47 protein-coding genes and 1 tRNA gene (2 of these 48 only partly in view) are annotated in these 57226 nt (G+C 71.2%); 19 read left to right on the top strand and 29 right to left on the bottom strand.

All coding sequences use genetic code 11. The annotated features are described in order from the left end of the window. Positions 1 to 455: the 3' end of a class II fructose-bisphosphatase gene (gene glpX / locus D452_RS0119570; protein WP_026129480.1), read on the top strand. The gene continues 571 nt to the left of window position 1, outside the view; only the last 455 of its 1026 coding nucleotides appear in the window; its start codon lies off the left edge, out of view; it ends in the stop codon at positions 453 to 455. A 389-nt stretch (positions 456 to 844) separates the two neighbouring features. Further along, positions 845 to 2356, top strand: coding sequence for a hypothetical protein (locus D452_RS0119575; RefSeq protein WP_017545839.1), 1512 nt, complete (start codon positions 845 to 847; stop codon positions 2354 to 2356). A 69-nt stretch (positions 2357 to 2425) separates the two neighbouring features. Here D452_RS0119575 and D452_RS0119580 read toward each other — a convergent pair whose 3' ends face one another. Together D452_RS0119580 and D452_RS0119585 are read right to left on the bottom strand one after the other, a co-directional pair. Continuing rightward, the gene (locus tag D452_RS0119580; protein WP_017545840.1) at positions 2426 to 3247 is read right to left on the bottom strand and encodes an ABC transporter permease; all 822 of its coding nucleotides are present in this window, start codon (positions 3245 to 3247) and stop codon (positions 2426 to 2428) included. Continuing rightward, on the bottom strand, positions 3244 to 4173 hold the full coding sequence (locus D452_RS0119585; RefSeq protein WP_017545841.1) for an ABC transporter ATP-binding protein: 930 nt from the start codon (positions 4171 to 4173) through the stop codon (positions 3244 to 3246). The genes D452_RS0119580 and D452_RS0119585 overlap by 4 nt, the downstream gene beginning before the upstream one ends. A gap of 375 nt (positions 4174 to 4548) precedes the next feature. Here D452_RS0119585 and D452_RS0119590 point away from each other — a divergent pair, with 375 nt between their 5' ends. From D452_RS0119590 to D452_RS0119610, 5 genes are all read left to right on the top strand, one after another. After that, positions 4549 to 4932: an RNHCP domain-containing protein gene (locus D452_RS0119590; protein WP_017545842.1), complete on the top strand. Its 384-nt coding sequence runs from the start codon at positions 4549 to 4551 to the stop codon at positions 4930 to 4932. Then, complete coding sequence (locus D452_RS0119595; RefSeq protein ID WP_017545843.1) at positions 4929 to 5369, top strand: RNHCP domain-containing protein; 441 nt, start codon at positions 4929 to 4931, stop codon at positions 5367 to 5369. The genes D452_RS0119590 and D452_RS0119595 overlap by 4 nt, the downstream gene beginning before the upstream one ends. A 120-nt stretch (positions 5370 to 5489) precedes the next feature. Then, on the top strand, positions 5490 to 6059 hold the full coding sequence (locus D452_RS0119600) for a DUF1707 SHOCT-like domain-containing protein (protein ID WP_017545844.1): 570 nt from the start codon (positions 5490 to 5492) through the stop codon (positions 6057 to 6059). Between the two features lie 143 nt (positions 6060 to 6202). Then, positions 6203 to 7594 carry a class II fumarate hydratase gene (locus D452_RS0119605; protein WP_017545845.1) on the top strand — a complete coding sequence of 464 codons (1392 nt, stop codon included), beginning with the start codon at positions 6203 to 6205 and terminating at the stop codon, positions 7592 to 7594. A 183-nt stretch (positions 7595 to 7777) separates the two neighbouring features. After that, positions 7778 to 9676, top strand: a complete 1899-nt coding sequence (locus D452_RS0119610) for a serine/threonine-protein kinase (RefSeq protein WP_017545846.1) — start codon at positions 7778 to 7780, stop codon at positions 9674 to 9676. 77 nt (positions 9677 to 9753) lie between these two features. On the opposite strand, the gene D452_RS0119615 is transcribed toward D452_RS0119610, so the two are convergent. Together D452_RS0119615 and D452_RS0119620 are read right to left on the bottom strand one after the other, a co-directional pair. Then, positions 9754 to 10401 carry an aggregation-promoting factor C-terminal-like domain-containing protein gene (locus D452_RS0119615; protein ID WP_017545847.1) on the bottom strand — a complete coding sequence of 216 codons (648 nt, stop codon included), beginning with the start codon at positions 10399 to 10401 and terminating at the stop codon, positions 9754 to 9756. Positions 10402 to 10459: 58 nt separating this feature from the next. Continuing rightward, positions 10460 to 11158 carry an aggregation-promoting factor C-terminal-like domain-containing protein gene (locus D452_RS0119620; protein ID WP_026129482.1) on the bottom strand — a complete coding sequence of 233 codons (699 nt, stop codon included), beginning with the start codon at positions 11156 to 11158 and terminating at the stop codon, positions 10460 to 10462. Between the two features lie 4395 nt (positions 11159 to 15553). Between D452_RS0119620 and D452_RS32040 the strand changes: the two genes are divergently transcribed. Further along, positions 15554 to 16513 (top strand): SCO7613 C-terminal domain-containing membrane protein, encoded by a 960-nt coding sequence (locus tag D452_RS32040; protein ID WP_449289524.1) that lies wholly within the window; start codon positions 15554 to 15556, stop codon positions 16511 to 16513. Between the two features lie 263 nt (positions 16514 to 16776). Here D452_RS32040 and D452_RS0119630 read toward each other — a convergent pair whose 3' ends face one another. The 3 genes from D452_RS0119630 to D452_RS0119640 form a co-directional block, all read right to left on the bottom strand. Then, on the bottom strand, positions 16777 to 18135 hold the full coding sequence (locus D452_RS0119630; RefSeq protein WP_040694331.1) for a PhoH family protein: 1359 nt from the start codon (positions 18133 to 18135) through the stop codon (positions 16777 to 16779). A 306-nt stretch (positions 18136 to 18441) separates the two neighbouring features. Continuing rightward, the gene (locus D452_RS0119635) at positions 18442 to 19203 is read right to left on the bottom strand and encodes an isoprenyl transferase (protein WP_017545851.1); all 762 of its coding nucleotides are present in this window, start codon (positions 19201 to 19203) and stop codon (positions 18442 to 18444) included. Positions 19204 to 19296: 93 nt separating this feature from the next. Then, positions 19297 to 19908, bottom strand: a complete 612-nt coding sequence (locus tag D452_RS0119640) for an RNA polymerase sigma factor (protein ID WP_017545852.1) — start codon at positions 19906 to 19908, stop codon at positions 19297 to 19299. Between the two features lie 314 nt (positions 19909 to 20222). Here D452_RS0119640 and D452_RS0119645 point away from each other — a divergent pair, with 314 nt between their 5' ends. Continuing rightward, positions 20223 to 21590 (top strand): serine/threonine-protein kinase, encoded by a 1368-nt coding sequence (locus D452_RS0119645; RefSeq protein ID WP_017545853.1) that lies wholly within the window; start codon positions 20223 to 20225, stop codon positions 21588 to 21590. A gap of 88 nt (positions 21591 to 21678) precedes the next feature. Here D452_RS0119645 and D452_RS0119650 read toward each other — a convergent pair whose 3' ends face one another. From D452_RS0119650 to mca, 5 genes are all read right to left on the bottom strand, one after another. Further along, positions 21679 to 23712, bottom strand: a complete 2034-nt coding sequence (locus tag D452_RS0119650; RefSeq protein WP_017545854.1) for a thioredoxin domain-containing protein — start codon at positions 23710 to 23712, stop codon at positions 21679 to 21681. 44 nt (positions 23713 to 23756) lie between these two features. After that, entirely contained in the window at positions 23757 to 24761 is a 1005-nt protein-coding gene (locus tag D452_RS0119655; protein WP_017545855.1) for an ornithine cyclodeaminase family protein, read from the bottom strand. A gap of 95 nt (positions 24762 to 24856) precedes the next feature. Next, a complete protein-coding gene (locus D452_RS0119660; RefSeq protein WP_017545856.1) occupies positions 24857 to 25555 on the bottom strand; it encodes a GntR family transcriptional regulator in 699 nt (232 codons plus the stop codon). An 83-nt stretch (positions 25556 to 25638) separates the two neighbouring features. Continuing rightward, positions 25639 to 25926 carry a hypothetical protein gene (locus D452_RS0119665; RefSeq protein ID WP_040694353.1) on the bottom strand — a complete coding sequence of 96 codons (288 nt, stop codon included), beginning with the start codon at positions 25924 to 25926 and terminating at the stop codon, positions 25639 to 25641. Between the two features lie 5 nt (positions 25927 to 25931). Next, complete coding sequence (gene mca, locus D452_RS0119670; protein WP_026129485.1) at positions 25932 to 26810, bottom strand: mycothiol conjugate amidase Mca; 879 nt, start codon at positions 26808 to 26810, stop codon at positions 25932 to 25934. A 156-nt stretch (positions 26811 to 26966) separates the two neighbouring features. On the opposite strand from mca, the gene D452_RS0119675 reads away from it, so the two are divergent. Together D452_RS0119675 and greA are read left to right on the top strand one after the other, a co-directional pair. Next, positions 26967 to 27383 (top strand): DUF4307 domain-containing protein, encoded by a 417-nt coding sequence (locus D452_RS0119675; protein ID WP_026129486.1) that lies wholly within the window; start codon positions 26967 to 26969, stop codon positions 27381 to 27383. Positions 27384 to 27533: 150 nt separating this feature from the next. Continuing rightward, positions 27534 to 28034 (top strand): transcription elongation factor GreA, encoded by a 501-nt coding sequence (gene greA, locus D452_RS0119680; RefSeq protein WP_017545860.1) that lies wholly within the window; start codon positions 27534 to 27536, stop codon positions 28032 to 28034. Positions 28035 to 28164: 130 nt separating this feature from the next. Here greA and D452_RS0119685 read toward each other — a convergent pair whose 3' ends face one another. Together D452_RS0119685 and D452_RS0119690 are read right to left on the bottom strand one after the other, a co-directional pair. After that, the gene (locus D452_RS0119685; RefSeq protein ID WP_017545861.1) at positions 28165 to 29526 is read right to left on the bottom strand and encodes a hypothetical protein; all 1362 of its coding nucleotides are present in this window, start codon (positions 29524 to 29526) and stop codon (positions 28165 to 28167) included. 132 nt (positions 29527 to 29658) lie between these two features. Then, on the bottom strand, positions 29659 to 30813 hold the full coding sequence (locus D452_RS0119690; protein WP_040694334.1) for an FIST signal transduction protein: 1155 nt from the start codon (positions 30811 to 30813) through the stop codon (positions 29659 to 29661). 191 nt (positions 30814 to 31004) lie between these two features. Between D452_RS0119690 and D452_RS0119695 the strand changes: the two genes are divergently transcribed. Together D452_RS0119695 and D452_RS0119700 are read left to right on the top strand one after the other, a co-directional pair. Then, complete coding sequence (locus tag D452_RS0119695; RefSeq protein WP_017545863.1) at positions 31005 to 32426, top strand: sigma 54-interacting transcriptional regulator; 1422 nt, start codon at positions 31005 to 31007, stop codon at positions 32424 to 32426. Further along, the gene (locus D452_RS0119700) at positions 32426 to 33577 is read left to right on the top strand and encodes a VWA domain-containing protein (protein ID WP_017545864.1); all 1152 of its coding nucleotides are present in this window, start codon (positions 32426 to 32428) and stop codon (positions 33575 to 33577) included. The genes D452_RS0119695 and D452_RS0119700 overlap by 1 nt, the downstream gene beginning before the upstream one ends. 7 nt (positions 33578 to 33584) lie before the next feature. On the opposite strand, the gene D452_RS0119705 is transcribed toward D452_RS0119700, so the two are convergent. Beyond that, positions 33585 to 34394, bottom strand: coding sequence for a GntR family transcriptional regulator (locus tag D452_RS0119705; RefSeq protein ID WP_017545865.1), 810 nt, complete (start codon positions 34392 to 34394; stop codon positions 33585 to 33587). A gap of 8 nt (positions 34395 to 34402) precedes the next feature. After that, positions 34403 to 35134, bottom strand: coding sequence for a GntR family transcriptional regulator (locus D452_RS0119710; protein ID WP_017545866.1), 732 nt, complete (start codon positions 35132 to 35134; stop codon positions 34403 to 34405). Positions 35135 to 35433: 299 nt separating this feature from the next. Here D452_RS0119710 and D452_RS0119715 point away from each other — a divergent pair, with 299 nt between their 5' ends. Further along, a complete protein-coding gene (locus D452_RS0119715) occupies positions 35434 to 35679 on the top strand; it encodes a hypothetical protein (RefSeq protein WP_017545867.1) in 246 nt (81 codons plus the stop codon). A 105-nt stretch (positions 35680 to 35784) separates the two neighbouring features. Here D452_RS0119715 and D452_RS0119720 read toward each other — a convergent pair whose 3' ends face one another. From D452_RS0119720 to D452_RS0119730, 3 genes are all read right to left on the bottom strand, one after another. Next, the gene (locus D452_RS0119720; protein WP_017545868.1) at positions 35785 to 36930 is read right to left on the bottom strand and encodes a cystathionine gamma-synthase; all 1146 of its coding nucleotides are present in this window, start codon (positions 36928 to 36930) and stop codon (positions 35785 to 35787) included. A 258-nt stretch (positions 36931 to 37188) separates the two neighbouring features. Then, complete coding sequence (locus D452_RS0119725; RefSeq protein ID WP_017545869.1) at positions 37189 to 37917, bottom strand: acyltransferase; 729 nt, start codon at positions 37915 to 37917, stop codon at positions 37189 to 37191. A gap of 127 nt (positions 37918 to 38044) precedes the next feature. Further along, complete coding sequence (locus D452_RS0119730; protein ID WP_017545870.1) at positions 38045 to 39412, bottom strand: cystathionine beta-synthase; 1368 nt, start codon at positions 39410 to 39412, stop codon at positions 38045 to 38047. Between the two features lie 323 nt (positions 39413 to 39735). Between D452_RS0119730 and D452_RS0119735 the strand changes: the two genes are divergently transcribed. The 3 genes from D452_RS0119735 to D452_RS0119745 all read left to right on the top strand — a co-directional run bounded on the left by D452_RS0119735 (position 39736) and on the right by D452_RS0119745 (position 42518). Beyond that, the gene (locus D452_RS0119735; protein WP_017545871.1) at positions 39736 to 40794 is read left to right on the top strand and encodes an SGNH/GDSL hydrolase family protein; all 1059 of its coding nucleotides are present in this window, start codon (positions 39736 to 39738) and stop codon (positions 40792 to 40794) included. Positions 40795 to 40839: 45 nt separating this feature from the next. Further along, positions 40840 to 42060, top strand: a complete 1221-nt coding sequence (locus D452_RS0119740) for an acetyl-CoA C-acetyltransferase (protein ID WP_026129487.1) — start codon at positions 40840 to 40842, stop codon at positions 42058 to 42060. Between the two features lie 206 nt (positions 42061 to 42266). Beyond that, entirely contained in the window at positions 42267 to 42518 is a 252-nt protein-coding gene (locus D452_RS0119745) for a DUF4287 domain-containing protein (RefSeq protein WP_017545873.1), read from the top strand. Between the two features lie 64 nt (positions 42519 to 42582). On the opposite strand, the gene D452_RS0119750 is transcribed toward D452_RS0119745, so the two are convergent. The 3 genes from D452_RS0119750 to pruA form a co-directional block, all read right to left on the bottom strand. Next, entirely contained in the window at positions 42583 to 43500 is a 918-nt protein-coding gene (locus D452_RS0119750; RefSeq protein ID WP_017545874.1) for a Bax inhibitor-1/YccA family protein, read from the bottom strand. Positions 43501 to 43657: 157 nt separating this feature from the next. After that, positions 43658 to 44584, bottom strand: a complete 927-nt coding sequence (locus D452_RS0119755; protein ID WP_017545875.1) for a proline dehydrogenase family protein — start codon at positions 44582 to 44584, stop codon at positions 43658 to 43660. Positions 44585 to 44758: 174 nt separating this feature from the next. Further along, positions 44759 to 46384: an L-glutamate gamma-semialdehyde dehydrogenase gene (gene pruA / locus D452_RS0119760; protein ID WP_017545876.1), complete on the bottom strand. Its 1626-nt coding sequence runs from the start codon at positions 46382 to 46384 to the stop codon at positions 44759 to 44761. Between the two features lie 220 nt (positions 46385 to 46604). On the opposite strand from pruA, the gene D452_RS0119765 reads away from it, so the two are divergent. Further along, entirely contained in the window at positions 46605 to 48368 is a 1764-nt protein-coding gene (locus D452_RS0119765) for a helix-turn-helix domain-containing protein (protein WP_017545877.1), read from the top strand. 555 nt (positions 48369 to 48923) lie between these two features. On the opposite strand, the gene D452_RS0119770 is transcribed toward D452_RS0119765, so the two are convergent. From D452_RS0119770 to eno, 6 genes are all read right to left on the bottom strand, one after another. Further along, positions 48924 to 48997: transfer RNA gene (locus D452_RS0119770), tRNA-Leu, on the bottom strand. A gap of 130 nt (positions 48998 to 49127) precedes the next feature. Beyond that, a complete protein-coding gene (locus D452_RS0119775) occupies positions 49128 to 50504 on the bottom strand; it encodes an NAD(P)/FAD-dependent oxidoreductase (protein WP_017545878.1) in 1377 nt (458 codons plus the stop codon). 379 nt (positions 50505 to 50883) lie between these two features. After that, positions 50884 to 51876, bottom strand: coding sequence for a Ppx/GppA phosphatase family protein (locus D452_RS0119780; RefSeq protein ID WP_017545879.1), 993 nt, complete (start codon positions 51874 to 51876; stop codon positions 50884 to 50886). Next, the gene (locus tag D452_RS0119785) at positions 51873 to 52457 is read right to left on the bottom strand and encodes a DUF501 domain-containing protein (RefSeq protein WP_017545880.1); all 585 of its coding nucleotides are present in this window, start codon (positions 52455 to 52457) and stop codon (positions 51873 to 51875) included. The genes D452_RS0119780 and D452_RS0119785 overlap by 4 nt, the downstream gene beginning before the upstream one ends. Positions 52458 to 52509: 52 nt before the next feature. Continuing rightward, entirely contained in the window at positions 52510 to 52884 is a 375-nt protein-coding gene (locus D452_RS0119790) for an FtsB family cell division protein (RefSeq protein ID WP_017545881.1), read from the bottom strand. A 162-nt stretch (positions 52885 to 53046) separates the two neighbouring features. After that, positions 53047 to 54330, bottom strand: coding sequence for a phosphopyruvate hydratase (gene eno, locus D452_RS0119800; RefSeq protein ID WP_017545883.1), 1284 nt, complete (start codon positions 54328 to 54330; stop codon positions 53047 to 53049). 303 nt (positions 54331 to 54633) lie between these two features. Between eno and D452_RS0119805 the strand changes: the two genes are divergently transcribed. Beyond that, complete coding sequence (locus D452_RS0119805; RefSeq protein WP_017545884.1) at positions 54634 to 56085, top strand: FtsW/RodA/SpoVE family cell cycle protein; 1452 nt, start codon at positions 54634 to 54636, stop codon at positions 56083 to 56085. Between the two features lie 6 nt (positions 56086 to 56091). On the opposite strand, the gene D452_RS0119810 is transcribed toward D452_RS0119805, so the two are convergent. Then, positions 56092 to 57226: the 3' portion of a short-chain fatty acid transporter gene (locus D452_RS0119810; RefSeq protein ID WP_017545885.1), read on the bottom strand. Its footprint extends 212 nt past the window's final position; only the last 1135 of its 1347 coding nucleotides appear in the window; its start codon lies off the right edge, out of view; it ends in the stop codon at positions 56092 to 56094.

A 57226-nucleotide genomic window follows, 5' to 3' on the forward strand; every position in this document is an offset into this window, starting at 1 on the left:
CGGGCGCCCGGATCAAGTTCATCAGTGACGGCGACGTCGCGGGCGCCATCATGGCGGCGCGCCGGGGTACCGGCGTGGACCTCATGCTGGGCATCGGCGGCACGCCGGAGGGCATCATCACCGCGTGCGCCATGAAGTGCCTCGGCGGGGTCATCCAGGGCCGTCTGTGGCCCAAGGACGACCAGGAGCGCCAGAAGGCGATCGACGCGGGCCACGACCTGGACCGCGTACTGCTCACCGACGACCTCGTCTCCTCGGACGACGTGTTCTTCGCCGCGACGGGCATCACCGACGGCGAGCTGGTGGGCGGGGTCCGCTACGAGTCGACCGGTGTGACCACCGACTCCCTCGTCATGCGCGGCCGCAGCGGCACCGTGCGCCAGGTCCGGAGCGAGCACCGGCTGAGCAAGCTCTCGGCCTACAGCGGCGTGGACCTCACCTCCGCCCCGGAGTAGTCACCGCGCGACGGCGGTGCCTCGTCCTCGTGGACGGGGCACCGCCGTCGTGCTCTCGCGGTCGTGTGTGAACAACTCGGTGTTTCCCCGCATCAGACCCGTTGTTGGCCCAGCGCCCGCGCCTGTCCCGAACACCCTCGTCGGAGGTCCGATGTCCTACCCAGATCCCCCACAGCAGCCCCAGTGGCAGCCGCCGCAGCAGCCGGGNGCAGCAGGGCCCCGGCCAGCCGCACTTCGCCCCGCCCCAGCAGCCCGCTCCGCAGCCTCCCGGCGGCCAGTACCCGGGGCAGCAGTTCCCGGGCCAGCAGTACCCGGGTGCGGGCGGACCGCCGCCTCAGGGGCCGGGCGCCCCGATGGGCCCGGGCGGTCCCGGTGGACCCGGTGCCCCCATGGGTCCCGGTGGACCCGGTCAGCCGCCCCACGGCGGCCAGTACTCGGGCGGTCAGGTCCCGCCCTCGCGCGGCGGCCGCAAGTGGCTGATCCCCGCCGCGGCAGGTGTGGCCGTCGTGGTCATGGGCGGCACCCTGTGGGCGGCCGTCTCCCTGGTCGACTTCGGCGGACCGCAGCCCGAGTCCGTCCTGCCCGGCAACTCCGTGGCCTTCGGCAAGGTCGACCTGGACATCGACGGCTCCCAGATCATGGACCTCATCAGCTTCTCCCAGAAGCTCCCCGCAGAGGTCACCGAGGAGACCGGTGAGGTGGAGGAGGACACCACGGGTGTCTTCGCCGCAGCGTTCGCCGAGACCTTCGAGGTCGAGGAGTCCGAGGTGGAGGAGTGGATCGGGCAGAAGGCCGGTGTCGCCGCCTGGCCCGCCAGCGACCCCGAGGCCGCGGTGGACGACGGCATGGCACTCGCGCTGGCGCTGTCCGTGACGGACGCCGGTGCCGCGGAGGCCACGCTCGACGGGCTCCGCGAGGACGGTGACCTCGACTACACGATGGTCGACGACTTCGTGGTCATGGCCGAGGACGAGACCCAGATCAACGAGTACAACGACCAGATGTCGGCCCACGGCGACCTGGAAGGCAACAACACCTACACCGGCGACCTCGGCGACGTGCCGAGCGGCAGCATCGCCCTGGCCTGGATGGACCTGGGCGCGTTCAGCGAGCTGACCGGGATGGACCAGGAGCTCGCCGCCGAGTTCGGTACCGGACTCGACTCCGCCGTCGAGGGGCGCATGACCGCCTCCATGCGGGTGGACGGCGACTACCTTGAGGCCCGGATGGACGTCTTCGGCTTCGAGGTGGAGGACGAGGCCCTGACCTGGCTGGCCGACGCCCCCGGCGCGAGCATGGAGGCCATGGGCGGACTGCCCTCCGGCACCGTGGCGGCCTTCGCCGGAAGCGGCATGGACCAGTCCCTGAGCACCGCCTGGGAGAGCGACGGCCTCCCGTTCCTCAACGAGGGCGACCGCACCGAGATGGAGTCGTTCTTCAACTCGGTCGGTGCCCCGCTGCCGGACGGGTTCACCTCGCTCCTGGGCGGCTCCACGGCCTTCGGCCTCACCTCGTTCGACCCGAACGGGCTCTCGGAGCCGTCCTTCCAGTACCACGCGGTCGGCGGGGACCAGCAGGCGATCGAGGGCTTCCTGGACGAGGCCTTTGGTGGCCCCTACTCGACCGCCCAGCAGCCCGAGGTGAGCATGGACGGTGACACGGTGGTCGTCACCCACGGCAGGGCGGGTTCCGGCCAGCTGGCTGACGACGCCGTCTTCCAGCAGACCATGCAGGAGATGGACGACGCCGTGATGGCGGGCTTCTTCGACCTGCGCGAACTGCTGGTCGGCGGCGAGGTGAAGGCGCCCGGCGAGTGGGGCGCGGTCGGTGTCGGCGTGAGCGTGGTCGAGGAGGGCCAGCGGGCCGTGGTCGAACTGCGCTGGGCGCCCAGCGGGGGCTGATCCCCGCGGTGCGGAACCGGTGAGCGCGGCGGCGCGGGAGGGGATCCTCCCGCGCCGTCGCCGTTCCCGCTAGTTGACGACCCTGCGCCGCATCTGGAAGGCGGCCAGGTTCCACATCAGCACCACGAAGGCCAGCAGGACGCCGACGTGGCCGAGGGCGGCGAGGACGTCCAGACCGCCGAAGACCGCTCCCCGGATGAGTTCGACCGCGTGGTAGAGCGGGTTGACCATGGCGGCCGTCTGGACCCAGTCGGGCAGCTCGGTGAGCGGGAAGAACGTGCCCGCCATGAGGAACAGCGGGGTGAACAGACCGCTGAACACGTAGTCCATGGAGCGCACCGAGGTGATCACCGCCGAGATCCAGATGCCGAAGAGCGCGAAGGCGAACCCGGCGAGGAAGGCGATGAACGGCACCAGGAGCATCCCGGGGCCGGGCTTGAGCCCGAACCCGATCGCCACCAGCAGCGGCACGCAGCCGTAGACGCCGGACCTCAGCGCCAGCCACAGGGCCTCACCGGTGACGAGTTCGCGCACGTCCACGGGGGCGGCGAGGATGCCCTCGTAGGTGTGCAGGAAGCGGCGTTTGATGAAGGTGTTGATGACGGCGGGCATCATCGACTGGAACATCACCGACACCGCCACGATCCCGGTGCCGAGGAAGTCGATGTAGCTGAACCCGGCGAGGGTCCCGATGAGGGCGCCCATGCCGAAGCCGAAGCAGAGCAGGTAGAGGGTGGGTTCGACCACGGCGGCGAAGGTGGTGGCCCGCCAGGACTGCCCGTAGAGGATCCACTCGCGGGCGACCACTCCCCTGACCGCGTCGGCCTCGAACCGGCCGGGCCGGGCGTGCCGTTCGGGGCGGGCGTCCTCGTGACGCTGTGACAGGCTCATTCGACGGACTCCCCGGTCAGGGTCACGAACACGTCCTCCAGGTTGCTGTCCCTGCGGTCGGGGGTGCCCAGCTGCTCCCGGACCGACTCCGGGAGCTCCTCGGCGCGCAGCACGGACACCGTGGTGCCGGTGCGCCGGGTGGTGAAGCCGTGGCCGCGGAGCAGCCGTTCCAGGGCCGCCGTCCCGTCCGCGCCCGGTGTGTACTCCTCCACGCTGGCCCCCGCGTACTTGGCGACGAGGTCGGCGGGGGCTCCCCGCTCGACGACCCTCCCCCCCGCCATGAGGGCGACCTCGTCCGAGAGGCGCTCGGCCTCCTCGATGTAGTGGGTGGACATCAGGACGGTGGCGCCCTCGTCGCGCAGGGCGGTGATCACGCCCCACAGCTCCTGCCGCACCTGCGGGTCCAGGCCGACGGTGGGTTCGTCCATGAGGACCAGTTCGGGCCGGTGCAGGAGCGCGCGGACGATGAGCAGGCGGCGGCGCATCCCACCGGAGAGGTCGTCGACGGGGGTGTCGCCGCGGTCGCTGAGCTGCGCCAGGCGCAGGGTGCGGGCGATGGCCTCCTTGCGGCGGGCCCGGGGGACCCGGTACAGGAACGAGAACATCCGGAGGTTCTGCTCGACGGTGAGTTCCTCGTCGAGGTTGTCGTGCTGGGGGACGACGCCCATGCGGGCCCGCGCCCACTTGGACTCGGCGGGGATCTCGTGACCGAGGATGCTGATGGTCCCCTCGTCGGCGATGGACTGGGCCGTGAGCATCTTCATGGTGGTGGACTTGCCAGCGCCGTTGGGACCGAGCAGTCCGAGGACGATTCCCTGGGGTACCTCCAGGTCGAGTCCGTCGACGGCCGTCAGCGATCCGAAGCGCTTGACGACGCCGCGCAGGTGCAGGGCTGGCACGGTGGAGTCCGCCTCGCGGGAGGTCATGGCGGCACTCCCGGGGACGGCCCGACCGGGCTCTGGTGTGGTCATGGGAACACGGTAGGCAGCGGAGCGCGTGAAAATCCATCGTTTATCCGCACGTGCCGGACGCCGGACCGGCGCCCGGAAAACCCGTTGCGCGGGTTCAGGTCGCCTCCCTACCGTGGAGGGGTCGGAACCGAACACGTACGCGCGGGCGTGAGCCCACGCAAGAAGGACTGAGGTCCATGCCCCGGAACGCGCCGAGCGCGCCTCACAGCCGCGCGGGTCTCCGCATGCCCCGACACCCTTCGGACGTCTGAACGGACCCCCGCCCCACGTCGAGAACCGCTCGGCGCTCTTGCTGTCGACTCTTCACCTCTCCAGCAAGGAGCCTCCGGGTTGTCCCATCACGATCCCGACCCCAGAACCACCGTTTCCGACCACTCCGCACGCGCCGTCTTCGGCTGCGTGCTCTGCGGCCTGTCCGTCTCCCTCCTGGGTTCCGACGGCGTTCCGCGTGACCACTGCCCGAGCTGTCTGACCTCGCTCCACGTCCACGACCAGGTCGAGGGCGGCGTCTGCGACTGCGAGGGGCGCATGACCCCGATCTCCGTCGTCGTCGCGCGCGACGGCCGATGGAGGCTGGTCCACCGCTGCGTGCGCTGCGACGAGCTCTCCGAGAGCGCCGTGGCCGCCGACGACAACCCGTTGGTGCTCATGCGGATCGCCGTGCGCCCGCTCGCCGAGCCGCCGTTCCCGCTCGAGATGCTCGGGGAGGTGTGAGCGTGGGTCGCGGTAACCACCGGCGCGTCCAGCGCAGGGAGCAGCGCCCCAAGACCGTCCTGCGGTCCCGGGGCGAACAGGGGCGGCGCCACGGCCCGGCCGCGGAGTCGTTCCGGTGCGCGCAGTGCCGGTTGGACGTCCCGCTGAGGGCGCCGGGCACGGCGCACCGCAACCACTGCCCGCACTGCCTGACCAGCCTGCACGTGGACGGGCGGGTCCCCGGCGACAGGGCCGCCGACTGCCGTGGCCGGATGGAGGCCGCCGGTGTCAGCGCCCGCCCGGACGGTGAGTGGCTGGTCGTCCACCGCTGCCTGGCGTGCGGCGAACTCAGCGCCAACCGGGTCGCGGGTGACGACAACGCCCGCGCCCTGGTGCGGATCGCGGTGCGTCCGCTTTCGGCCGCCGCTCCGGCGCGGCGCGCGTTGGCACTCCTCTGACCAGGAGTGATCGAGTGATCGGTCGTGGGGTCGGGCCCCGCCCGGCCCCACGACCGCCGCCACCGTGAACGTCGCTCGCCTAGGGTGAGTGGCGTGAGTGAGGAAGTCTCCCCCGCCCGGATGAGGGCCTCCAACAGTGACCGCGAACGCGTCAGTGAGGTCCTGCGCTCCGCCGTGACCGACGGCCGGATCGACATGGAGGAGTTCGAGGAGCGCCTCGACCGCGTCGAGGCGGCCAGGACCCTCGGGGAACTGCCGGAGATCACCTCCGACCTCCTGCCCGCGGAGGAGCAGCCGATCCAGCTCGACCCCGAACCCATGGTGAGCTGGTTCACCACCCTCACCCGCCGGGGGCGCTGGGTGGCGCTCCCCGACGAGCAGGCGGGGGCCGTGTGCGGGCGCACCGAGATCGACATGCGTGAGGCCCTGCTCACACACAACCACCACCGGATGACGGTCAGCACGTTCCTCGGCCGGGTCGTGATCGACGTCCCCGAGGGCGTGGAGGTGCGGCTCAACGGGTGGTCCTTCCTCGGCCGACGCAGCACCAACGCCCGGGACAGCACGATGTCCCGTCCGCCGGTCCTGGAGATCGACGGCTTCTGCCTGTTCGGGACGGTGCGGGTGCGCGCGCCCAGGCGCCGTCTCCTCCTCGGCCGCCGCGGGGCCCGCCGCCGGATCGAACGCTGACGGGGCGTCCGACTCGGCACTGGTGACCTGCACGGATGTCAACATGACACGTGCAACACCGGGAACCCAGGGTGAGGTGCGTTGTGTCCTCCTGCGTCTGGCAGGCTTGAGGTCACAGGTTTTCCCAGGAGAGATGGGTTGCAATGAGTGAGTTCCGTATCGAGCACGACTCGATGGGTGAGGTCCAGGTCCCGGCCAAGGCCAAGTGGCGGGCCCAGACCCAGCGTGCCGTCGAGAACTTCCCGATCTCGGGCCAGGGGCTGGAGAACGCTCACATCGCCGCGCTCGGCCAGATCAAGGCCGCCGCGGCCAAGGTCAACGCCGAGCTCGGCGTGATCTCCGACGACCTCGGCAAGGCGGTGCGCGAGGCCGCCCTGGAGGTCGCCGACGGCAAGTGGAACGACGAGTTCCCGATCGACGTCTTCCAGACCGGTTCGGGCACCTCCAGCAACATGAACACCAACGAGGTCGTGGCGACCGTCGCCAAGGAGCGCACCGGCCTCGACGTCCACCCGAACGACCACGTGAACGCCTCGCAGTCGTCCAACGACGTGTTCCCCTCCTCCATCCACATCGCCGCCACCTCGGCCGTCCAGAACGAGCTGATCCCGGCGCTGCGCCACCTGGAGGGCGAGCTCACCCGCAAGTCGATCGAGTTCGCGGCGATCGTCAAGAGCGGCCGCACCCACCTGATGGACGCCACCCCGGTGACCCTGGGCCAGGAGTTCGCCGGGTTCGCCGCGCAGGTCCGCTACGGCGTGGAGCGCCTGGAGGCCGTCCTGCCGCGCGTGGCCGAGCTGCCCCTGGGCGGCACCGCCGTCGGCACCGGCATCAACACCCCCGAGGGCTTCTCCGCCCGGGTCATCGCCGAGATCGCCGCCAACACCGGCCTGCCGCTGACCGAGGCCCGCGACCACTTCGAGGCACAGGGCGCCCGCGACGCCCTGGTCGAGCTGTCCGGCCAGCTCCGGACCATCGCGGTCGGCTACTGCAAGATCGCCAACGACATCCGCTGGATGGGTTCCGGCCCGACCACCGGCCTGTCCGAGATCTTCCTCCCGGACCTCCAGCCGGGTTCGTCGATCATGCCGGGCAAGGTCAACCCGGTCCTGTGCGAGGCCATGCTCCAGGTCTCCTCGCAGGTCGTCGGCAACGACGCCGCGGTGGCCTTCGGCGGTGCCTCCGGCAACTTCGAGCTCAACGTGCAGCTGCCGATGATCGCGCGCAACGTGCTGGAGTCGATCCGCCTGCTGGCCAACGTCTCCACGGTCTTCGCCGACCGCTGCGTGGCCGGGATCAGGGCCAACGAGGAGCAGTGCCGCGTGTACGCGGAGTCCTCCCCGTCGATCGTCACCCCGCTCAACCGGTACATCGGCTACGAGGAGGCCGCCAAGGTCGCCAAGCAGTCGCTGGCCGAGAAGAAGACCATCCGCGAGGTCGTGCTGGAGCGCGGCTACGTGCAGGACGGCAAGCTCACCGAGGAGCAGCTCGACTCCGCCCTCGACGTCCTCAAGATGACCAACTCGCAGCAGTAGTCTCCACCGGTCCACGGGACCTCCGGGGCACCTCGCGAACGCGGGGTGCCCCCTCGTGCGTCACCGACGTCACCGTCTCGGCGCCGCACCGAGGGCCCGGAGGCCGGAACCTTCCCCCTACCGTGGGCGTCGGACCCAGTAGTCAGAACTTCCCGCAGAGTGCCCGCTCCGAGAGGGCGACAGATGTCGAGTAACAGCCAGCCGACCATCGCGAACCGCTACGTCCTGCGCCGAGAACTCGGCCGTGGCGGCATGGGGATCGTCTGGGAGGCGCACGACACGGCCCTGAACCGGGTCGTGGCGATCAAGCAGGTGCTGCTCCCCGGCCACTTCACCGAGGCCGAACGCGCCGACGCGCACGCGCGGGTCCGTCGGGAGGCCCAGTCCGCCGCACGGATCAACCACCCCACGGTCATCACCATCCACGACGTGTTCGAGTACGAGGACGACCCGTGGGTGGTCATGGAGCTGGTCGAGGGCGGTTCGCTCCAGGACCTGCTCGGCGGTTCGGGGCCGCTGCCCCCGGAGGAGGTCGCCGACATCGCCGAGTCGCTGCTCAAGGCGGTGCGCGCGGCGGACGCGGCCGGTGTCCTGCACCGGGACATCAAGCCGGGCAACATCATGATGTCCTCCGACGGGCGGGTCATCCTCACGGACTTCGGGATCGCCACCATGGAGGGCGGTCCGAGCATCACGCGGACCGGTGCCCTGATCGGTTCGCCCGAGTACATGCCGCCCGAGCGGCTGGAGGGCGGACCGGCCGAGCACCGTGGCGACCTGTGGAGCATCGGCGTGACGCTGTACGCGGCGGTGGAGGGGAGCTCCCCGTTCCGCCGCGACTCCATCACCGCCGCGATCGCAGCGGTCATCTCCGCCCAACTGCCGCCGATGACGAGGGCGGCGTGGCTGGAGCCGGTGATCACCGGTCTGCTGGAACGCGACCCGGACCGGCGGCTCACCGTGGGACAGGCCCTGGATCTGCTGGAGCGGTGCCGTGGCGGGGGCGGTGCGGCTTCCGGTGGCACGGGGCCGGGTGCGGCTGGCGCGGCTGGTGCGGCCGGAGTGGCCGGTGCCGCCCTGGGCGCCGCCGCGAGCGGGCCGCAGACCCCCCATCCGGCCTCCCCGCCCAGCGGTGACGGCTACTACGGGCAGGGCCCCTACCCCGGGCACGACCAGTACGGTCAGCACGACCAGGAGCACTACGCGCACGCGGCGGGCTCGGTCGGGTACGACCAGGGCGGATACGGCCAGAGCGGGTACGGCCACGGTGGTCCCGGTGTCCATGACGGGCACGGCGGGCACGGAGGCGGTCACAGCGGCCCCCAGATGGCCATGGCCCATGGGGCGAGCGCACCGCGGGCGCGCCGCCGCGGCCGCGGTCGGGGGACCGTACTGGCGCTGGGAACGCTGGCCGTGGCCGTTCTGCTGGTCATCGGCATCGTGATGGCGACGGCGCTGCGATCCGGCACGTCCACCGATGTGTCCGACACCCCGGTGGTCGAGCAGCCCGGACGGGCCGAGAGCCGCGAGCAGGTCGAGGACACACCGGACGGCGGAGTCCGGGTCGACGGCATTCCCCCCGAGTACGACGAGGACGACCTCCAGCCCTTCGACTCCGAGTGGTTCTCGATCTCCTACCCAGGCGGTTGGTCCCCCGACGACAGCCAGATCTCCGAGTCCATCGCGCTGTTCGTGGCTCCGGGGATGGAGCACGAGGTCATGGTGGAGGGCTGGGAGGAGACCGAGTTCACCGGCACCGCGGAGCAGTTCCTCGCCCAGACCGACGGCGGCACCGACATCGAGGACGCCACCAGCGGCTACGAGGTGCGCGACACCGAGGACTTCGACCGTGACGACTTCGAGGGCGGCCTGGCCGGGCTGGACGTCGCCATGGTCGAGGCCGACCTGGTCAACACCAACTGGGGCCAGTCGGAGCGGCGGCTCTGGGCCTACGCGGTGATCCTGGAGCAGGGCGACCACCGGGTGTTCTACCTGGTGAGCGTGAACGTGCCCCGGGAGGAGGCGGGTGACTTCGACAACGTCCACGAGGACGTCGTCGAGTCCTTCACCCCGCACAAGTAGACGTCAGGGTTTCGGACAGCGAAACGGCCCCGCGCGAGGTGCGCGGGGCCGCTTTCGTTGTTCGGGGGACCTGGTACCTAGTACCAGCCGACGGACTGGGAGTGCGCCCAGGCGTCGCAGGGGGTGCCGTAGCGGTCCTTGATGTAGCTCAGACCCCAGGAGATCTGGGTGGCGGGGTTGGTCCGCCAGTCCGAGCCGTGGGAGGCCATCTTGTCGCCGGGGAGCGACTGCGGGATGCCGTAGGCACCGGAGCTGGAGTTCTCCGCCTGGTAGTTCCAGTTGCTCTCCTTCTCCCACAGGGGCTCGAGGCAACTGTCGAACTGGTCGGCGCCCCAGCCCTCGGCGGCGACCATCTGGCGGGCGATGCCCTTGGGGTCGCCCGAGAACACGGGCTCCTCCTCCGCTTCCTCCTCTTCTTCCTCTTCCTCCTCGATGTCGCTGCCGCTGGCCTGGGTGGACTGCACCCCTTGGCCGTTGGCAGCGTCTCGCTGGTCCTGCGCCTGCGCGCGGAGCTCCAGGAGTTCGTCCTCGGTCAACTGTTCCGAGGCCGCGAAGAACTCGTCGCCCTCGGTTTCGGTGTCGGCCGCGGGTTCCTCGGACCTCGGCACGGCGGCGCTGGCCGCCATGTCCGGGTCCACACCGTCGTCCGCGAACGCGGAGACGGCGAACGTCGCACCGGCGACCAGGGTCGCCGCACCGACCGCCGCGGTACTACGCAGCGACATTCGGTTGAGTAGCACGATTGCCTTTCCCAAAAGGGGGTTAATGGCAGGGAAAAACCTATTAATACCAGTTGTTGGCCTGAGAGTGGGACCAGGCGCCGCACGGGTTCCCGTAGCGGTCCTTGATGTAGCTCAGGCCCCAGGAGATCTGGGTGGCGGGGTTGGTCCGCCAGTCGGAGCCGTGGGAGGCCATCTTGTCGCCGGGGAGCGACTGCGGGATGCCGTAGGCTCCGGAACTCGCGTTCTCGGCCGTGTGGTTCCAGTTGCTCTCCTTCTCCCACAGGGGTTCGAGGCAGCTGTGGAACTGGTCGGCCTCCCAGCCCTGGTCGAGGACCATCTGGAGCGCGATCTCCTTGGCGGAGCCCGCGGGGACCGGGGCGGCCGGGGCGGAGTCGCCGGAGGAGCCGGAACCCTCGGAGGAGCCGGTGCCGGGGGTCTCCTCCTCGGGCTCGGGTTCGGGCTCGGCGATCTCCGCGCCGGTGCCGCTGGCGGACTGGACGGCCTGCTCGGCCGCGGTCCGTACGTCGTCCCGGCCCTGGTCCCTCTGGCTCTCGCGCTCGGCGTCGTCGACGGCGGGAGGGCTCGCGAAGAACTCCGCCTGGGGCTCCTTCGGCTGCTGGGGGGTGGCCGCCGAAGCGGCCTGACCGGGGTCGAGGTCGCCGGTCTGCGCGAAGGCCGAGACGGTGAACATGCCGCCCGCGACCAGCGCGGCGGCTCCGACCGCGCTCATCTGACGCAGTGAGATCCGGTTGACTATCAAGATCGCCCTTTCACGTTGACGCACGCGTGCCCTGGTTCGGGCTCTCGCGTGGTGTGGGTCGCCGCCGGGGGCCGCGCGGCCCTGCGTGTGCGCCGTGGAGGGGGCGGAGTCGCCGTTCGACCGTCCACGGGGCGGGGCTCCCACACGGGAGGGGGGATTCTCGGTGCAGCGCCCTCAGCCTGCATCATCGTCACGGTGAAGTAACGCCAGTTTTGCCGTGTCCTGACTCACATCACGGAATGTGCCCGCATGGCGCGCTTGTGACCTGCAAGGGAACACAAAGAGTCAGGGTGCTCCACGTCCCTTCGGGCTGTGTCCCTCGTCTCCGGCTCGGGTCCGGCGAGACGGTTGTCACCGGAGTGCACCCCGTACCGCTCACGCCGACTGAGTACTCGTACTGATGTGCCGAGGCGCACGCGCGAGGAACATGTCCGTATGAACGCCCACGGACTCCCCCAGCCACCGCCCGGCCCACCACGCCACTGCCCCGACTGCGCTGCGCCGCTCGGCGCGGCCGGTCGGGCGTGCGGGCGCTGCGGGCTCAGTCTCGTCGGGGCGACGGCGCAGCGCCTGTGGTGGATCGACACCGAACTGGACGCCCTGCGCGGACGCGAGCGCGCGCTCTCCCAGGAGCGCCCCCTCGTGCTGGGCCGTCTGCGCCGGGAGTCCGGGGAACTCGCACGCCGGGCGGTGCCCGCACCGGCTCCCCCGCGCCCGCCCGCCGTCCCGGCGCGGGCCCGGACCCGGGAGCAGGCCCCGATGGCCGTCGGGGTTCCGGCCGCCGCGCGGCAGGAGCGCGCACCGGGCCCCGCCCCGGGTACCGCATCCGCCGCCGGACCGGCCGAGCGCACCGGTGAGGTCAGCCAGCGTTCGGCCCAGAACGTGATCCTCGGCCTCGGTGGGCTGCTCATCGGCATCGCCGCCCTGGTCTTCGCCATCTGGACCTGGAGCGACATGAGCACCGGCGCCCGCGCCGGCGTGCTCGGGCTGACCACCCTGACCTTCGCCGGGCTGGCCCTGCCGCTGTACCGGCGCGGCCTGCACGCCACCGCCGAGACGTTCGGCGCCGTGGCCGCCGGCCTGCTCTGCGTGGACGCCCTCGCCCTGTGGCTGCTGAGCGACCGGATCAGCAACGGCCCCGGCTACACGGCCGCGGCGCTGGCGATCATGAGCGCGCTCCTGCTGCTGTACCCGGCGCTGGTGCCGCTGCGCTCGCCGCGCGTCCTGGCGGTCCTGTTCGCGCAGCCCGTGCCGCTGCTGCTGATCGTCTCGCTGCCCAGCAACGGCAACCCCGGCTGGCTGCTGCCCGTGGTCACCGCCACCGCGCTCGCCGACCTGGCGGCCGTGCGCCTCCTCGGCGCGCCCCGCCCCGGAGTTCCGGTCCGCACACTGTGGGCAGCGGCCGTGGTCCTGTGGTCTCTCGCCCTGGTCGTCGCCCTCGTGGTGGTCCTGGCCGCCTCCGGCTACTCCGGTACCGACCCGCTGGGCTGGTGGTCGATGGCGGCCACCCTGATCCTGGCCGGGCTCACCGGTCTGCTGGCCGACCGCTGGCGCCGGTCCGGGACGGTTCCGGCACCGGGCGCGTTCTCCGCGTACACGGTGGTCGGCCTGGGTTCGCTGACCCTGGCACCGCTGGTGGCCGGTCCCGCGCACCTGCCGGTCCTGCCCCGCCTCACGGCCTGGCCGTGGAGCCTGGAGCCGTCCGCGATGACCCTCCCGGCCGTGGAACTCCTCCAGCTGGAGCGGGCGAGCACGCTGCCGCCGCTGAACCTCGTGTACCTGGCCGGAGTGCTGGTGGCCGCCGCGCTGGCCGTGGGCGCGGTCTGGCTGCTGCGCCGCTCCGCCCTGCTCGTCGCCCTGTCCCTCGTCGCCCCCGCCGCGCTGCTGGCGCCGCCGCTGCTCCTCGGACTGCCGCAGGTCGTGGCGGTGGTGTGGGCCCTCATCGTCGGCGGCGGCCTGGTGCTGGGCTCCGCCCTTCTGGGCCGGTGGACCGGCGCGGTCCCGGTGGTCGCCGGAACGCTCACCCTGGTCACGGGCCTGGTCTGGGCCCTGCCGGAGCGGTACATGACCCTCGCGGCGGTGCTGATGCTCGCCGCCACCGCACTGGTCTGCGCGGTCGGGGCCCGCCTGTTCTCCGCCGCCGAGGGCCGTCCCGATCCGGGCGGTCGGGCCGCGACCCTCTACATGGGCGGCACTCTGCTGTGGGCCCTGGCGCTACTGACGGGGATCGCCTTCCTGATCGGGAACCGGGGCGCGGACGGCACTGTCCAGGCCCAGTGGTGGCTGCTGACCGCCGCCGCCCTGCTGTCCGGGGCGACCGCCCTGACCTTGGGCCGGGTCGCTCCTCCGGCCCCGAGCGCGGCCGCCCCTGGCCACGAGCGGCCCGGTTCCGACCCGCGCTGGCTGTTCACGCTGGTCGGTCTGGCGCTGCTGCCCGTGGCCCCGCTCATGGCGCTGCCCGGGGATTCTCCGTCCCTGCCCCTGATCCCCGGAACCGTCCCGTGGTCGGCTCCGGTCGGGGCGATGTGGGGTCCGGCGCACGCGGCGCTCGGAGTGCCCGCGCAGCCTGATCCGCTCTCCGCTCTGGGGATGGCCCTCGGCGTGCTCGTGGCGGGCGCACTGGTGCTGGGGTTGGTGGCCGTCGTCGACCGCCGCTGCCTCCCCGCCGGTGTGGCCCTGGTCGCGCCGCCGACCCTGGTTCCGGTGCCGGTGCTGCTGGGAGCGCCCCTCGTCGTGGCCGTGGTGTGGACGGCGCTGGTCGGCGCGGCCCTCTTCCTCTGGACCTCGCGGGTGGGCGCGTCCGTCGCCTGGCTCCCCGGGGTGGCCGGTCTGGCCACCATGCTGCTGGCGCTGGTGTGGTCCCTGCCCGAGCAGCACACCACCCTGGTCACCCTGTTGACGGCCTCCGTGGCGGTGGCGGTCTCCGCGTGGGCGCACCGGGACCCGCGGGCCCCCCGAACCGGTGGACGGACCGGGAGGGCTTCGAGTGCGGGGACCCTGCGCCGGCTGACGGTCTCGGCGTGGGGCGCGCTCCTGTTCCTGTCGTTCACCGCCCTGCTCGCCTCCGCCGCCCTCGGCGTTCCCGGCATGGGCGCCTGGTGGCTGCTGGGCGCCGTCACCCTGGTGCTCGGCTCCTGCGCACTCGTCCTGGGTCAGGCGGGCGGCGGGGCCGCGAAGCCCGGGGCGGCGCGGTCCGCGTTCGGTGTCGCGGGCCTGGTCCTGCTGGCAGCCGTCCCGCCCGTGGTCGGCCCCAACGGCCTCCCGACGATCCCGGCGCTCAGCCCCGGGGGCGGTGCGTTCACCTCCCCGGTCACGGCCATGGGCTCGCCCGCGAGCACGCTCGTTGGGCTGCCGGTCCCGTCGGACACCCTGACCGCACTGCTCATGGCGGCCGGGCTGCTGGTCTTCGGGGCCCTGTCCCTGGGCGCCGCGCTGCTCCTCGACCGCCGCCTGTTCCGGCCCGCGATCGCCCTCGTCGCCCCGCTGGCCCTGGTGCCGGTGCCGGTGCTGCTGGGGGCGCCCTTCCTCGCGGCCGTGGTGTGGACGGCGCTGGTCGGCGCGGCCCTCTTCCTCTGGACCTCGCGGGTACGCCCGTCCCTCGCCCCGCTCCCCGGGGCGACCGGTCTGGCCGCGATGCTGCTCGCCCTCGGCTGGGCGCTCCCCCAGCAGCACACGGCGCTGATCGTCCTGACGCTGATCGCCGTCGTCACGCTGGTCTCCGCCCGCATGCGCCACGGCCTGGCCCCGCAGGCGGCGGACTCCCCCGAGCGGTTCGTGTACGGGCTGACCATCGCCGCGTGGTCCCTCGCCCTGTTCTCCGGATGCGGACTGCTGATCGGGTCCGCCACCGCGGGCGCCCCCGGACAGGTCCCCTGGTGGCTGCTGGGCGCCGCCGCCCTCGTGCTCGGTATGACCGCCCTGGTGCTGGGACGCACGGACCGCCTGCGGGCGGCGAGGCGGGGGCGAACCGACGCACCGGTCCCCTTCGGCGGGGCGGGGGTGCTGTTGCTGGCGCTCGTGCCGCTGGTGGCCGGCCCGCGCGGGCTCCCGGCCCTGGCCGTGTTCTCCCGGACCCACTCCGTCAGCGGGGCCCCGCTCTCCGCGCTGCTGGAGCCCGCGCACGTGTTCATCGGTGTGCCCGGGCCGTCCGACGCCCTGGGCGCGCTCACCGTCTCGGCGGGGCTGCTGGCCGCCGGGGCACTGGCCCTGCTCGCGGTGTTCCTCGTGGACCGGACCATGCTGGTGCCGACCGCCGCGCTGGTCGTGCCCCTCACCCTGCTCCCGCTGCCAGTGACACTGGGCCTGCCCTTCCTCGTCGCCCTGGCGTGGGCCCTCGCGGTCGGCACCCTCCTGCTCGCCGGGGCCGCGCTGATCCGCGACGACCGCCTCTCCTGGATGCCGTGGGCGAGCGGCCTGTACTCACTGGCCCTGGCGTTCGGTTGGGCGCTCTCTGAGCGGCACAGCGCCGTGGCGGTCCTGCTGGCGGCGGCCGCGGTGCTCTCCGTGGTGACCGCGTTGGCCCGGACCCGGTTCGTGGCGATCGCCTCGACCGCCGTCTCCACGGCGGCCACCGGCGGGGGNGCGCTCGCGCTGCCGCTGGCCCTGGGCGCGCCGGTCGAGTACGCGGCCTTCGGCCCTCTCGCCGTGGTGGCCGCCGTGGCGGCGGTCGCCCCGCGCCTGGGCCACCCCCTGGTCACGGCGGCCGAGATCCCCGCCGCCTCGTGGGCCGGGGTCGCCCTGCTGCTCACCGTCCTGAACGGCGGACGGCTGGAACTGGTGGCCACGGCCCTGGCGGTGGTCGGGGTGATCAGCCTGGCCAGCGCGGTCCGGCCGAACCGGCGTTGGTACGCGGGGGTCGGAGCCGCGCTGATGTTCCTCGCCCTGTGGACGGCCCTGGCGTCCTGGGAGGTCACCGTTCCGGAGGCGTACACGGCCCTGCCCGCGCTCGCCTTCCTGGTCATCGGCTGGGAGTGGTCGCGTAAGGCCACCGGAACCCCGTCGAGCTGGCTCGCCTACGGCGGCGGGCTGGCGCTGCTCCTGGGTCCCACCGTGTGGGAGGTGCTGACGGGGGACGACATGGTCTGGCGGGTCCCGGCCGTGCTGGCGGTGGGGCTGGCCGTCACCGTGTGGGGACTGCGGCAGCGTCTGAGCGCCGCCCTGGTGCTCGGCGGCCTCGCGCTGCTCGTCACGTCGCTGCGGGCCTTCGGGCCGCCCCTGTGGGAGCTGAGCCAGCTGACTCCCAACTGGCTCCCGTTCGCGGCGATCGGCGCGGTGCTGCTGTTCGTGGGCGCTCGCTACGAGGCCAGTCTCGCCCGCCTGCGCCGGGTCGGGAGGTACCTCTCCCAGCTGCGGTAGGCGGCGACGGCGGGCACCGGACGAAAGGGGTGCGCCCGCCCCACGTTCAGTGGGACGGGCGCACCCGACTGCTCGGTCCGGTTCCACCGGACCCGGCTAGGCCGTGTCCGGTGGATGCTGCCCGTTGCGAGCGGTGCGTCCAGTGGTGCCGGGGCAGGGCCGAAGAGGGAGTCGTCCCCGGTTCGGCTGTCGACCGAGGAGAACGCCGCGCCGGTGCCGCCGGGGCGACGCGCGGCGGGGCGTGTGTCCGCCGAACACGACCCCTAGGTCTCCAGCATCTCGGTGACCAGGGCGGCGATGGGTGAGCGCTCGGAGCGGGTCAGGGTCACGTGGGAGAAGAGCGGGTGACCCTTGAGCTTCTCGATCACCGCGACGACCCCGTCGTGGCGGCCCACCCGCAGGTTGTCGCGCTGGGCGATGTCGTGGGTGAGGACCACCCGCGAGTTCTCACCCAGCCGGGACAGCACGGTCAGCAGCACGTTGCGTTCCAGAGACTGCGCCTCGTCGACGATCACGAAGGCGTCGTGCAGCGAGCGGCCCCGGATGTGCGTGAGCGGCAGGACCTCCAGCATCCCCCGGTCCACGATCTCCTCGATCACGTCCTCGCTGGTCACGGCGGAGAGGGTGTCGTGCACCGCCTGGCCCCAGGGCGTCATCTTGTCGTTCTCGCTGCCCGGCAGGTAGCCGAGCTCCTGGCCGCCCACCGCGTACAGCGGCCGGAACACCATCACCTTGCGGTGCTGGGCGCGCTCCAGGACGGCCTCCAGACCGGCGCACAGCGCCAGCGCCGACTTCCCGGTGCCCGCGCGACCACCAAGGGAGACGATGCCGACGTCCGGGTCGGTGAGCAGGTCCAGGGCGATCCGCTGCTCGGCGCTGCGCCCCTTCAGACCGAACACGTCCCGGTCCCCGCGCACCACCTTGACCGACTTGTCCGCCTGGACCCGGCCCAGCGCCTTGCCCTGCTCCGAGACCAGGACCAGACCGGTGTGGCAGGGCAGGTCCCTGGCCTGCTCGATCTCGCTCTCACCGGCGGAGAACAGTTCGCCGATGTTGTGGGCGGGCACGTCCAGCTCCGCCATCCCGGTCCACCCGTGCTCGATGGCGAGCTCGGCCCGGTACTCGTCGGCCGGGAGACCGATCGAGGAGGCCTTGATCCGCATCGGCAGATCCTTGCTCACCAGGACGACCGAGCTCTCCTCCTCGCCCTCCGCCTGGAGGTTGCGGGCCACCGTGAGGATCCGGGTGTCGTTGTCACCGAGCCGGAATCCCGCGGGCAGGATCGTCGGATCGCTGTGGTTGAGCTCCACCCGGAGCGTGCCGCCCTGTTCGTTCACCGGGACGGCCACGTCCAGACGGCCGTGGGCGACCCTCAGGTCGTCCAGTCGACGCAGGGCGTTGCGAGCGAAGTATCCGAGTTCCGGGTGGTGACGCTTGCTCTCCAGCTCGGTGATCACCACCACGGGGATGACGACCTCGTGTTCGGCGAACCGGGCCATGGCCATCGGGTCGGCGAGCAGGACGCTGGTGTCGAGCACGTAGACGCGCTTACCCTCCACCGCCTCCACATCGGGGGCGGTGGGGGGCTGGGTGTCGCGGTGATCGGTCGAGGAACTAGCCACTCGTTCTCCCCTTGGGCACCGCGTGGGTGCCCTGCTGTCACGGGATCATGGAGGACCGGGACCAGGCCCACGAGGGCCGGTTCCGGCCCTCCTCTTCGATATCCCGCCGTGGCGGAGAAGATCAACGAGACGGGGCCTCCCGAACGGATGGACGAACGCCATCCGCTGTTTTCGACGCTACGCGGCCGAGAGCCCGTTTTCCAGGTCCCTTGCCCACCAACCGGTGAACTCCGCGTTACGGACCCGCCGTGGACAGACACGGCGCGCCCCGCGGAACGGGGGCGGGTGGGAACGTGGGGCCGGGGTTCAGGAGCCGAAGCGCCGGTTGCGCGCGCCGTAGGCACGCAGCGCGCGCAGGAAGTCCACTCTGCGGAACGCGGGCCAGAAGACCTCGCAGAAGTAGAACTCCGAGTGCACGCTCTGCCAGAGCATGAAACCCGAGAGACGCTGCTCGCCGGAGGTACGGATGAGCAGGTCCGGGTCGGGTTGTCCGCGCGTGTAGAGATGCCGGGCGATGTCCTCGATGTCCAGGCGCTCTGCCAGCTCCTGGATACCGGTGCCCTTGGCCGCCTCCTCCTGGAGGAGGGACCGAACCGCATCAGCGATCTCACGTCTACCTCCATACCCGACGGCGACGTTGACAACCAGACCCGGGTTGCCGGATGTGGCCTCTTCCGCCTCTTTCAGGGCACGGGCAGTGGAATCGGGCAGGACGTCGAGCGCTCCGACGGGGCGCGTGTTCCAGCCCTCCTGGCGCAGCCGCGCGATGGTCTCCTCGATGATGCGCACGAGGGGACCCAGCTCGTTCTCGTCGCGGGTGAGGTTGTCCGTGGACAGCATCCACAACGTGACGACCTGCACACCGACTTCGTTGCACCAGCCGAGCACGTCGAAGATCTTGTTCGCCCCGGCCTGGTGACCTTGCTCGGCGCCCGGGAGACCGCTGCTCTTGGCCCAGCGCCGGTTGCCGTCCATGGCCACACCGACGTGCCTGGGAATCTCCTGGCTGGTCAGGCCGCGTTCGAGACGCCGCTCATACAGCCAGTACAGGGGGTCACGGAGCCCCATTGGCGAAACCTCTCAGAGCTGGATCATGGGACGGCGCACTCCTGTGACGGATGTGCCGACGGGGATTCCTCCAGAGTAGTTCGCCCGTGGACGTCACGTCACGGCGAGCGATTTACGCACGTGTTTGCGGCCCTGGTGGATGCGGGACTTCACCGTTCCCAGGGCGAGGTTCAGCTCCGAGGCGATCTCGTTGTAGTCCATCTGGCACAGGTCGCGGAGCACCAAAGGTGCCACGAGGTTGGGGCGGTCCTTCTCCAGCTGGTCCAGCGCCTCCAGCAGGTCGATCCGCGAACCGGCGATGACGCTGGTGGTGCGCGGGTCCGACTGGTGCGGCATGCGCTCGGCCTCGGTGGGGAACTCGGCGGAACGACGCTTCATAGAGCGGTAGGTCTGGCGGGCGGAGTTGGACACCACGGTGTAGAGCCACGTGGTGAAGAGGGAGTCGCCCTTGAAGCTGTCGATCTTGCGGGCGACCCGCAGGAGCGCGTCCTGGCAGGCCTCCTCGGCGTCCTGGCGGTAGGGAAGGAACCGGGCGCAGCGGCGCAGCACCTCGGGCTGGATGCGACGCAGGAGGTCGTCCAGGGCCACGGCGTCACCGTGTTTGGCGCGGCGCGCGAGCTCCTCCAGTTCCTCGTCCACGTTGCTGGCCACCCGGCGCCGGGGGGTGGGGGTCTCCTCGTTCTCCGAGTTGTCACTACTGTGCATGGCTCATTCTCTTCCTGGCTTGCGACAGACGTCCGATCGTCCGTACGAACGCGTACGCGCCCACTTATGAGAGGGTCACACGTCAATGGGACGTCTATGAGCCCCGTTCGGCTCCCGCCTCACGAATCCTCACGATCTCCGCCCCGTGGTGCACATGGCGCACGGAACTCGAAGGGCACCTCCAGTCTCCATGCCCCGAAGGCGTCGACGATACCCGGGGGAGGGGATCATATCCACGGAAGTCAACGTGAAGGCGCAGATGGTGTATTAGTGGGCAACGACCGCGTATTCACCCCCGACAGACCGAGGCGAAGATGAGCCAACCGGAGGCCTTCGGACGTTACCGCGTCATCAGGCGCCTGGGTTCCGGTTCCTTCGCCACAGTCTGGCTGGCGCAGGACGATCTGCTGAACTACCCGGTGGCCATCAAGGTACTCGCCGAGAACTGGGCGCACCAGATGGACATCCAGCACCGTTTCCTGGAGGAGGCGCGCATCCTGCGCCAGACCGACTCCACGTGGCTGGTGGCCGTCCACGACGTCGACGTGCTGCCCGACGGACGCCCGTACATGGTGATGACCTACGCCGACCAGGGCAGTGTCGCCGATCTCATCCACCGAGGTCAGCTGCCCCTGGACGAGGCGCTGCGGCTGCTCACGGAGATCGGTCAGGGCATCACCGTGCTGCACGGCCACGGCACGATCCACCGGGACATCAAACCCTCGAACGTGCTCCTCCAGTCCTCCCCCGTGGGCCAGCGCGTGCTCGTGGCCGACCTCGGCTTCGCGAAGGCGATCGACGAGGCGTCCGGTTTCACGGCGGCCGCGGGAACGCCCGGGTACATGTCCCCCGAGCAGAGCATCCCCGGCGGCGACCTCGACGTGCGCTCCGACGTGTACTCGCTGGGCGCGGTCGCCTACGAGCTCATCACGGGACGCCCGCCGTCCCGGCCTCCGGTGAGGGTGGCACCTGGCCGGATTCGGCCAGGTTTGCCTCCGGCGCTGGACGAACTGATCCTGTCCGCGCTGTCCGTGGACCGGGAGAGCCGCCCGGCCGACGCCAAGACCTTCACCGACCGGGTCCGTGCCATCCGTATGGCGCCCAACATGCCCGAGGACTCGTCCTGGTGGCGCCGCTACCGTATGCCCTGGCAGCGGGCGGGCGCCCTGGTCCTGGCCTGCGGGCTGCTCGTCGCGGGGGTCACCTCGTCCCTGGGGGCGCCCGGCATGGCGCTGACCACCGTGCGCAACTCCGCCATGGAGATGCGCGTGGACGTGCCCTCGGTGTGGGCGCGGGAGTTCCACACCGACCACGACGCCCGCGACTCCGTGACCGATGCCGGAGCGGGGCAGGGGTTGCTGGCCGCCACCGACGTGGACGACTGGCACTCCACCAACGTCCCCTCGTACGGGGTGTACGCGACCGTGGTCCCCGGGGCGCCGAACCTGGACACCGTCGCGGACACCAAACCCTGCCCGGGGCAGCCGGAGGAGCGGGCGATCAACGACGGCGACTGGCAGGGCATGGTCTGGGAGTGGCCCGAGTGCAACGGCAACGGCGCTTTCGCCTCCGTCGCCGTGCACCCGCCGGACACCCCCAAGACCGTGTACCTGGAAATCCGCCAGCCCGACTACCGTCCCGACGTCGTGGACGAGATCGTCGAGGGCATTGAGCTGCTGTGACCCTTTGGGGTCCGCCTCTTCACCTCGAAATGCGCGGCGTCGGACGAATGTGGTTCGTATTTCAACCAAAAGCCGGACTTGAGGCCGACTAAAGGGTCAGCTGCGCCCTGAGTTCCTCCGGAGTGGTGACGGGGAGTTTGCAGACGAAACCCTCGCAGACATAGGCGGTGGCCCTGCCGCCGACGCGTACGCGTTGTTCGAGCAGAGGCACTCCCCCGCTGTCGTTTCCGTCTCCCCGGGAGAGCACCGTGCCCAGGGGCGCCGACCGCAGCACCGTGCGCACCAGCTCCTCGGTCTCCGGGTCACCCGGCTCCCCCACCACGGCGACGGCGCGCGGCCCGCTGAGCAGCGCCTCACCGGCGGCCAGGCCCCAACCGGCGAAGCGCGGGGCCTTCTCGGCCAACAGCGGCACCACGGCCAGTGCGCCCTCGGCGGCGGCCCGGTGGCGCTCGCCGCCGGTCAGGGCCGCGTAGGAGAGCAGCGCGGAGGCGGCGGCGAACCGGCCCGAGGGCGTGGCGTTGTCCGTGGGGTCCTGGGGGCGGCTGAACAGCCTCTCCGCGTCGTCGGCGGTGTCGTAGAACCCGCCGTCGTCGTCGCCGAAGTGGTCCAGGACGGTGTCGAGCAGGCTCCCGGCCTCACGCACGTAGCGGGCCTCACCGGTCACGCCGTGCAGGGCGATCAACCCCTCGGCGAGGTCGGCGTAGTCCTCCAGCACCCCGGCGCTGGGCCCGGGGCGACCGTCCCTGGACGTGCGCACGAGCCGCCCGTGGATCAGGTGGGTGTCGAGGACGAGGTCGGCGGCCTCCCGCGCCGCCCGGATCCAGTCGGGGCGCTCCAGCAGGGCGCCCGCCTCGGCCAGCGCGGCGATCGCCAGCCCGTTCCAGGCGGCCACCACCTTGTCGTCGCGGGCGGGCGGGACCCGGTCGGCACGGGCGGTGAGCAGGGCGGCGCGTACGCGGTCGTAGCGCTCGGGGTCGTCGGGGTCCCGGCGGAGCTGGAGCACCGACGTGCCGTGCTCGAAGGTGCCCTGCGGGGTCACGTCGAACAGTTCGGCGGCCCAGGCCCCGTCCTCCTCCCCCAGGACCTCGGTGAGCTGGTCGGGGGTCCACACGTAGTAGGTGCCCTCCTCGCCCTCGCTGTCGGCGTCCAGGGCCGACGCGAACCCGCCCTCGGCGGTGCGCAGGTCGCGCAGCATCCAGTCGGCGGTCTCCTGGACCACCCTGAGCATGAGGGACCTCCCGGCCACCGCTACCGGGTCGGTGCCCACCGGGCGCCGGGAGAGGCGGGCGTAGGCGCGCAGCAGGAGGGCGTTGTCGTAGAGCATCTTCTCGAAGTGCGGGACCACCCACGCGCCGTCGACCGTGTAGCGGGCGAAGCCGCCGCCGATCTGGTCGTACATGCCGCCCCTGGCCATGGCCACGGCGGTGCCGCCCGCCATGAGGGCGGCGGGCGTGGGCTCGTCGGCGCTCTGGAACGGGAAGGTGCGCTCGTGCTGCGCGGTGAGGAAGGACAGCAGCATGGACGGCGGGAACTTGGGCTCGTCGCCGTACCCGCCGTTGACCACGTCGTAGTCACGGACCAGGGCCTGCACGGCCAGGTCGAGGTCGGCGGCGGTCGGTGGCGGGGAGGAGGCCAGGCGGCGCGGGGCCGCCAGCGCGTCCACCACGCGGCGGCCCTGGTCGAGGAGGTCGGCCCGCTTGTCCCGCCAGGCGGTGCCGACGCCCTCGAGCAGCCGCTGGAAGTGGTCGCGGGGGAAGTAGGTGCCGCAGTAGAACGGCGCGCCGTCGGGGGTGGCGAACACGGTCATGGGCCAGCCGCCCTGGCCGGTCATGGCCTGGGTGGCTTCCATGTACACGGCGTCGACGTCGGGGCGTTCCTCGCGGTCGACCTTGACGTTGACGAACAGCTCGTTCATCCGGTTCGCGGTCTCGTGGTCCTCGAAGGACTCGTGGGCCATGACGTGGCACCAGTGGCAGGCCGCGTAGCCCACGGAGATGAGGAGGGGGACCTCGCGGCGGCGGGCCTCGGCGAAGGCCTCCTCGCCCCAGGGCCACCACTCCACCGGGTTGTCGGCGTGCTGCAACAGGTACGGGCTGGTCGCGTCGCTCAGGCGGTTGGACATGGTTCCACTGTGCCACTCCGGTGCCGGGTGCGCGGGCCCCGGTCTCAGGAGGAGAGGGTGATCTCCGTGCCCAGCCCGCGCTCGCGGGCGGCGTCGAGCAGGAGACGGCCGACGGCGGCGTCCTCCAGGCCGACGCCCACCGAGTTGAACACGGTGATCTGGCGGTCCGAGGTGCGTCCGGGGTGCTGGCCGCCGACCACTCCGGCGAGTTCGAGGGAGCAGTCCTCGGCGGTGATCGCGCCCTCGGCCACGGCGTGCGCGACGTCCCCGGACTCGTGCAGGGCGGCCGGGGCGGAGTCCACCACGAGGAGGCCGGAGTCCCGGGCTGCGGCGAGGACGGCGGCGTCCACCTCGCGGTGGTCGGTCCTGGGCGGCGATCCCACCACGTTCAGGTGCTGTCCCGGGCGCAACCAGGCACCCTCCACCAGCGGTTCCCGGGACGGGGTCACCGTGCAGACGACGTCGGCGCCCTCCACGACCTCGCGGGGTGAGGCGGCGGCGACCACCTCCAGGCCGGGTGCCTGCTCGGCCACCGCGCGGCGGAGCCCCTCGACCGTGGCGGCGGAGCGGGACCACACCAGGACCCGGTCCGGGTCGCGTTCGTCGGCGAGGGCGACCACGTGTGCGGCGGCCAGGGGGCCGGCGCCGACGATCCCCAGGGTGTCCCAGCCCCGACGGGCCAGGTGTCGGGTGGCCACGCGGGTGGTGGCCGCGGTGCGCAGCCGGGTGGGGACCGCGCCGTCCAGGATCGCGAGGGGCCCGCCGGTCTCGGCGTCGGCCAGGACCACCACCGACTGCTGGGTGGGGAGTCCGCGCTCGCGGTTGCCCGGGATGTCACTGAGGAGTTTGCTCGCGGCCAGGCCCGCGCTCCCGAGGAGCCCGACCATGGGGACGAACTGGGCGTCGTGCCCCGCCAGCCGCGCGGGTTCCGCGTGGGGCTGCGCGGCCCGGCCCTCGGCGAGGTCGGCGAAGGCGGTCTCCACGGCGTCGGCCACCTGGCGCGGTGTGACGAGTCCGGTGAGTTCGGAACGGGTGAGGATGAGCGTCATCGTTGCCTTCTCCGTGGGTCCACTGCGGTCCATTAGCGGTATACCACTGATCCGGGCACGCGGACACCCCTCGGACGGCGCCCCACCGCGCGGGGCTACCTCCGTTGGCGGGTACGGGTGACGTCCACCGGATCGAACCGCTCCCAGGTGTCGGCGACGGCCAGCGTGGGTTCGAGGCCGGCCACGATGTGCGCCCGATAGAGCGCGGCGGCCCCGTCGCCGTCCCCCGCCTCGATCAGTTCGAGCAGGCGGACGTGCTCATCGCGCTGCTCGCGGGTGTCACGGTGCTTGGTGAGGTGGAAGAGCCACTGCACACGGGAGTCCAGCGGGGCCATCATCCGCTGGAGGAGGGGATTGCCGCAGGCAGCCACCACAGCCCGGTGGAAACCCGCGTTGGCGGCGGCCGTGGCGGACTCGTCGTCCGCCTTCAGGGCGCGCTCGGCGTCGTCCAGGAGGTCGCGCATCCGACGCAGGTCGGCGTCGGTGCGACGAGTGGCCGCGAGGCGGGCGGCCAGGGTCTCCAGCTCCTCGCGAACCTCGAACAGGCGCACGATGTCCTCACGGGACCAACTGGCCACCATGGCGCCCTGCCGGGGAACCAGGACGACCAGTCCCTCGGCCTCGAGCAGCCGCAGCGCCTCGCGCAACGGGACCCGGGAGACGCCGAGTTCGGCGGAGGCCTCGCGCTCCGTGATCCGGTGTCCGGGGAGCAGTTCGAGGTCGATGATGCGCGACCTGAGCTGGTCGTGCACCCGGTCGCGCAAGGAGGGGGCTCGGGAGGGCTCGGGCTGCATCCCCCCATGGTAGGCACTCCCCCGCCGGGCGGGTGTGCCCGCCCAGACCGCCCCCGCGGGTGCGCGGCGGGGGCGGGACCGGGTCAGGCCCTGGCGGAGGGGTCCTCCGTGGAGGAGGACGATCCGCCGGCGGCGGCCTCCACCCCGGAGGTCACCTCCTGGCCGTCCCTCTCCGCCGCCTCCTCGGCTTCCTCGGCCTCGGCGCGGGCCGAGACACCGCGCAGCTTGCCCATCAGGCTGCGCATCAGGAAGTACAGGCACACACCGATCGCGAAGATCGCGAGGAAGCCCATGACACCGGGTGTGACGGTGTCCTTGTCCAGCGCGAAGTCCTGGGCGAGCACCGTGGTGGACGCGAGAAGGGTGTTCATGTCGCTCATACTCTCATTGCCTCGCGGACACCCGCGAAGAGGTCCTGCTCAGGGACCTCCGTGTCCACGAGGGAACGGACCAGGTGGTAGTCCTCGGTCGGCCACGCCTCAGCCACGACCTCGTTGGGCACGGCGAACCAGAAGCCGTTCGGGTCGATCTGGGTGGCGTGCGCCCGGAGGGCGTCGTGCGCGGTGTCGAAGTACTCACTGCAACTCACGCGCGTGGTGATCTCCCAGCGCGGCCGCTCACGGTCCTTGAGGCGCTCCATCCACTCCTCGAAGGGGTTGTCCAGGCCGCGCTCGACCAGGATCTTCGCCAGGGCCTCGAACCGCTCGGGCGGGAACGAGACGAAGTAGTACAGCTTGAGGGGCTGCCAGGGGTCCCCGGCGTCGGGGTAGGCGTCCGGCTCCGCGGCGGCGTCGAAGGCGTGCATCGACACCTTGTGGGTCATGATGTGGTCGGGGTGCGGGTAGCCGCCGTTCTCGTCATAGGTGAGGATGACGTGCGGACGGAACCGGCGGATCGCGGCCACGAGGGGTTCGGCGCCCTCCTCCACCGAAAGGGTCGCGAAGCTGCCCTCGGGAAGCGGGGGAAGCGGGTCGCCCTCGGGCAGGCCGGAGTCGACGAAACCGGCGAACTCCTGCTCGACGCCCAGGATCTCGCGGGCGCGGTTCATCTCCTCGCGGCGCACCTCGGCGATGTTCTCGCGGATCTCGGGGCGCTCCATCGCGGGGTTGAGGATGTCACCGCGTTCGCCACCGGTCATGGTGACGACCAGCACTTCCGCGCCCTCGCGCGCGTAGCGCGCCATGGTCGCGGCGCCCTTGCTGGACTCGTCATCGGGATGGGCATGGACGGCCATAAGCCGCAGACGCTCGGACAACGAAGGCTTCTCCTTGGCTCGGTCGACGGCCACTGCACGCGGCTGTCCGACACCACCCCGGGTCACGGCGTGGACGACTCACGTGCGGGCCGCGTAGGGGGGCTGTCAGGTCGGGGATATCTTAGACAACACCGTCCCCTTGCTCGGAGATTCCCAATGTCAGCGACCCCGGAAGATGATGCCGTGAACAGTGCCGACACCGCGCCAGCGCTACGCAAGCGCCACGGCAACGGGCCCGTCTTCTTCGTCGTCGCGACCATCTTCGCGGTGGCCGTCAGCATCGGCTGGGGCTACTCCGTCATGAACTACACCGGGCTCAGCGGGGGCGTGTACCACCAGGTGGTCGCCGTGACCGCGCCCACCGGGAGCGAGGCCCGGATCGACTTCGAGGTGAACAGCAAGAACGGGGCCGAGTGCCTGCTCCGCGCGCTGGACAGCCAGATGGTCGAGGTCGGCACGGAACGCGTCGAGGTGGAGGGCGGGAACCGAATGGTGAGCCAGACCGTTGAGACGGTTCGTCAGGCTTCCACGGTAGAAGTGGCCTCGTGCAGGGAACAAGGTTCGCAAGACTGATCCACCGAGCCTTTCCCCCTGTCCGGCACAGGTACCTGGAGCGGACCCCTGAGAGTCGTGTCACCAGTGCGCGATCGCGCACGGTGATATTCTCGTGAGTTCAGCTCTGGCCGCCTGGTGGCCATTGCTACTAGTACACAAGGAGTTCCCGTGACCCAGACCCGCGATGAAAACGTCACCTGGCTCACCCAGGAGGCGTACGACCGGCTCAAGGGAGAGCTGGACCACCTCTCGGGGCCCGGGCGCATCGAGATCGCGGAGAAGATCGAGGCCGCCCGGGAAGAGGGTGACCTGAAGGAGAACGGTGGCTACCACGCCGCCAAGGAGGAACAGGGCAAGATGGAGGCCCGCATCCTCCAGCTCACCGAGATCCTGCGCACTGCGCGGGTCGGCGAAGCGCCCCGCACCGAGGGCGTGGTCGGTCCCGGCATGACCGTCACCGTCAAGTTCGACGGCGACGAGGAGGAGGTCACCTTCCTGCTCGCCTCGCGCGAGGAGAGCGGCTCCCCCATCGACGTGTACTCCCCCAAGTCCCCGCTCGGCTCCGCCATCAACGGCAAGGCGGTCGGCGAGACGGTCAGCTACAACCTGCCCAACGGCAAGAGCCTCGGTGTCGAGATCATCGGGGCGGTCCCCTACAGCGGCATGTGACATCGCTGTGCGGCCACCGGGTGGACCAGGCACGAAGTAACGACAGGGGCGGCTCCGGCCGCCCCTGTCGTGTGTGTGCCGCGCCCCCGTATCCCTGCCTGCTGGTCCAGGTCCTGGCGGGGCTGGTGCCCTAGCTCCTGGCGCACCTGGGGGCGTCCGCGCCGCCCACGGCGAAGGCCGCCGGAACGTAGTGGCCCTCCCCGATGCGGTACCAGACGTCCGAGGTCCCGGTCGGTCCGGTGGCCCGGTCACCGGTCGTGCGGCAGGCCACGTCCACGTTGGCCTTGTGCGCGGCCAGGCCCGCGGTGTCGAACTCGGTGCCGGGCCCCTCCCGCACGATCACCGGATCGGTACCGGAGGCCGTGGTGATCTCGGCGCGGGCCCGGTACTGGGCGGTCCACAGGTAGTCGACCCGCACCCACCCGTTGGTGGGGAGCTGGAGCCCTTCGTTGAAGGCACCGTCGGCGAGGTCGATGCCCGCAGGGTTGAGCACCTTGCGGCCGAACCCGTCCAGGCCGTTGTTGTGGTTCTCGGAGTAGGCGGCCTGTGCCTGGGGGCGTCCCCGGTCCAGGTCGCGCCAGGACTCGCGGTCGGCGTTCCAGTGGTCATCGGTGATGTTCCACGGCCCGACGTCCCACACGGGCAGGTAGGCGCAGCGCGGGACGTGGTTCCTGGTGTCGCCGCTGGCCTCGGGACCCAGTGCCCCGGTGCTGCACACCCGGACGGTGTACTCCCCGCCGCCCCGGTTGGACAGGCCCCGCCGCGAGGGGAGCGCGGCGAACTGGTCGGCGGTCCGGACCTTGTGCCCGTTGGCGGTGGTGTTTCCGACCAGGCCGATACGGGTGGCGAACAGGCGCGCGGAGAAGGGGCGCGGGACGTCGTCTCCCCGCGCCTCCTCACCGGAGTCCTCGTCGGACCCCTGTGTCTCCCCGGTCTCCGGCTCCGGGGACGGAGGCGTTCCGGTTCCCTCGACCGCGCGGACGCGGACGTCCGTGACGGAGGTCCGGTCGGCCCGCACCCGCGACGCGGACCCGAGCGCCGACTCCACCCCGATCCTCAGCTGGACCTCACTGACCGCCTCCGGGAGGGTCACCCGGCCGCCGCCGGGGCCGGTCGGGTGCCACTCGGTCCACATGCCGTCGGCGCGCACGCCCCGGGCCTCGGTGAGGACCTCCTCGGCGTCCCCGGAGACGCGCACAGCCACGTCGATGGTGTCCGTGGCCTCCCCCAGCTCCTGTTCGGGGAAGGTCGCCAGCCCCGCGTGGCGCTGCGACGGGTCCAGGCGCGGCGAGGCGCCGAGCTGGGTGCGGTCACCAGGGTTCAGGCGCAGTCCCCCGGCGTCCAGGGCCAGGCCGATCCGGTCCGCCGAGGACAGGTCCTGCTCCAGCCAGGCGGAGTCGGCAAGGGCCGGCGTGGGTGTCGCCAACGGAGCCAGGAGGGCGAACGCCCCGAGGGCCACGAGGGACGTGGTCGTGCGCCGGAAGTCGGCCATCGTTCCTTCTCTCACCAAACACGCAAAGTGATGAAAACAGTCACTCTTAGTAATCACCCTGGTGTGCGCACACTCAAGCAGGTTGGTCAGGGTGTTGGTGATCCGAGAGTAAAAGTCCGACTTGGGCGGGTGTCAGGCGGCGAAGGCCAGGAGACAGGCCGTGAAGCCGTGGACGTGGTTGACCCCGGCGACCGGACCGATCTCCCCTGCAGCGAAGAAACCCGCCACCGGGCCCGCACCGAGGATGCGCCGGACCGCGAGGACGTCATGGTCGGCCTGCGTGAACAGCGCCTCGCCCCGGCCGTTGCACGAGAACAGCAGACCCCCGCCCACGGAGTACTCGGTGCCGAAGTCCGTCAGCTTGCGGGCGAGGTCCTCGTCCGCGGTGCTCGCGTCGCGGACCTGGAAGCGGACGGTCTGGCCCACCTCCACCATCTCGTCGATGGTCAGCGCCCCCAGCTCGGGGTCGGCGCCGCTGAGCGCGCGGATCAGGAAGTCGCCCTGTTCGTGGTGGTCCGCGTACTCGTCCATGGCGATCCCGATGTGCAGCCCCCGCGCGGCCAGCTCGCGGTCCTCCTCGGAGAGCTCTTCGACCAGGCTCTCCAACCGCTCGTAGGCGTTGGTCCCGGCCAGTTCCAGCACGAGGTTGCCCTCGGCCTTGGTGATGGTCATGCTCGGCCCCACCGGGCGACAGCCCTGGCTGACCACCGTGCCCAGCACCCCCTCGCCGCCGATCAGCACGCCGATGGCGCCGTTGTCGGCGACCTCGCCCTCGCAGAACAGCCGCACGGACTCCTCGCCGCGCAGACCGTCGGCCATGCCGCCGATCAGCGGAAGCCCGTCGAGCGCGGCCGTGGTCTCCCGGACGAACGCCTGGGTGGGGAACTCGTAGGGGTTGGTGAGCAGGATGCCGGCCCGGTCGCGCGGAGAAGGTTCGCGCATACCCACCACGGCCAACTGGTCGCCCTCGACGACGGTGTCCAGCCGGAAGGGGGTCAACTCGACCCCGGGCAGGCGGGCGCTCCAGACGCTGACCGCGCCCTGGCCCTCCACGCCCCGGCCGCCGCCGACCACTCCGGTGGCGCTGCACCCCAGGGTGAGGGCGCCACCGGCCAGCTCCATGACCCGCCTTCCGGCGAGGGTGACCTCGTCCGGGTCCGCCCCGCTGACGAAGAAGCAGACCAGGTCGGCCGGGCCGTCCATCTGCTCCAGGGCCTGAAGCACGGCGCGTTCGGCCGCGTTCACGAGGTCGGCCCCCGTCGTCAGTGCATCGCCGAACCTAGCCACCAGCTGCCACCCCCGCCTTCACCGGTCACCGGACCGGTCCTGGGAACCTTGCCGTCCCATTCTTCCACCAGACTCCCAACAGGAGCTTTCCTCCTGATGGCCCCTCAAACGCCTCCGCCCCGGCGCGTGTCCGACGAATCCCCTTCCCCGTGGGCGGGCGGCACCCGTCAGGCACGCCCTACACTCCCCTTGTGACCCATGCCGCACATGCCCCCAGCGGGCTCCCGCGCACCCGCGCCGCGCTGCGCGAGTCCGGCCACGTCCACCGCACCACCACGGCGGAGGTGCGCGAGAACCTGCTGGCCCGGATGGCCTCGGGCCGCCCCCGCTTCCCCGGGGTGCACGGGTTCGACGACACCGTGCTGCCCCAGCTGGAACGGGCCCTGATCGCCGGGCACGACATCGTCCTGCTGGGCGAGCGCGGCCAGGGCAAGACCCGGTTGATCCGCACGGTGGCCGGTCTCCTCGACGAGTGGAGCCCCGTGGTGGAGGGCTGCCCGGTCAACGACCACCCCTACGCCCCCGTCTGCCCCGCCTGCCTGCGCCGGAGCGCGGCCGAGGGCGACGACCTGCCGGTGGCCTGGCGCCACCGCGGCCTCCGCTACGGGGAGAAGCTGGCCACACCCGACACCGGCACCACGGAGCTGATCGGTGACGTGGACCCGGCGCGGCTGGCCGAGGGGCGCTCCCTCGGCGACCCCGAGACGATCCACTACGGTCTGCTGCCGCGCGCCAACCGGGGCGTGTTCTGCGTGAACGAACTCCCCGACCTCCCCGCGCGCGCCCAGGTGGCCCTGTTCAACGTGCTGGAGGAACGCGACCTCCAGGTGCGCGGGTACACCCTGCGCCTCCCCCTGGACCTGCTCCTGGTGGCCAGCGCCAACCCGGACGACTACACGAGCCGGGGGCGGATCGTCACCCCGCTCAAGGACCGGTTCGGCGCGCAGGTGCGCACGCACTATCCACCCGGACTCGACGACGAGCTGGCACTGATCCGGCAGGAGGCGGACCTGCCCCCGGGCACGACCGTCCCGTCGCACCTGCTGGAGGCGGTCGCCCGCTTCACCCGACTGGTGCGCGCCTCCAACCGGGTGGACCACGGGTCGGGGGTGTCCGTGCGCTTCTCCGTGGCGGCCGCCGAGACCCTGGCCGCCTCGGCGCTGCGCCGGGCCGCGCTGGTCGGCGAGGAGGTCCCGGTGGCCCGGGTCTGCGACCTGGCGGGGGTGGCCGAACCGCTCCTGGGCAAGGTCGAGTTCGAGGCCGGGGCCCAGGGGCGTGAGGCGTCGGTCCTGGAGACACTGTTGCGGCGGGCGGTGGCCGAGACCTTCCGGGCCCGGCTGGGCGACGCGGACCTGGAACCGCTCAGCGACCGGTTCACGGGCGGCGGGACGGTGGAGAGCGGCGACCTCGTGGGAGCGGCCGAGCTGCTGCGCCGTGTGGGTACGGTGCCCGGGTTGTCCGGGCTCATGGAGCGGGCCGCGCCGGAGTCGGCGGACGGACCGCCCACCCCGGGGTTGGCCGCCGCCGTGGTGGAGTTCGCGTTGGAGGGCCTGTACCTGGAACGGCGGCTGTCCAAGGACACCGTGCCCGACGGGGGTGTCTACCGCTTCTGATGAGGTTCCGGTACCGGGAGTACATGGGTGGCCCCGACCCCCTGGCCGAGACCGATCCGCCCCCCGCGGAAGCGGTGCGGTCCGCCGTGGGCCTGCTGGAGCTGATAGCCGGGGCGCGCTCCGGGGAATCCGGGAGCGCGGCGAGCATCGAGGACTCGCCGGAAGCGGCGCTCGCCGCCGCCGAGGAGGCGCTGACCCGCTACGCCGACGGCGACCGCGACGCGCTGGTCGGGCTGGACACGGGGGCGCTCCGGGGCGCCCTGGGGCCCGCCGCGTACGGCCCGTTGGATCGGCTGGACGCCGCCGACCACGAGTTGACGCCACGTGAGCTGCGCAGACTCGGGGAGGTGGCGCTGGGCGACATCGAGGTGGTGCGACGGGGCGCTCCCGGGGGCCACCCGGGCGGGGACGGGGCCGGGGACGAACCCACCGGGGCCGCCGTACCCCACGACGGACTGGACCGGACCCTGGACGCCGTCGCGACCCTGCGCGAGGCCATGCTGCGCCGGGCCGCCGCCGGTGGTTCCGGAGCGGCGCTGCGGGCGGAGGACGTCCGGTACACGGAGACGGAACCCGCGGGGGCCGCCGCCGTGTGCCTACTGGTGGACCTGTCCCACTCGATGGTCACGCGGGGGCTGCACGAGGCCGCCACCCGTACGGCGCTGGCGCTGCACACCCTGGTGCGCACCCGGCACCCCGAGGACCGGGTCCTGCTGATCGGCTTCGGCGACCGCGCCCGCGAGATGACCCCCGCCGACCTGGTGGAGCACGACTGGCGGCGCGTCCCCGGCACCAACCTCCAGCACGCGCTGCACCTGGCCCGGCGGCACCTGCGCCGTCACCGGGGTCTGCGGCCGCTGGTCCTGGTGGTCACCGACGGCGAGCCCACCGCGCACCTGGAGGAGGACGGGGACGCCCGGTTCGCCTGGCCGCCCGCGCCGCGCACGGTGGAGGTCACCGCGGCCGAACTCGACTCCGTGCTGCACGAGGGCGCCGGGGTGACGTTCTTCCTGCTCGCCGACGACCCCCGGCTGCGGGAGTTCCGGGCGCTGCTCGAACGCCGCCGTGGCGTGGGCGTGGTGAGCAGCGACGCCGAGGCTCTGGGGCCGTCGGTGATCGACCGGTACCTGCGGCGGCGGCCCGGTCCCTGAGCCGGGGTCAGTGGTCGAAGACGTTGACGTCGGAGTCCATCACCGGCAGGTTCTCGGGGGCGTCGCCGCCCGCGTAGAGGAGCTGGTGGCGGTTGGCGGGCATGAGCGTCTCGGTGTAGCGCAGCGGGCGCTGGCCCTCGTAGGTCACCCGCTCCTGCACCAGCAGGGGGAGGCCGGGGCCCAGGCCGAAGGCGTCCGCCTCGTCCTGGGAGGGCATGCGGGCACCCACGACGTCCCAGTTCCAGTCCTCGTGGAACCCGAGGTCGCGCATGACGGTGCCGATGCCGTTCTCCAGGTACTCGGGGGACATGAGCGGGGTGTTGTTGGCGATCCCGAACGGGAAGTAGGTGACGTGGGACTGCCACAGGCCGCCGTCCACGTAGTGCTCCGAGGAGCGGATCACGACCAGTCCGCCGCTGGCCGCCCTGCCGTCGACGGCGTCGATCAGCCGCTTGGCCACCTTGGGGCGCATGGTGTCCAGACTGACCTTCACCTTCTCGTCGATGTTGCTGTACCCGGCCTGCCGCAGCCGTTCGTGGTAGCCGAGGTCGAACCGGGAGGGATCGTCCGAGGCGTCGGGGGTGGCCTTGTGCATGACCGGGTGGTGGTCGGCGACGAAGGCGCCCCGACCGACCCGGATGGAGACGCGGCCCTCGTCCTGGAGGATGCGCATCCCCAGCCGGGCGGTGGCACGGGAGACGTCGAGTTCTTCGGCGAGTTCCTCCTCGCCGGGCAGCCGGTCGCCCGGGCGGTAGTCGCCCCTGGACAGGGCCTCGCGGAGGTAGTCAGCGACCACGGTCTTCTTCGTCGCGCTCATTGGCTGGATCAGTCCCGGTGGTAGGCCTGGAGGTTGCCGTGCTCGAACTGGTAGCGGATGCTGTGCCCCGCGTGGACGGTGTGCACCAGCCGGAGGGGGCGGTCGTCGGAGTAGTCGGTGCGGTGGACGTCGAGGACCGGGACCCCCGGCGGGAGTTCGAGCTCGGTCGCCTCCTGCGGGGTGGGCATGCGGGTCTCCAGCTCGTCCACGTAGCCGACCTGACGGTGCCCTTGCTCGAGGAGGACGGTCAGGGCGCTCTCGACGTTCTCGGGGAGCATCAGTGAGGTGCCCTGGACCAGGTCGACCGGGTAGTAGGCGGAGCTGATCGATCCGGAGCGCTCCCCGGAGAACCGGTGCATGCGCCGGACCACCGTCATCTCGCCCTCCGGAACGCGGAGTCGGCTGGCGATGTCGGGGGTGGCGCTGAGCAGCTGGAGTTCCTCCAGGGTGAGGCCGCTCATGTTGAACTCGTTGAGCCCGTCGGGGCCGCCCGCCTTGCGGGTGGCGTAGAAGATCTCGGGGACCACGTCCTGGACGAAGTGACCGCGCCCGGGTCTGCTCACGATGAGGCCCTGGTTGCGCAGCATGCCCAGGGCGAGGCGGATCGTGTTGCGGGAGGCCTCGAAGCGCTCCTCCAGCTGCTTCTCCGAGGGGAGCTGCCCGCCCAGGGGCAGGCTCCTCTCCTGGATCTCCCGCCGTAGGACACGGGCGATCTGTCGATATCTGCTCTCTGCCCGCATAAGTCCGCCCTAGGAGGGGTAAAAGACCAACATCACAGCTTGTACCAACAAGCTAAGTGCTACACCAGCCGAACAGGTTTACCTGGTTTACATGAACCCATCCTAGAGGAAGGTGACCCTCAGTACAGGGCACCCCCGGCCCGAGACGGAGACCCCCGTAATGCGCAGACCCCTCCAGGACCACCCGCCCCATACCGCCACAGGAAGCGACCGCCGATGAATCCCGGCAGTACCCTCCCCCGGCTCACCAGGGGGCCGCTCAGGATCTGACCACCCACCACACAGAGGACCACTTCCCCATGCAGCAGATCGCCTTCGTCATCCTCATCCTCGCCGGACTCCTCCTGTTGGGACTCGCCACGGGATTCCTCCTCGCGGTCTCCATCGGCATCCGCCGCGCGGACCGCAACCGCACCTACCGTTCCCTGCGCCGGAACGGCAACGACAGCGCCCTCTCCCGCTCCAGCCGGGCCGTCGTCGGCCTGCGCTTCCGGGACGACCGGGGCGAACTTCCGGACCGCGGCCGTACCCCCACCGCTGTCTGACCCGGACACACGTCCGAGGAGCACCACCGAACCAGGGGCCGCGGCGGGCCCGGCACACGGCCGGGGGACCCGCGCGGCTCGGCGCGGGCACCCCAAGCCGCCGTATCAGCCCTCGAGGGCCTGCGTCAGGTCCGCGACGAGGTCGTCACCGGACTCGATGCCCACGGAGATCCGGACCAGGTCGGCCGGGACCTCCAGCGCGGAACCCGCGGTGGACGCGTGCGTCATCCGCCCCGGGTGCTCGATCAGGGACTCCACCCCGCCCAGCGACTCCCCCAGGGTGAACACCCTGGTCCGCTCGCACAGATCCAGGGCGGCCTGCTCCCCGTCACGCAGGGAGAAGGAGACCATGCCACCGAACGAACGCATCTGCCGCTCGGCGATCTTGTGCCCCGGGTGGCTGTCCAGGCCCGGGTAGTAGACCCTGCGCACCGCGGGATGGCCCTCCAGGGCCGCCACCACGCGCTCGGCGTTCTCGCTGTGGCGGTCCATCCGCACGCCCAGAGTCTTGACCCCGCGCAGCGTCAGCCAGGAGTCGAACGGGCCCGGAATGGCGCCCATGGTGTTCTGGTGGAACGCCAGCCGCTCGCCCAGCTCGGCGTCGGCCACGACCAGGGCGCCGCCGACGACGTCGGAGTGCCCGCCGATGTACTTGGTCGTGGAGTGCACGACCACGTCGGCGCCCAGGGTGAGGGGGCGCTGGAGGTAGGGAGAGGCGAAGGTGTTGTCCACGACGTGCAGCGCGCCGGCGTCGTGGGCGACCTGCGCGACCGACTCGATGTCGGTGATGCCCAGCAGCGGGTTGGTGGGCGTCTCCGTCCACACCACCTTGGTGTTGGGGCGCATGGCGGCGCGGACCGCCTCCACGTCGGTCTGGTCGACGGCGTCCCAGCTGACGCCCCAGCGCTCGACCACCTTGGAGATGAGCCGGAACGTGCCGCCGTAGGCGTCACCGGGGATGAGGACGTGGTCGCCCGGGGAGAGGACCGCGCGCAGCAGGGTGTCCTCGGCCGCCATGCCGGAGGCGAAGGCGAGGCCGCGGGCCCCGGACTCCAGGGCCGCCAGGCACTCCTCCAACGCGGTGCGCGTGGGGTTCTTGGTGCGGGAGTACTCGTACCCCTGTCGCATCCCGCCAACGCCGTCCTGGGCGTAGGTACTCGTCTGGTAGATCGGCACAACCACGGCGCCGGTACCGGCGTCCGGCTCCTGCCCCGCGTGGATGGCCAGCGTTTCAAAACCGTCGAACTTCATGGGTCCAGCCTAGTGCCCCGGAACGGCCTGGAACCCTTTGTCAACAGGCATATCTCAGGATGTGGTCACCACGGTCCGTGCGTCCGCGTCGCCGTACGGACCACCCCCGGGGCGGCCCGCCGCGACGGCCCCCGGACGTATGCGACGCCCGGGGCCGATCCCGGACACGCGGCGCCCTCACTTGGAGGGTTCCGGGGCTTCGGTCGCCATGATCAGGCGGCGCGGGACGGCACGGGGGCCCGCCCCGCGAGGCCTCGGTCAGGCCGGGGGGAAGCGGGTCGGGGAACCCGGCTCGGGAGGCTCTGTGGGCGCCTCGGGGGGCAGCCCGGTGACCGGGGTGGGGACCCGGGTGGGGGTCCCGGTCTCGCGCAGGGGCGGGTCCCAGCCGAGCTGCTCGTCGTACGAGCGCACGACCTTGCCGGGGATGCCCGCGATCACCGCGTGGTCCGGGTACCGGCCCGGCCGCACGACGGTCCCGGCCGCCACAACGGAGTTCCTCCCCAGGTGCACCCCGGGCAGGATCACGCTGTTGGCGCCCAACCAGCTCCCGTCCCCGATGCTCACCGGGTCGTCCACGGGCCACTGGAGGCCCACCGGGATGTCGGTGTTGGCGTAGGCGTGGTTCTGGTCCGTGATGTAGACGTAGGGCCCGGTGTACACGTGGTCGCCGATGTCCACCGAGCGGTGCGCGACGATGTGCGACCCCCGCCCGATGGCGCAGCCGGAACCGATACGCACGACGGAGCCCTCACCGAGGTCGTAGTCGGGGCCCATCCCGGCCGCGAGGGTCATGTCCCCGCCGAGGACGGTGTGCACGCCGATCTCGATCCACGGCTCACCGTAGAGAGTGGCCGTGGGGAAGGCGATCGCCGAACCGACGCCGAAGCGCGCGAACCTGCGGGCCGCCCTGGAGTCGGCTCGGATCTCTCCGTGGCTCCGCGCGTACGACCAGGCGGAGCGGATGATCCAGTTGAGGAGCCGCGACACGGGTGCACCTACTTATTACCGGCCAGTACGTACTGACGCGAACATTAGCAGTGTCCGAGTATGCGGCACCGTGTCCGGAAGGTGAACCCCGGGGCCCGAATGTCGTTCGGTCCCCGGGGAACGGGGATCAGCCGGACAGGTGGGCCAGCAGGTCCTGGCGGGTGAGGATGCCCACCGGCTTGCCGTCGCGGAGCACCACCAGCGCACCGGAGGTGCGCAGCAGGCGGACGCAGTCGCTGACCGGCGTCCCCGTGCCCACCGTGGACAGCGGCTTGCCCATGTGCGTCTCGACCAGGTCGTCCAGCTCGGCGCGGCCGTCGAACAGGGCGTCCAGGAGGTCGCGCTCGGCGATGGAGCCGACCACCTCGGCCGCCATGACCGGCGGCTCCTCCTTCATCACCGGGAGCTGGGAGACGCCGTACTCGCGCATGATCGCCACGGCGGTACCGACCGTCTCGTCGGGGTGGCTGTGCACGAAGTCGGGCATCTCGCCCTCCTTGTCCGCGAGCACCTGGCCGGCGGTGGCTTCCTCGGTCTCTGCGGACAGGAAGCCGTAGTCGGCCATCCACTCGTCGTTGAAGATCTTGCCGAGGTAGCCGCGGCCGCCGTCGGGCAGCAGCACCACGATGACGTCGTCCGGACCGGCGTCCTTGGCCACGCGCAGGGCCGCCTCGACCGCCAGACCGCAGGAGCCGCCCACCAGCAGGCCCTCCTCCTTGGCCAGGCGGCGGGTCATCAGGAAGGAGTCCTTGTCGCTGATCGGCACGATCTCGTCGCAGATCGCCGTGTCGTAGGTGCCGGGCCAGATGTCCTCGCCCACGCCCTCGACCAGGTACGGACGGCCGCTGCCACCGGAGTACACGGAGCCCTCGGGGTCGGCGCCGACGACCTGGACGGCGCCCTTCGAGGCCTCCTTGAGGTACCGGCCGGTGCCGCTGATGGTGCCGCCGGTGCCGATGCCCGCCACGAAGTGCGTGATCCGGCCCTCGGTCTGGTCCCAGATCTCCGGCCCGGTGGAGTGGTAGTGGGACTCCGGGTTGTTCTCGTTCTCGTACTGGTTGGGCTTCCAGGCACCGGGGATCTCGGCGGCCAGGCGGTCGGAGACCGAGTAGTAGGACTCGGGGTGCTCGGGCGCGACGGTGGTCGGGCACACCACGACCTCGGCCCCGTAGGCGCGCAGCACCGACAGCTTGTCCGGGCCGACCTTGTCGGGGCAGACGAAGACGCAGCGGTAGCCCTTCTCCTGCGCCACGAGGGCCAGGCCGATACCGGTGTTACCGGAGGTGGGCTCCACGATCGTGCCGCCCGGTTTGAGCTCTCCGCTCTTCTCGGCGGCCTCGACCATGCGCAGCGCGATGCGGTCCTTGACCGACCCGCCCGGGTTGAAGTACTCGACCTTGGCCAGGATCGTCGGGGCCAACCCCTCGGTGACCTTCCGAAGACGGACCAGGGGGGTGTCTCCGACCAGGTCGATCAGTGAGTCGTGTACCCGCAACTTCGCTCCTTCGCATCGTGGCGACCGGGTCTTCGGCCCGCCCGTGTGTTTCCCCGGTGACGCCCGGGGCAGGTGGGACCGGTCCGGCTCCCACATCCAGACTCTAAGCCGATTTCACCGGTCTCGCGCCGCTCACCTGGATCAAGGCGACCAGGAGCGGTGCGGACCGGTTCGGACCAGTGGGCCGGTACCCCGTACCGGAACGACCGACTTCGCTGACCGCCGGGCACTGATTGTGTGCCCTCGGGGTGCGTGACCCCGAGGGGCCCCGCCGGTAACGTCGGACTGGATAACCTGCTGGTCGGACGCTTCGGGGGGTACCGATGCTGCGAGCCGCGCGAGCCCGACGCATCGCCGCCGCCACCGCGTTCGGCGGGGGCGGTCTCACGCTGGTGGGCGGCGGCACCGTCGCCCTGCTCTACCTCCAGGCCCGGCTCGCCCAGAACGCGATCGGCCACACGAAATGGGACCGGCCGAGGGCCAACGGCACCTACGGCGAGGGCGAGGGCCCGGCGCTGCGCCTGCTGATGCTCGGCGACTCCACGGCGGCCGGGTTCGCGGTCACCGAGTCCCGGCAGACACCGGGGGCCCACCTCGCGGCGGGCATCTCCGCAGCCGTCGACCGCCCGGTGTGGCTGCGCTGCACGGCCAGCCCCGGCGCCACCTCGGCCGACCTCGCATCCCAGGTGGAGCGGGCTGAGGCGGCACTCCCCGAGAAGCGCTACGACATCGCGGTGGTCTTCGTGGGCGCCAACGACGTCATCCGCCGGGTCCGCCCCAACGACGCCGTGGCGGCGCTGCGCGAGGTCACCGCCGAACTGGTCGGGCTGGGCACCCCCGTGGTGGTGGCCACCTGCCCCGACCTCGGCACCGTCCGTCCCATCGGCTGGCCTCTCCGCTCGGTGGCCCGCCGGGCGTCACGGCAGCTGGCGGCCGCCCAGACCATCGCGGTGACGGAGGCGGGCGGGCGCACGGTCTCGTTGAGCGACGTCCTCGCGGACGACTTCCGCTCCGATCCCCTGTCCATGTTCGGACCGGACCGGTTCCATCCGTCGGCGCGCGGCTACGCCGAGGCGGCGTTCGTCGTCCTGCCCTCCGCCTGCGCGGCCCTGGGGCTGCTCCCGGAGCTCGACGAGGCGGCGCGCACCGAAGGTGTGCTGCCCTTGGACCGCGCCGCCGTGGTGGCCGCGCAGACCCCCGGCACGGAGGTGTCGCGCGCCGCCGACCAGGAGCCGAGCGGTACCCAGGGCCGTTGGAGCGCCCTTGTGCGGGGCCCCTTCCGTCTCCGGGGAGGGGCCCGCCCGACACCCCCCGAACCGCCCGCCGAGGCGGACGCGCCAAGGCCGACCCCGGGTGGCGCGGCGGAGCGCCGGACGGGTTAACTGGTGAGTAACAAGACCCGCCGTGCCCCGAACAAGGACGAGAACATGCCCGAAGCAGTCATCGTCGCCACCGCGCGCTCCCCGATCGGCCGAGCCTTCAAGGGCTCCCTCAAGGATCTGCGTCCGGACGACCTGACCACCCAGATCGTCGGCGCCGCCCTGGCCAAGGTCCCCGAACTCGACCCGAAGAGCATTGACGACCTCATGCTCGGCTGCGGCCTCCCCGGCGGCGACCAGGGCTTCAACCTGGCCCGTATCGTCGCCGTGCAGCTGGGCCTGGACACCGTCCCGGGCACCACCGTCACCCGCTACTGCTCCTCCTCCCTCCAGACCACCCGGATGGCCTACCACGCCATCAGGGCGGGCGAGGGCGACGTGTTCGTCTCGGCGGGTGTGGAGACCGTGAGCCGCTTCGTCAACGGCAGCAGCGACAACCCGCAGAACGAGAACCCGGTCTTCGCCGACGCCAAGGCGCGCACCGAGAGGCGCAAGGAGGGCGGCCAGGGCACCTGGACCGACCCGCGCGAGGACGGCCTCCTGCCCGACGCCTACATCGAGATGGGCCAGACCGCCGAGAACGTCGCCGAGATCACCGGCGTCTCCCGCCAGCGCCAGGACGAGTTCGCCGTCCGGTCGCAGAACCTCGCCGAGAAGTCGCTCGACAACGGCTTCTGGGAGCGGGAGATCACCCCGGTGACCCTGCCGGACGGCACCGTGGTGAGCACCGACGACGGCATCCGCCGCGGCACCACCTACGAGAAGGTCTCGCAGCTCAAGCCGGTCTTCCGCCCCGACGGCACCGTCACCGCGGGCAACGCCTGCCCGCTCAACGACGGCGCCTCCGCACTCGTCATCATGAGCGACACCAAGGCCAAGCAGCTGGGCATCACCCCGCTGGCCCGCATCGTCTCCACCGGTGTGACCGGCCTCAGCCCCGAGATCATGGGCCTGGGCCCGGTCGAGGCCTCCAAGCAGGCCCTGGCCCGCGCCAACATGGCCATCGGCGACATCGACCTCGCCGAGATCAACGAGGCCTTCGCCGCCCAGGTGCTGCCCTCCGCCGACCAGCTGGGCATCGACATCGACTCCCAGCTGAACGTCAACGGCGGCGGCATCGCCGTGGGCCACCCGTTCGGCAGCACCGGCGCCCGCATCACCGGCACGCTGATCAACGGCCTCCAGTTCCACGACAGGACCTTCGGCCTGGAGACCATGTGCGTGGGTGGCGGCCAGGGCATGGCCGCCGTCTTCGAGCGCCTCAGCTAGCACTCGGAAGGGGCTCCGGACACCGGTTCGGGGCCCTTTCTGTGTCTCCGGAGCCCTTGGCGCCCCGGGTTCGACTACGGGCGTCCCGCAGGCAAACGTTCCCACTTCGCCAAGGTAAAAGCTGGTGCCCGGGTCTTGTCCCCGCCGCGATCCTGATGCAGGGTCGCAGGTAAGTGCCACACGTTCAACGCACTGCGGAGGTGCCTATGACGGTGACCCACTCGCCGGAGATCCACGCAAAGCTCATCGAACGTATCCCGGTCGTCACCGGCCGAGGACTCCACGAGTGGTTCGACTCGCTCGACCAGGGACCGGGCCTCCTGCGCCCCACCGACCGGTCGCGCTGGCTCGCGGACGAGTACGACCTCACCCACGGTTACGCGCACGCGATCGTCACCGAGTACGACCGCCGCCGCCGGAACCGCTCCATCCCGTCGCCCCGCCCGAAGTCCTCCTGACCGAAACGGCGGAGGGGCCGCCCCCGGGAAGAACCCGGGCGACGGCCCCTCGTCACGCGGAGCGCTAGTCCGCGAACATCGTCTTGATGAGCCAGAGCAGACGCAGGATCTCGATGTACAGCCAGACCACGGAGACGGTCAGGCCGAAGGCGAACTGCCAGGCGAACTTGTTCGGGATGCCGGCGTTGACGCCCTCCTCGATGCCGCGGAACTCGATGGCGAGGGTGAGCGCGGCCAGGACGACGAACACGATGCCGACGCCGAGGCCCAGCCAGGTGGGCTCACGCAGACCCATGCCGCCAGCGATGAAGAAGCTGAGCACGAAGTTGACCAGCGTCAGCGCGGCGGCACCGAGCACGGCGTAGGAGACGGCCTTGACGAAGCCGTCGGTCACCTTGATGATGCGGAACTTGTACAGCGCGAGCATCACACCGAAGACCGCGACGGTACCGATCACGGCCTGGGAGACCAGCGAGGTGCCCGCCGAGGGGTCGCCCATCTGCATCGACAGCATGTTGCCGAGCACGGCCGACAGACCACCGACGAGCAGGCCCTCCAGGGCCGCGTACGACAGGATCGCGACCGGGTTGGTGATCTGCTTGAACGCGATCACCAGGCCCAGGATGAGCCCGCCGATCATGCCCAGGAACATCAGGCCCATGGCCAGGCCCGGGTTGCCCGAGAAGAAGAGGAAGTAGTTGATGACGCCGAAGATCGCGACGGCGCCCAGGGTCATGCCGGTGCGCACGACGACGTCGTCGATGGTCATCGGCTGCTCGGCCTGAGCCTGCTGGGGGTAGCCCTGCTGCGGGTAGCCCTGCTGGGGGTATCCCTGCTGGCCGTAGGGCTGCGGGTACGCCTGTCCGTAACCCTGCTGCCCGTAGCCCTGCTGACCGTAGCCGGGCTGCCCGTACCCCTGCTGGGGTCCGGACTGCTGCTGAAGCGCCCGCTTGAGGACGGGGTTGGAACTCCGCATCCGCATGTCTAGTAATGGCCTTTCACGCGTGGATTGCTGCCCACAAAGTAACGTACGGCCCGGCCCGGGGGTTCCGGCGCCAAGGTCACCGTTGCGAAACGGGCCCGCACCGGATCGCACCGGCACGGGCCCGTTCGCCGTCGCCGGGGCGACGACCGCTCTCCTAGTTGCGGGTCACCAGGGACCGCGCCAGGAAGAGCATGTTGGCCGGACGCTCGGCCAGGCGGCGCATGTAGTAGCCGTACCACTCGTCGCCGTAGGGGACGTAGACGCGCATGCGCTTGCCCTCGGCGGCCAGGCGGACCTGCTCGCCGTCCCGGATGCCGTAGAGCATCTGGTACTCGTAGTCGTCCGCGCCGCGGCCGTTGGCGGCGGCCAGCTCACCGGCGATGGCGACCATGCGCGGGTCGTGCGAGGCGACCATCGGGTAGCCGTCGCCCTCCATGAGGACCTTCAGCGCCCGCACGTAGGCCCTGTCGACCTCGTGCTTGTCGCGGAAGGCCACCGACTCGGGCTCGTCGTAGGCGCCCTTGCACAGGCGCACACGGGAACCGGCGCCGCTGAGGTCGCGGCAGTCGGCCTCGGTGCGGTGCAGGTAGGCCTGGAGCACCGCGCCCACGAACGGGAAGTCCTCGCGCAGCTCGCGCAGGATGCCCAGCGTGGAGTCGGTGGTGGTGTGGTCCTCCATGTCGAGGGTCACCGTGGTGCCGATCGCCTGGGCGGCCTCGGCGATCAGGCGCGCGTTCTCCAGCGCGATCTTCTCGCCGTCCTGGTTCAGGAACTGGCCGACGGCCGACAGCTTGACCGAGACCTCGGCGCGGTCGCCCAGCCCGGCCTCGCCGAGGGCCCCGAGCAGGTCCTGGTAGGCGGTCACGGTGGCGGTGGCCTGGGACAGGTCCGTGGTGTCCTCACCGAGGAAGTCCAGGGTGATGTAGCGGTCCTTGGCCAGCTCGCGGACGGCCGGAAGGGCCTCCTCCTGGGTGGAGCCCGCGACGAAGCGCGTGACCATGGCCCGGGTCATGGGAGTGCGCTCGACGATCTTGCGGCAGGTCGCGGACCTGGCGGCGAGCAGCAGGGGCTTACGAAGCATGGTGACCTCGAAGAGACGTGCGCGAGCCGATGGGGCTGGCGCGGGCGTTGCGCGCGGGCGGTGTGCCGTCCGCGCGATGGGTTCCTCGGGGGGCCGGGGCCCGCTCGGAAAGGAGCGGGCCCCGTGGGTGGCGGCGGCCCCGACTCGGACGGGAGTGGGCGCGCCGCCGGGTGACTACCCCTGGTGGGGGTAGGAGGAGACCGTCGGCGCGACGAACGTCTCCTTGATGGCGCGCGGGCTGGCCCAGCGGGACAGGTTCTGGGCGGAACCGGCCTTGTCGTTGGTGCCGGAGGCGCGACCGCCGCCGAAGGGCTGCTGACCGACGATGGAGCCGGTCGGGCGGTCGTTGATGTAGAAGTTGCCCGCCGCGAAGCGCAGGACCTCGGTCGCCTTGGCCACCGCGCTGCGGTCGTTGGCCAGGATGGCGCCGGTCAGCGCGTAGGCGGAACCCTCGTCCACGATCTTGAGGACGTCCTCGAACCTGTCGTCCTCGTAGACGTGGACGGCGATCACCGGGCCGAAGTACTCCGTGCGGAACACGTCGTTGGTGGGGTCGGTGCCCTCGATGATGGTGGGGCGCACGAAGTAGCCCACCGAGTCGTCGGCGGTGCCGCCCGCGATGATCTCCAGGGTCGGGTCGGACTTGGCGTCCTCCAGGACCTTGGCCAGCTTGTCGAAGGAGCGGCGGTCGATGACGGCGCCGACGAAGTTCGACAGGTCGGTGACGTCGCCCATGGTGAGGGCCTCGGTCTCGGCGACCAGGTCGTCGCGCATCCTCTCCCACACGGAGCGGGCGACGAAGGCGCGCGAAGCGGCGGAGCACTTCTGGCCCTGGTACTCGAAGGCGCCGCGCACGATGGCGGTGCGCAGGATCTCCGGGTCGGCGGAGGGGTGGGCGACGATGAAGTCCTTGCCACCGGTCTCGCCCACGATGCGCGGGTAGGAGCGGTAGTTGGAGATGTTCTCGCCGACGCTCTTCCACAGGTGCTGGAAGGTCTTCGTGGAACCGGTGAAGTGCACACCGGCCAGCTCGGGGTCGTTGAGCGCGATGTCCGAGACGGCCAGGCCGTCACCGGTGACCATGTTGATGACGCCGGGGGGCATGCCGGCCTCCTCCAGGAGGCGCATGGTGAGCTCGGCGGCGAACTGCTGGGTCGGGGACGGCTTCCACACGACCACGTTGCCCATGAGGGCGGGGGCGGTGGGGAGGTTGCCCGCGATGGCGGTGAAGTTGAAGGGGGTGATCGCGTAGACGAACCCCTCCAGCGGACGCTGCTCCATGCGGTTCCACACGCCGCGCACGCTCAGGGGCTGCTGCTCCATGAGCTGGCGGGCGTAGGAGACGTTGAAGCGCCAGAAGTCGATGAGCTCACAGGCCGCGTCGATCTCCGCCTGCTGGACGGTCTTCGACTGGCCGAGCATGGTGGCGGCGTTGATCGTGGCGCGCCAGGGGCCGGCGAGCAGCTCGGCGGCACGGAGGATGATCGCGGCGCGGTCGTCGAAGGACATGGCGCGCCAGGCGGGGGCGGCGGCCTTCGCGGCGGCGATGGCGTCGCGGGCGTCCTGGTGGGTGGCGTTGCGCATGGTGCCCAGGACGGACGCGTGGTTGTGCGGCTGGACGGCGTCGATCGGGTCGCCGCCACCCATGCGGCTCTCGCCGTTGATGCGCATCGGCAGGTCGATGCTCTCGCGACCGAGCTCCTCGAGCTTGGCGACGAGCTCGGCACGCTCGGCGCTCCCGGGCGCGTAGGTGAGAACGGGCTCGTTCACCGGCTGCGGGACGTTGGTCACGGCGTCCATGGGCACCTCCCTGGAAAGAATGTCCCTGAATGAGCAGGGTTGACTGATTCAACAGTCGCAGAACCGCCCCGCGCGGACCTTGTGGGACGGGCCACTCTTTGCCAGCCTTATTTGTTCACCAGGACAAACCCAGGCACTTGTGGCCGAACGAGAGCCGACGCCACTCCCCCGCCCCTCCAGTAGTGTCGGTCACCGGACCCGACCGGTGAGGAACCACGTCATGCCTGGTCATTCAGTACCACAGAGTGAAGAGGGGGCGGGCCTGCCCCTGCGCAGGCTTCTCCTGGCCCTCGGCGACCCGATCCTGGACGTCGCCGCCGCACCGGACGGGCTGGATGTCCAGGTGGACAACGTCGTGATCATCGACCCCGAGGACCGCGTGGAGGCCCGCGAAGGGGACCTGGTCCTACTGATCGGCGTGCGCGGCGGGGCCGCCCGCCGTCTGGTCCGGGCCCTGGCGGCGCAGGGCGCCACGGCGGTCGCGGTCAAGGCCGGAGGGTACGCCCCCGCAGAGGAGACCATCCCGCCCTCCGGCGACACCCGGGGCCGTTCCCGCTCCGGCGCCGACGAGCTGAGGACGCTGCGCGCCGAAGCGCAGGAGAGCGGCGTGGCGCTCCTCGCGGTCCGGCCCGAGGTGCGCTGGGACCAGCTCCAGTCGGTGTGCCAGAGCATCGTGGACGACGCCCGGCTGAACACCTCGGAGGACCTGGGTGAGGCCACCGGGGACCTGTTCTCCATGGCGCAGACCATCGCCCAGCTCACCGGCGGGCTGGTGAGCATCGAGGACTCCGCCAGCCGCGTGCTCGCCTACTCCAGCGGAGCCGAGGTGGACGAACTGCGCCGCCTGTCCGTGCTCGGCCGCCAGGGACCGGAGTCCTACCTGGCGCTGCTGCGGGAGTGGGGCGTGTTCACGAAGCTGCGCGCGGGCGAGGAGGTGGTCCGGATCGAGGAGCACCCCGATCTGGGCATCCGCCGGCGTCTGGCGGTCGGCATCCACGCCGGGCGCCAGCCCCTGGGCGCCATCTGGGTGCAGGAGGGTTCGCAGCCGCTGTCCCAGCACGCCGAGGAGGCACTGCTCGGAGCGGCCCGCACGACCGCGCTCCAGATGATCCGGCAGCGCACCCAGACCAGCGCCGGGCTGCGGCTGCGCGAGGACCTGCTGTCCAGCCTGTTGGAGGGGCGGATCGACGCGAGCGCCCTCGCGGACACCGTCGAGGTGCACACCGAGCGGGCCGCTCTGGTGGCGGCCTTCTCCCTCAGCCATCCCGCCTCGGGCGAGGCCGAACCCGAGGGAGTGGACGGTGAGCGCCCGGACCGGCCCGTGCGGGAGCTGCGCCGCCGCCAACTAATCGACCTGGTGTCCGTGCACACGGCCGCCTACCGCCGCAGTTCCCTGGTGACCGAGCTCGACGGCCGCGTGTACGTGCTGCTGCCCGACCTGGCCCGCACACCGGGCGGCGACGGCTGGCGCGGGGTGGAGCAGTCGGTGCTGGCCCTGACCCGCAAGACCGTGGCCGCCGCGCGGGCGGCGCTGGGACTGCGTGTGCAGGCGGCCGTGGGTTCACTCGTGGAGCGGCTGCGCGACGTCCCCGAGTCCCGCGCGGAGGCCGACCGGGTGCTGGACGCGATGGGCCGCGACCTGGACGGCGGCACCGACTGGGAGGTGGCCACCATCTCCGACGTGCGCTCCCGGGTGCTGATCAGCGAGACCCTGGCGCACCTGCGCGCGGACCCGTCGCTGCGCGACCCCCGGGTGAGCCGGCTGATCGAGTACGACCAGGCGGGCGGCGCCGACCTCGTGCACTCCCTGCTGGCCTATCTGGAGGCCTTCGGTGACGCCCGGGCGGCCGCCGAACGGCTGCACATCCACCCCAACACGCTCCGCTACCGCGTGCGCCGCGCCGCCTCGGTGAGCGGGATCGACCTCTCCGACCCGGGAGAGCGCCTGTTCACCCAGCTCCAGCTCCTCATGGAACAGGGCTGACCCCCACCCGAGTGCCCACGCCCACCCCCTCAGCCACTGGCGGATCCCGACCGCTCACCTCAACCACGGTGCAACGCGGACCAGGTATCCAGGCCACAGGCGTGAGACCTGACCAGGCACCTCAGCTTGGCGGAGTGCGAACCAGGCATCCGGGCCACGGGGGCAGTTCCCATCAGGACCTCAGCCACCGGCGGAGCACGGACCAGACACCTCAGCCACAGGCGTGAGACCCGCCCGTACACCCCAGCCACAAGGGGGGTGCTTTCGTTCGGTGCCGGAGAGGGTTCTGCAAGACGAGTCAAGCCGCCAGCGAGGAACGAGCCAGGCGTAGACGGGGATGCTGTGTCGCCTTGAACCCAAATCCCTCTGCAAAGGCCCCGAACACGGGCCAAAGCGAAGCGGAGGCCCAAAGAAGACGAGGGTGCCGGAGAGGGTTCTGGAGGTGGCGCAGGTGGGATCGCGAGGAACGAGCCATCACACCGAAGACGCCGAAGGTTCCTCTGCAAAGGCACCGAACACGGGCCGAAGCGAAGCGGAGGCCCAAAGCAAACAAAGTACCCCCGGTCGGACTCGAACCGACACTTGTGACCCTTTTAGGGGGCCTGCCTCTTCCATTGGGCTACGAGGGCGTGGCCCATCATACCGGCCGGGCCGATTGCCCACTTTGGTTCCGCTTGGCCGGATGGGGACACGAAACGACCGGCTTCGCGAGAAAGCCGGTCGTTTCGTTCGTGTTGGCGCCGAAGGCGTCGCGTGGGATCAGCTCACGCGGCGCAGGCGGCCGTCCTCGACCTGCGGCTGGCTGGCCTCTTCGAAGGCCTGGCGCGGCTCGGACATCTCCGGCAGCGCGGCGAAGTCGCGGCGCAGGAAGAAGGCGAGCGTCCAGTCGGAGAGGACCCGCAGCTTGCGGTTGAAGGTCGGCACCGCGAGCAGGTGGTACGAGCGGTGCGCGTACCAGGCCAGGCGGCCGTTGAGCTTGATCTTGCCGAACAGCTGGGCCGCGCCCTTGTGCAGTCCGAGCCCGGCGACCGCGCCGAGGTTCTTGTGCCGGTAGGCCTTGAGCTCACCGTTGCGCAGGGTCGCGATGACGTTGTCGGCGAGCACCGGCGCCTGGCGGACCGCGTTCTGGGCGTTGGGCGGGTAGTAGCCGCCGTTGCCGTCGGGGACCTGGGCGTTGTCGCCACCAGCGAAGACGTTGTCCGTGCCGTTGACGGTGAGGTACTCGCTGGTGTCGACGTGCCCCTTGGGGCCCAGCGGGAGGTCGCTCGCGGAAACGACCGGGCTGGGCTTGACGCCCGCCGTCCACACCAGGGTGCCCGCGTCGAACTCGGCGCCGTCGCTGAGCTTGATGCGCTGGTCCGCGGCGGACTCGAGGAAGGTCTTGAGGCGGACGTCGATGCCGCGGCGGCGGAGCTGGTTGAGCGCCTTGCCGCCGACCTCCGGGCCGACCTCGGGCAGGATCTTGTCCGCGGCCTCGATGAGGTAGAAGTTCACCTCGGAGAGGTCGATCGAGGGGTGGAGGCGGACCGCGTCGCGGACCATGTCCTCCAGCTCGGCGATGGCCTCGGCGCCGGCGAACCCGCCGCCGACGAACACGAAGTTGAGCGCCTTGGCGCGCACGGCCTCGTCGTCGGTGGAGTCGGCGATGGTGAGCTGGTTGAGCACGTGGTTGCGCAGGTAGGCCGCCTCTTCGACGGTCTTGATCCCGATGCCCCACTCGGCCAGGCCGGGGATGGGCAGGGTGCGCGAGACCGCTCCGGCCGCCATCACGAGGTAGTCGTAGTGGAGCGTCTCGGGCTCACCGACGTTGGGCTCGTAGCGGACCGTGTTGTCGGCGTGGTCGATGCGCACGACGCGGCCGCCCAGCACGCGGACCCGGTCGAAGACCTTCCGCAGCGGGACCACGACGTTGCGCGGGGAGATGTTGCCCGCGGCCGTCTCGGGCAGGAACGGCTGGTAGGTCATGTAGGAGTTCGGGTCGATGACGGTGATGCGGGCTTCACCGGATCCGAGCTTCTTCTCCAGTCGCCTCGCGGTGTACATCCCGAGGTAACCGCCGCCGACGATGAGGATGTGCGGGATCTCCGCCTCGTCCCCGCCACCGTGCACCAGCCGGTAGTTCCTGCTCTCGGTCATCGCATTTCCGCCCTAACGGTTAATCTTTGGCGCCCTTGCCTCAAGGGCCGCGAAGGCTGTCACGTTCCCGGTTCCCCGCACCGGGGTCCGTGGAGCCGTGGTTCTTGCTCCCGACTCTCTGGAAGGTTGCTTGTGCATTCTTTCACAAGCCCCTCCCCGCAGAGAAGGTTCACATCCGCCCACCTTCCCACCATCCCCACGTGCGAGGCGAGGATGTTTGTGCAGGTCAGATGGGTTGTGAATGCATTCACAAGGGTCTTCCGGGTGACGCGTCTCACCCGAGGGCCCTGCTGGACCCCCCTCGAAAGGCCCCTCCGGTTCACCCGAAGGTCCCTTTCGAGGAGGTTATGCCCTATTCAGTACTAGTTTGCCCTGGTTTTTACTCAGGGACGATAAGACTCCACGCGACACCGTCGAGGATGTCGTGCTCACTCGTGGTGAAGTGGTCCGCGCCGGTCCGAGCCAGCACGCGGGACAGCACCAGGGAGCCCGCCGCGATCACGTCCACGCGACCCGGGTGCATCACGCCGATCTCCGCACGCTCCGCGTGCCGCGAGACCAACAGCTCACCCGTGATCCGCTCCAGGTCCTCGGCCGAGACGCGCGAGTGGTGGATCAGCTCCGAGTCGTACTCGGGCAGGTCCATCGCGATCCCGGCGACCGTGGTCGCGGTCCCGGCCACGCACACCACCGAACCGGCCTCCCGCAGCGGGACGACCTTCTCGACCTCGTCCAGGGCGGCGTCGATGTCGGCCGTGGCCGCCTCGATCTGCTCCCTGGTGGGCGGGTCGTCGCGCAGGTGGCGCTCGGTCATGCGCACGCAGCCGATGTCCACGGACAGGGCCGCGCGTACGAGGTCCTCGTCGTCGTCCAGACCGCCCAGCACGAACTCCGTGGATCCCCCGCCGATGTCGACGACCAGGAACGGCGGCGTGAAGTCAGCGTTGACCTCACCCTCGGCGGCCTGCGCCTCCAGCTCGGCCGTGGCGCCCACGAAGGACAGCTCGGCCTCGTCCAGACCGGTCACCACCTCCGGCTCCACGCCCAGGATCGCGCGGACGCCGTCCACGAACTCCTGGCGGTTGCTGGCGTCCCGGGTCGCGCTGGTGGCGACCATGCGCACCGCGTCCGGGCCCAGCTCGATCCCGTGCGCCTCGATGGTCTCCGCGTAGCCGCGCAGCGCCTCGAAGGTCCGCTCCAGGGCCTCGGGCGCGAACGCCCCGGTCTCGTCGACCCCCTGGCCCAGACGCACGATCTCCATCCGGCGGTCGACGTCGACCACCTGGACCTCGTCGTCTCCCAGGAAGACCACGTCGGCGATCAGCAGCCTGATCGAGTTGGTTCCGCAGTCGATCGCCGCGACACCGCTCATGAAGCGTCCGTCCCTTCAGCGCCCTCGGGGGCGTTCTCGTCCACGCACACACACGGGCCCTTGGCCCACCAGTCCGGAAGCTCGGCCAGGGCCTCCGCCCCGAACGGGTTGGTGCCCGGCGCCGCCAGCTCGTGGCCGACCAGCGCGTGCAGGCACTTGACCCTCGTCGGCATGCCCCCGGTGCTCTGCATCCCCTCGGGCAACGGCTCCATCCCGTCAGTGCGCGCCTGCTCGGCGCGCTCCTCCAGGTAGGACTCGTGGGCCCGGGTGTAGGCCTCCTGGAGCTCGGGCTCCTCGCCCAGGCGCTCCTGCATCCGACGCATACGGCCGTCGTTCTCGAGACGGCCGATCGCCGAGGCGGCTCGCGGGCATGTCAGGTAGTACAACGTCGGGAAGGGGGTGCCGTCTTCCAGGCGGGGAGCGGTCTTCACCACGTCGGGGAGGCCGCACGGGCACCGGTGCGCTACGGCACGGACCCCCCGCGGCTGGCGGCCCAACTGGAGTTCGATGGCGGCGAGGTCCCGTTCGGACGCGGGACCGCCGTCGGTGTGCCCCGGAACGGGCTGATCTGCGGAAGTCATGACCAGCCCAGCATAGTTGCCGCCGTACCCGCCCGGGCCGGGTCCGCAGGACCTAGAGACCGGCGTCGGGCTCCGGGCTGTCGGCCTCCTCCACGGAGCGCCACAACTCGGTGAACCACGGTTCGGTGGGCTCGGCCGGGCCCGCCTCGGCCTCGGCCTCGGAACCGGGCCTGATGACGATGTAGGCGGTCTCCTCGGGGTACTGGTAGTGGAGCCGGGCGCGGGCCTCGCGCTCCACGTAGCCCTCGTCGCCCAGGGCCTCCTCGCGCTCCTGGAGGTGGGCGACGTTCTCCTCCATGCGGGCGCGCTCCTCCTTGAGCTGCGCGATCTCCGACTGCTGCATGACGTACTCGCGCAGTGGATAGGCCAGGCTCAGCGCGATCACGCACACGACCAGCGCGAGGATGGCCGCGCGGCTGGTGAGCATGGGCCGCACCCTGGAGGTGCGGCCCACACCGGAGTCCTTCGTGCCCGCGTCACCCGCGCGCTTGGCGCCCTTCCGGGCAGCGGCCTTCGCAGGCCTGTCGGCTTTGGTCGCCTTCTTGGCCTTTGTGGGCGGCTGCTTGGTTTCGCGGGACACTGGGGCAGACTAGCCGCGCTTGGCGAACCTCGGGAAGGCCGACACGCCCGCGTAGACGGCGGCGTCGTCCAGTTCCTCCTCGATGCGCAGCAGCTGGTTGTACTTGGCGACCCGCTCACTGCGCGCCGGGGCACCGGTCTTGATTTGCCCGGCGTTGGTGGCCACCGCGATGTCGGCGATGGTGGTGTCCTCGGTCTCGCCGGACCGGTGGCTGATCATCGCCGTGTAGCCGCTGCGCTGGGCGAGGGAGACCGCGTCCAGCGTCTCGGTGAGGGTGCCGATCTGGTTGACCTTCACCAGGAGCGAGTTAGCGGTGTCGGCGAGGATGCCGCGCTGGAGCCGCTCCGGGTTGGTGACGAACAGGTCGTCGCCGACCAGCTGGACCTTGGCGCCGAGCTGCTCGGTGAGCTTCTTCCAACCGTCCCAGTCCTCCTCGTCGAGGGGGTCCTCGATGGAGACCAGCGGGTAGGAGTCGACGAGCTCCCCGTAGTAGGCGGCCATCTCCTCGGCGGTGCGGGACTTGCCCTCGAAGGTGTACACGCCGTCGGAGAACAGCTCGCTGGCGGCCACGTCCAGGGCCAGCGCGATGTCGGTGCCGACCTTGTACCCGGCCTTCTCGATCGCCTCGACGATCAGGTCCAGCGCGGCGCGGTTGCTCTCCAGGTTGGGAGCGAAGCCGCCCTCGTCGCCGACGCCGGTGCCCAGGCCGTGCGACTTCAGGACCGACTTCAGGGAGTGGTAGACCTCGGTGCCCCAGCGCACGGCCTCGGAGAAGGTGGGGGCGCCGATGGGCGCGACCATGAACTCCTGGATGTCGACGTTGCTGTCGGCGTGCGCGCCACCGTTGAGGATGTTCATCATCGGGACGGGCAGGACGTGCGCGTTGGGGCCGCCGATGTAGCGGAACAGCGGCAGACCGGCCTCCTCGGCGGCGGCCTTGGCCACGGCCAGGGAGGTGCCCAGGATGGCGTTGGCGCCGATCCGGGACTTGTCCGGGGTGCCGTCCAGGTCGATGAGCGCGCGGTCGATGATGCGCTGCTCGTCGGGGGTGTGGCCGAGCAGCTCGTCGGCGATCTCGTCGTTGACGGCGGTGACGGCCTTGGTCACGCCCTTGCCGCCGTACCGGTCGCCGCCGTCACGCAGCTCGACCGCCTCGAACCTGCCGGTGGAGGCACCGCTGGGGACACCAGCGCGAGTGAGGGTCCCGTCGTCGAGCAGGACCTCGACCTCGACTGTCGGGTTGCCCCGGGAGTCAAGGATCTCCCGCGCCGTTACTGCCTCGATGGACGCCACGATCTCTCCGTCTCTTCGATGTCTGGGCCCACAGTTTCCGGACCCGGACACGAGACTAGCGACCCCCGGACCGGTGGGTGGTGCCCGCCCTGCCAGATTGGTCTAGTCCATACCGGACGTATCGCCCGCCGTCACGGCTCGGGCGACCTCCACATCGGTACGTACCGGTTAAACCGAACCGCCCGGAAGTGGCCGTTCCGCTTGCCTGGCCCCCACCCGTGTCTATAGTTCCAACTGAGGGCCGCCCGTCCCCCCATCCACACCGGAACAGCCACGGCCCCGCGTGAACGGTAGAGGACGAGCATGGCCAACCCGCCGACCGAACCGCTGGACGGGGCTCTGCGCCCCGCGCGACAAAGACGCGCCGAACTGGCGCTGTTGCTCGCCTCGATCGGGGTGACCTTCGCCGCCCTGCTGTACGCGTCACTGTCGGTGACCGGCGGCGTCGACGACCGAGTGCTGGTGTACGGCGCGGTGCTCGGCGCGGGTGCGATCGCCCTGCACGTGCTGCTGCGGTTCGTGGCCCCCTACGCCGACCCCGTGCTGCTCCCGGTCGCCACGGCGCTCAGCGGGCTCGGCATCACCATGATCTGGGCGCTCCAGATGACCCGGGACCTCGCCCCCGGCAGCAGTGAGGCCGACAGGCAGCTGATGTGGACGCTGGTCGGCATGGTGCTGTGCGCCGCCGCCATCGTGTTCGTGAGGCATCCGCGTCGCCTGACCATGTACACCTACCTCATCGCCCTGGCCGCGCTGGTCCTGCTGCTGCTCCCGCTGTCGCCGCTGGGCCACGAGGTGCTGGGCGCCCGCCGGTGGATCATGGTCGGGCCCTTCACCATGCAGCCCTCGGAGTTCGCGAAGGTGCTGCTGGTGATCTTCCTCGCCTCGTACCTGGGCCGCCAGCGCGACGTGATGGCGCTGGTCACCCGCACCTTCAGGATCGGCGGGGTGAAGGTGTTCAGCGCACCGCGCGCCCGGGACCTGGCCCCGATGGCCGTGGGCTGGGGGGTGGCGATCCTGCTGCTGGTGGGCACCAAGGACCTGGGCACCTCGCTGCTGCTGTTCGGGACGTTCCTGGCCGTGCTGTACGCGGCCACCGCACGCAAGTCCTGGGTGCTGATCGGGCTGGTGGCCTTCTCAGCGGGCGCCTACGTGGCCTACCTGATCTTCGGGCACGTGCAGAACCGGGTGCGGATCTGGCTGAACGCGTTCGACCCGGACGTGTACCACAGCGAGGGCGGCAGCTTCCAGGTGGTGGAGGGCATGATCGCCCTGGCCTACGGCGGGCTGTTGGGGACCGGGTTCCACAGTGGCAACGCGGAGAACCTGTTCGCCGCCGACAGCGACCTCATCCTGGTGTCGATGGGCGAGAAGCTGGGCCTGACGGGGCTCATGGCGGTGCTCACCCTGCTGCTGCTCTTCGCCCAGCGGGCGCTGCGCATCTCCCTGGGCTGCCGGGACGTGTTCCTCAAGCTCACCGCGCTCGGCTACGGCTTCATCACCGCGTTCGACGTGTTCATCGTGCTGGGCGGGGCGACGCTGATCATCCCGCTCACGGGTATGACCACGCCGTTCCTGTCGGCGGGCGGGTCCGCGCTGATGGCCAACTGGCTGATCGTGGGCCTGTTGCTGACCATCAGCGAGACCGCCCGCCGTCCGCAGGAGTCGTTCAGCTCGGGGCTGGCGCCGGGCGACCCCGCGACCGAGGTGATCAACGTGCGGGACCTGCCCGACGGCATCCGGGACCGCCGCTGAGGAGGCTCAGGTCAGGAACGTGATGCACAGGGAGGCGACGAGGATGCCGAAGAGCATCACGACCGCCGAGTAGCCCAGGATGCGCCCCGCCCGCAGCTTGGTCAGCGCGAGCAGCGGCAGCGCCCAGAACGGCTGGATGCCGTTGGTGAGCTGGTCGCCCATGGCCACCGCCATGACGCCCACCCCGGGGCGGATGCCCAGGGACTCGGTGGCGCCGATGACCACCGGACCCTGTACGGCCCACTGGCCGCCGCCCGAGGGCACGGCGAGGTTGACCAGGCAGGCGCTGATCAGGGCCCAGAACGGATACGTGAACGGGGTGGAGAACGAGATGAACCACTGGGTGATGACCTCCAGCAGCCCGGAGGTGTCCATGATCCCCATGATCCCGGCGTAGAAGGGGAACTGGATGATCACGGCGGAGGCGTTCCTCGCCCCCTCGGCGGCCGCCGCCGAGTAGCTGGCGAGCGTCCCGTGCAGGCCCAGTCCGGCCATGAGGAACGCGAAGTTGAGCATGTTGATGTCCATGCCCACCACACCGTTGGTCACGATGGCGGGCACGAGGTACACCAGCCCCACGGCGACCACCGCGTACACCAGGACGCGGCTGTGCATGAGGCGCTGCGCCGGTGACAGGGCGAGCAGTTCCTCCTTGGCGGGCCGCCCGGTCCCGCCGGGGCCGCTCTCGGCGGTGTCGCCGATCTCCTCGCTCTCCTCCGGCTTCGGGGTCATGCTCATCAGCAGCAGCGGGGCGCCGATCAGCATCGCCGCGAGGAAGACCAGGTTGAAGGGCTGGAAGATGGTCTCGCTGAGTGGCACGAGGCCGATCTGGTCCTCCAGGAAGTGCCCCGGGGTGTTGACGAGCAGTGGCGCCGATCCGGACAGCCCGCTGTGCCAGACCATCAGCCCCGTGTAGCCGCCCGCGACCACCAGCGGGAAGTGCACCCTGATCCCGCGTTCCTTGCAGGAGCGGGCCACCTCCACAGCCAGGAGCGCACCGGCGATCAGGCCGAGCCCCCAGTGCAGCATGCCCAGCAGCGCCGAGCCCACGGCCGTGACCAGCACCGCCGTCAGCGGCCCCCGGGCCAGCCCCGCCACCCTGTGGATCGCCCGCCGCGCCGGAGGCGACGAGGCCAGGGCG

It is taken from the genome of Nocardiopsis prasina DSM 43845, assembly GCF_000341265.1.
Classification (GTDB): domain Bacteria; phylum Actinomycetota; class Actinomycetes; order Streptosporangiales; family Streptosporangiaceae; genus Nocardiopsis; species Nocardiopsis prasina.

Excerpts from the sequence above, each read along its gene's own strand:
- D452_RS0119575 (WP_017545839.1), top strand. The coding sequence starts at position 845 with ATGGGTCCCGGTGGACCCGGTCAGCCGCCCCACGGCGGCCAGTACTCG.
- D452_RS0119580 (WP_017545840.1), bottom strand. The coding sequence starts at position 3,247 with ATGAGCCTGTCACAGCGTCACGAGGACGCCCGCCCCGAACGGCACGCC.
- D452_RS0119585 (WP_017545841.1), bottom strand. The coding sequence starts at position 4,173 with ATGACCTCCCGCGAGGCGGACTCCACCGTGCCAGCCCTGCACCTGCGC.
- D452_RS0119600 (WP_017545844.1), top strand. The coding sequence starts at position 5,490 with ATGAGGGCCTCCAACAGTGACCGCGAACGCGTCAGTGAGGTCCTGCGC.
- D452_RS0119605 (WP_017545845.1), top strand. The coding sequence starts at position 6,203 with ATGAGTGAGTTCCGTATCGAGCACGACTCGATGGGTGAGGTCCAGGTC.
- D452_RS0119610 (WP_017545846.1), top strand. The coding sequence starts at position 7,778 with ATGTCGAGTAACAGCCAGCCGACCATCGCGAACCGCTACGTCCTGCGC.
- D452_RS0119615 (WP_017545847.1), bottom strand. The coding sequence starts at position 10,401 with ATGTCGCTGCGTAGTACCGCGGCGGTCGGTGCGGCGACCCTGGTCGCC.
- D452_RS0119635 (WP_017545851.1), bottom strand. The coding sequence starts at position 19,203 with ATGGGGCTCCGTGACCCCCTGTACTGGCTGTATGAGCGGCGTCTCGAA.
- D452_RS0119640 (WP_017545852.1), bottom strand. The coding sequence starts at position 19,908 with ATGCACAGTAGTGACAACTCGGAGAACGAGGAGACCCCCACCCCCCGG.
- D452_RS0119645 (WP_017545853.1), top strand. The coding sequence starts at position 20,223 with ATGAGCCAACCGGAGGCCTTCGGACGTTACCGCGTCATCAGGCGCCTG.
- D452_RS0119650 (WP_017545854.1), bottom strand. The coding sequence starts at position 23,712 with ATGTCCAACCGCCTGAGCGACGCGACCAGCCCGTACCTGTTGCAGCAC.
- D452_RS0119655 (WP_017545855.1), bottom strand. The coding sequence starts at position 24,761 with ATGACGCTCATCCTCACCCGTTCCGAACTCACCGGACTCGTCACACCG.
- D452_RS0119660 (WP_017545856.1), bottom strand. The coding sequence starts at position 25,555 with ATGCAGCCCGAGCCCTCCCGAGCCCCCTCCTTGCGCGACCGGGTGCAC.
- D452_RS0119665 (WP_040694353.1), bottom strand. The coding sequence starts at position 25,926 with ATGAACACCCTTCTCGCGTCCACCACGGTGCTCGCCCAGGACTTCGCG.
- D452_RS0119675 (WP_026129486.1), top strand. The coding sequence starts at position 26,967 with ATGTCAGCGACCCCGGAAGATGATGCCGTGAACAGTGCCGACACCGCG.
- D452_RS0119685 (WP_017545861.1), bottom strand. The coding sequence starts at position 29,526 with ATGGCCGACTTCCGGCGCACGACCACGTCCCTCGTGGCCCTCGGGGCG.
- D452_RS0119700 (WP_017545864.1), top strand. The coding sequence starts at position 32,426 with ATGAGGTTCCGGTACCGGGAGTACATGGGTGGCCCCGACCCCCTGGCC.
- D452_RS0119705 (WP_017545865.1), bottom strand. The coding sequence starts at position 34,394 with ATGAGCGCGACGAAGAAGACCGTGGTCGCTGACTACCTCCGCGAGGCC.
- D452_RS0119710 (WP_017545866.1), bottom strand. The coding sequence starts at position 35,134 with ATGCGGGCAGAGAGCAGATATCGACAGATCGCCCGTGTCCTACGGCGG.
- D452_RS0119715 (WP_017545867.1), top strand. The coding sequence starts at position 35,434 with ATGCAGCAGATCGCCTTCGTCATCCTCATCCTCGCCGGACTCCTCCTG.
- D452_RS0119720 (WP_017545868.1), bottom strand. The coding sequence starts at position 36,930 with ATGAAGTTCGACGGTTTTGAAACGCTGGCCATCCACGCGGGGCAGGAG.
- D452_RS0119735 (WP_017545871.1), top strand. The coding sequence starts at position 39,736 with ATGCTGCGAGCCGCGCGAGCCCGACGCATCGCCGCCGCCACCGCGTTC.
- D452_RS0119740 (WP_026129487.1), top strand. The coding sequence starts at position 40,840 with ATGCCCGAAGCAGTCATCGTCGCCACCGCGCGCTCCCCGATCGGCCGA.
- D452_RS0119745 (WP_017545873.1), top strand. The coding sequence starts at position 42,267 with ATGACGGTGACCCACTCGCCGGAGATCCACGCAAAGCTCATCGAACGT.
- D452_RS0119750 (WP_017545874.1), bottom strand. The coding sequence starts at position 43,500 with ATGCGGATGCGGAGTTCCAACCCCGTCCTCAAGCGGGCGCTTCAGCAG.
- D452_RS0119755 (WP_017545875.1), bottom strand. The coding sequence starts at position 44,584 with ATGCTTCGTAAGCCCCTGCTGCTCGCCGCCAGGTCCGCGACCTGCCGC.
- pruA (WP_017545876.1), bottom strand. The coding sequence starts at position 46,384 with ATGGACGCCGTGACCAACGTCCCGCAGCCGGTGAACGAGCCCGTTCTC.
- D452_RS0119765 (WP_017545877.1), top strand. The coding sequence starts at position 46,605 with ATGCCTGGTCATTCAGTACCACAGAGTGAAGAGGGGGCGGGCCTGCCC.
- D452_RS0119775 (WP_017545878.1), bottom strand. The coding sequence starts at position 50,504 with ATGACCGAGAGCAGGAACTACCGGCTGGTGCACGGTGGCGGGGACGAG.
- D452_RS0119780 (WP_017545879.1), bottom strand. The coding sequence starts at position 51,876 with ATGAGCGGTGTCGCGGCGATCGACTGCGGAACCAACTCGATCAGGCTG.
- D452_RS0119785 (WP_017545880.1), bottom strand. The coding sequence starts at position 52,457 with ATGACTTCCGCAGATCAGCCCGTTCCGGGGCACACCGACGGCGGTCCC.
- D452_RS0119790 (WP_017545881.1), bottom strand. The coding sequence starts at position 52,884 with ATGCTCACCAGCCGCGCGGCCATCCTCGCGCTGGTCGTGTGCGTGATC.
- D452_RS0119805 (WP_017545884.1), top strand. The coding sequence starts at position 54,634 with ATGGCCAACCCGCCGACCGAACCGCTGGACGGGGCTCTGCGCCCCGCG.